Source organism: Streptosporangium sp. NPDC049376, assembly GCF_044466505.1.
Classification (GTDB): Bacteria; Actinomycetota; Actinomycetes; order Streptosporangiales; family Streptosporangiaceae; genus Streptosporangium.
Genome location: NZ_JBITMT010000008.1, coordinates 227,565 through 283,068 on the forward strand (window position 1 = coordinate 227,565; position 55,504 = coordinate 283,068).

Sequence of the window (55,504 nt, forward strand, 5' to 3'; positions counted from 1 at the left end):
GCCGCCGACGTGACGCTCGCGGAGACCGCCCACCGGGTGGAGATCGATCGCGGGGCGTTCAGGTTCACGGTCTACGACGGGGACATGGCCGTCAGGACGGGCAGGGTCGCGACGGGTGAAGCGGGCACACCGACGCCGCCGGGCCGGTACTTCCTCACCGAACTGGTGAGGCCCGTCGACCAGGACGGGGCCTACGGCGCCTACGCCTTCGGGCTGAGCGGCTTCTCACCGGTGCTGAGGAGCTTCGCGGGCGGCCCGGGGCAGCTCGCGATCCACGGGACGAACAAGCCTTCGGCCATCGGCACGCGGGCCAGTCACGGCTGCGTCCGGGTCAGCGACGACGACATCACCTGGATGGCGAAGAACCTGGCGATCGGTACTCCGGTCGTCGTACGGGGCTGAGGCCCGACTCGAAATGAACAGGGGAAACCTATGAAGATCAAAGCCATGCTCGTCGGCATCGGCGCGGCGCTGGCCCTGACCGCGGGTCTCGGGGGCCTCGCGGGCACGGCCGCGGCCGACCAGAAGCCGTCCGTCACGTCCGCCCCGGCACCGGCCAAGGAGCGGCCCACGGCCGCCCCGGTACCGGCCGAGGACCGGCCCACGGCGGCTCCGGTGCCCGCCGACGAACGGCCCTCGGTCAGGAAGGCCGGTCCGCAGGAGCCCGTCGTCGTCAGGCCGTCCTACACCGGCTGACCGAAGCGCGGCGCCGCGGCCACCGGGCCGGCGGCGCCGCGCCCCGGCGTCCGCGGGTCCCGCCGCTGACCCGGCGGCGCCGCCGTACCCTCCCCGGCAGGCCCGACGCGGGCCCTCGCCGTCCGGTCATGCCCCGCCGGCATGCAACTTTTCTCCAGGAATGCGCGTCTCACCCTTATGGGATTGTTGTTTCGCGGCACCGCTGCAGTCGTCGCCCTCTTCGTCGCCGCGGAGCCGGCCGCCGCCCACGCCGTGGCGCCGGCCGGACAGTGGAGTGTCGTCCACGACGACCGCCGCGCCTCCTACGACGCGGTGACGGTGACGCCGGGCGGGGCGGTCTGGGTCGCCGGGACGAGGGGCTCGGAGCAGCTCCTGCTGAAGGGCGGCCGGTCCGCCTTCAAACGCGTCACCGGGCCGGGCTTCCGGGTGAAGCGGCTGGCGTCGGCCTCCGACACCGGGGTCTGGGCGTTCGGCGCGTCGCGATACGCCCGGTGGGACGGCAGGCGCTGGCAGGTCAGGCCATGGAGCCACGGCCGGGTGGACCGGGCCTACTCCATCGGGGAGAACCTGTGGGTCGTCGAGAACGCCAACGTGTTCCCGAAGGCCGGCGCCGCCGGGTGGGAGGCGCGGTCCACACTGCGGCGCCTGGCCGGGTCGGTGTGGCGTAAGGTCCCCACGCCGATCGTGGTCAAGGGACTCGACGGCTCGTGGGCGGTGGGCTCGGCGCGGGGCACGGCGGCTCTGGCCCACTGGACCGGTAAGGCCTGGCGCGCGGTCGAGCTTCCTGCGCTCCCGGCCGCGCGTCCGGGTCAGATCTCGGAGCTGACGGATGTCGCAATGGACGGCGAGACCGGCCGGGTGATGGCCGTCGGCTGGGCCGCCTGGCCGTGCGGCGGTGCGACGTTCTGCGGGGAGACCCTGCTGCTGTCCGGCTATCCGGGCAGCTGGAACTTCGAGGTCCGTGGCGAACCGGGCATCCAGCCGCGCGCCCAGGCCGAGCCCGACGGCAGAGGCGGGGCCTGGGTCGTCTACGACGACAAGGGTGGAGGCAGCGCGTTCCTGCACATCGGCGTCGACGGCGTCGAGCCGGGCGTCTTCCCGGCGCCGCCGAACCGGAACGCGTCCGTCCGCGACCTCGCGATCCAGCTGGAGAGCGGCGGTTCCGGCTGGGCGGTCGGCGCGGCGCCCTCCGGCCGTGACGGCCTGATCTGGGCCTACCGCCGCTGAGCTTCTCGTATCGGCCGACGGCCCGGAGGGGACTCCGGGCCACCGGTCACCTCGCCGACTCCGCCGCGAGCAGGGCCGCCCCGAGCTGTACGGCGACCAGCGCGCGGATCGGGATCGGGGTGGCCGTCGCGTCGGCTTCGGCCTCGGTGAACCAGACGTCGAAGAGCGCCTTCACGCGGGCGCGCTCGGCCCGGATGGCAGGGGTCACGTTTCCCGCGGCGATCTCGGCGTCCAGCAGGCGCAGGCATGTTCCGCCGTACCTCAGCCGCATGCTGTGCGCGACCTGCCGGTTGCCGACCACCTCGGCCACCGTGGCGGGCCGGTCCGCGCCGGGGAAGGAGTCCCACTCGGAGAGGAAGTCGTCGTAGGTGTCGAGGAAGTCCTGCAGGGCGCGGCGGAACGGTGAGTGCACCGTCAGGTCCGCCCTGACCGCCGACATGGACCGCGCCAGCTCGGTGATCAGTGCGCGCTGCGCGGTGAGACCGGCCTGGATCGTCTCGCCGTACCCCTGGCCGGTCGGGGTCTCGTCGGCGACGCGGGGGTCGGCCCAGTAGGGCAGTTCGGTCACCAGGTGCAGGGCGCCGAAGCGTTCGGCGTAGTCGACGCTTCCGCCGCCGATGCCGTAGACCGGCCCCAGCTCGGCGCCTCTGGGGGTCCGGTAGGCGGCGGGGCCGATCGGGACGGCACTCGGCACCTCGGGCGGCCCCATGTGCAGGGGCAGTCCCTGGGCGGTCGCGATGGTGGTCAGGCGGGCGGCGAGCGCGGGGTCGTCCTTGCTGAGGTAGTAGAACGCGCCCTGGAGCTCACCGTTGTGCAGGGAGTAGACGAAGGTGGGCCTGACCTCGTCCATCAGCCGCATCAGCGCCTCGGTCTCGGGCAGCGTGCGGTCGAAGAAGTAGTCCTCTCCGGTCAGCGGGAAGGTCCACTCGACCTGGTCGGCCTCGGCGGGGCGGTAGAAGTGCTCGGCGTAGGCGCGGCGGTCGCTCGGCCGGGTGTACCAGCCCTCGTTGAGCCGGGCCCCGTCGGGATCGACGCACGGGATGAGGTGCCAGCGGTAGCCGAGGCCCTCGCGCAGTGAGGCGTCCTCGACGAGCTGGCGCAGCAGGTTGCTGACGGTGAGCGAGCCGATGGGCTCGTTGGGGTGGGGGCCGCCGATGATCACGGCATCGTGGGGGCCGGAGCCGACGGTCGCCACACGCAGCGGTTCACCCAGGCGGGAGGTGCCGATGCGGCGCAGCCGTACCAGGTCGGGGTGGGCGGCGGCGAGCTCGTCGAGTTCGGCGTGCATCCGGTCCACGGTCGGGAACGCGGTGTAGTCGGGCACCCGGCTCATGTACAGGTCGACGTTCATCTTCGGCCTCCTGATAATCTGGATTATTCTAGTAAATCAGATTATTGTTTGCCGGACAGCAGACGAGGAGAGGTCGACGCCATGCGGCTGACCAGGGCGGAGAGCAAGGCGGCAAACAGGCGCGCGCTGATCGACGCGGCGCGTGAGGTCGTCGGGAAGGAGGGCTCACAGGCGAAGCTGGAGCACATCGCCGAGCTGGCCGGCCTGACGACGGGGGCGGTCTACTCGCTGTTCGGCGGCAAGAACGACCTGATGGTCGCCATGGTCGAGGACTACACCGGCCCGCTCGACCTGCGGCAGATCGAGGACTGCGGCCAGGGGCTGTCACTGGAGGAGGTCGTGGCGGAGGTCGCCCGCCGGTTCCAGCGGATGTCGGCCGATCCGGACGCCGTGGGAAAGCTGCTGTTCGAGACGCGCGTGCTCGATCTCGTGCTCAACGATCCGGAGCTGCTGGGCAAACTCAACGCCTCGATCAGGTCGACCGAGGTCGGCCTCGCCGCGCTGTTCACCGGCCGCGGGCACGACGGGGCACCTGTCACGGAGAAGCAGGCCGTGCGCCTGGCCCGTGCGCTCAAGGGCCTGCTGTCCGGGCTCGGGCAGAGCGTCGTGCTCGGTGTCCACGAAGGCTCCGAGGAGTTCTTCGTCGACGTCGCGCACGCCCTGATCACGCCGAAGGTGCTCGGGCCCGCCTAGCCGGGCCGCGGGTCGGGGAACGCGCGGCCGTACACCAACCCCCCCACCCGAAAGGCACGACCATGTCCCGATCCGGCTTTGGCATCATCGGCGCGCCGGTGTTGTTCATCGGCGTCTTCCAGTTGCTGGAGATGATGCTGTCGCCGGCGCTCCCGCTCATCCAGCGGGAGCTGGCCGCCTCACCCACCGAGATCGCGTGGATCTTCACGGGCGGGCTGATCAGCTCGGCGATCAGCACCCCGATCGTCGGCCGCCTGGCCGACACCTACGACAAACGCGCCCTGCTGCTCACCCTGATGGCGGTCACCGGTGCCGGAGCCCTCGTCTCCGCGCTGGCGCCCAACGCGCTCGTGCTGATCTGCGGCCAGGCGGTGCAGGGCGTCTGGCTCGGCGTGCTGCCGCTGACCGTCGGCCTGTTCCGCGACACCCTCGCACCCGAGCAGGGCGCCACCGGCAACGGCCTGGTCATCGGCGTCGGAGCCCTGGCCAGCGCGCTCGGCCTCGTCCTCGCCGGGCCGCTCACCTCGGCGCTGGGCTACCGGTGGCTGTTCCTGCTGACTCTGGCCGGTGCGCTGGTGGCGGCGCTGTGGGCCTGGCGCACGGTACCCGCCACACCCCGCGCGGCCTCCGGGAGCGTCGACTGGGCGGGCGGGTTGCTGCTCGGCGGCGGGCTCGCCCTGCTCATGCTGGGCCTCACCACCTCCGCGAGCTGGGGCTGGGCGGCCCCCGCCACCGTTGCCCTGCTCGCGGCCGCGGTGCTGACGCTGGGCCTGTGGGCGGCCGTCGAGCTCCGCTCCGGCGACCCGCTCGTGGATCTGAGGCTGCTGGCCGGGCGTTCTCCGGCCGGGGTGACCGCGATGGGGTTCGTGTTCGGCTTCTCCTCCTTCGGGCTGGCGGTCGCGCTGCCGATGATGTTGTCGCTGCCCGTGGAGACCGGCTACGGCCTGGGCGCCGACACCCTGCGGATCGGTCTGTACATGTTCCCGCTGGGCGTCGCGGGCACCCTGGTCGCGCCGCTGGTCGGGCCGATGACCAGGTTGCTCGGGCGGCGCGCCGTGCTGGTGCTCGGAAGCGGGCTCGTCCCGGCGGGCACCGCCATGCTCGCCTTCTGGCACGCCTCCCCGTGGCAGATCGTGGCCGGGGTGACGGTCGTGGGACTGGGCGTCTCCATCGGTCTCACCTCCGCGCTCAACGTCGTGGCCGCCGACGTGCCCGCCGACCGGGCGGCCGGGGTCAGCGGCGTGGTCTTCGTCGCCAAGAGCGTCGGCGGCACCTTCGGGGCGCAGCTCGGCGGCATGGTGCTGGCGTCAGGCGCCGTCGCGGGGGTCCCCGCGGAGAGCGGCTTCCTCAAGACCTACCTGCTCTCCGCGGTGCTCGGCCTGCTCGCCGTCGGCGCGGCCCTGGTGATCCCCGCCGCCGCGCGGCACACCCGGGACGGCCACCCGGATCCGGGTCCGACGGCGAAGGCCGCCGCCCCCCGGGGATGAGAACCTCGCAACGGCCGCCTGCGGGCTTACGAAGACGAAGACGGCGCCCGGGACTCGGATGGTGGGTCCCGGGCGCCGTCTCGTGTGAAAGGTCAGCCCTGGTGCGGGTAACGGTGGTCGGTCGGGGGGACGAAGGTCTCCTTGATCGTGCGGGCGTTCACCCAGCGGATCAGGTTGAAGATCGACCCGGCCTTGTCGTTGGTGCCCGAGGCGCGGGCGCCGCCGAAGGGCTGCTGGCCGACGACCGCCCCGGTCGGCTTGTCGTTGACGTAGAAGTTGCCCGCCGCGAAGCGCAGGCGCTCGGAGGCAGAGGCGATCGCGTAGCGGTCCTGGGCGATGACCGAACCGGTCAGCGCGTACGGCGAGACGCTCTCCATCTGGTCGAGGACCGTGTCGAAGTCGGCGTCGTCGTAGACGTGCACGCCGAGGATCGGCCCGAAGTACTCCTTGACGAAGATCTCGTCGGTCGGGTCGCCGGAGACCAGGACGGTCGGCTTGACGAAGTAGCCGGTCGAGTCGTCGTAGGAGCCGGTCAGCACCTCGATCGAGTCGAGTTCGCGGGCCCGGTCGATCGCGGCCTTGTGCTTGGCGAAGGCCCGCTCGTCGATGACCGCGCCCATGAAGGTGGACAGGTCGGCGGCCACGTCGCCGATGGTCAGCGACTCGGCCCTGCCGACGAGGTCGTCACGGATCGCCGCCCAGACGGACCGGGGGACGTAGGCGCGCGAGGCCGCCGAGCACTTCTGCCCCTGATACTCGAAGGCGCCCCTGACCAGCGCGGTGGTCAGCACCGCCGGGTCGGCGGAGGGGTGCGCGAGCACGAAGTCCTTGCCGCCGGTCTCGCCGACCAGCCGGGGGTAGGACCGGTAGGAGGCGATGTTGGTGCCGACCGTCGCCCACAGGTGCTGGAAGGTCGCGGTCGAGCCGGTGAAGTGGATGCCCGCCAGCTGCGGGTGGGTGGTCGCGACCTCGGAGACGGCGGAGCCGTTGCCGGTCACCATGTTGATGACACCGGGCGGCAGGCCCGCCTCCTCCAGCAGGCGCATGGTGAAGTGCGCGGCGAACTGCTGGGTGGGGGAGGGCTTCCAGACGACGACGTTGCCCATCAGGGCGGCCGACGTCGGCAGGTTCCCGGCGATGGCGGTGAAGTTGAACGGCGTGATGGCCAGGACGAAGCCCTCAAGCGGGCGGTACTCCATCCGGTTCCACACCCCGGGCGAGGAGGCGGGCTGGTCGCTGTAGAGCTGACGCGCGTAGGCCACGTTGAAGCGCAGGAAGTCGATCAGCTCGCACGCCGAGTCGATCTCGGCCTGCTGGACCGACTTCGACTGGCCGAGGATCGTGGCGCCGTTGAGCGTCTTGCGGTACGGCCCGGCCAGCAGGTCGGCCGCCTTGAGGAAGATCGCGGCCCGCTCGTCGAACGACAGGGCCCGCCAGGCGGGAGCGGCGGCCAGCGCGGCGTCGATCGCGGCCCGCACGTCGTCGGCGGTCGCCTCAGCCGTACGGCCGAGCACCGAGGCGTGGTTGTGCGGCTGGACCACGTCGAGGAGGGCGCCACCGCCCATCCGCTGCTCGCCGCCGATCGTCATGGTCAGGTCGAGCTGGGCCCCGGTCAGCTCCTTGAGGCGGTTCTCCAGTGCGGAGCGTTCCGGGCTTCCCGGGGCGTAGCCCAGGACGGGCTCGTTGACCGGTGCCGGGACGTTGGAGATGGCATCCATCATTTGCCTCCAAGGGCGCGAAGGAAGAAGGCGATGTTGGCCGGGCGTTCGGCGAGGCGGCGCATGAAGTAGCCGTACCAGTCGTCGCCGTAGGGAACGTAGACGCGCATGGTGTGCCCGGCGCCGGCCAGGGCCTGCTGCTTGTCGGTGCGGATGCCGTAGAGCATCTGGTACTCGTAGCCGCCCCGGGAGCGGCCGAAGCGGTCGGCGAGCGTCTCGGTGATCGAGATCAGCCGGTCGTCGTGCGTGGCCACCATGGGGTATCCCTGCCCGGCCATCAGGATCCGAAGACAGCGGACGTAGGCCTTGTCGACCTCGCCCTTGTCCTGGTGGGCCACCGAGGCGGGCTCGGCGTAGGCGCCCTTGACCAGACGGACCCGCGACCCCTCGTGGGACAGGTCGCGGCAGTCGTCCTCGGTGCGGAACAGGTAGGCCTGCAGGGCGACCCCCGTGGACGGGAAGTCCCCGCGCACCGCCCGCAGGATGGAGAGGGTCGAGTCGACCGTGGTGTGGTCCTCCATGTCGAAGGTCACGCTCGACCCCACGCCCGCCGCGGCCTCACAGATGCGGCGGGCGTTCTCCAGGGCGATCTTGTCACCGTCGGCGCCGAGCGCCTGGCCGACGGCGGAGAGTTTCACGGAGACCTCGGCGCGGGAGCCGAGATCGAGTTCACGCAGCGCGTCGAGCAGCACGACATAGGCGTTGGCGGTCGCGGCCGCGGCGTCGGCGTCCCGGGTCTCCTCGCCGAGATGGTCGATGGTGACGGCGAGATCGGCGTCGGTCAGCCGCCGGATGGCCTTGACGGCCTGCTGGACGTCCTCACCCGCCACGAAGCGGTCGACGACCTTGCGGGTCAGCGGAACGCCGGAGACCGCGCGCCGTACCAGCGGCATCCGCGACCCGGCGAGAAGAAGGGAACCGAGCATGCTTCTAGACTAAAACGGACGTTCCGTCAACCCCATGTGCATCTGCCACGACCGATGTGATCGTATTTCATACAGATGTACAACAATGGGGGAGTGCTACAGGAGACAGTCGACGAGATCGCCGACCGGGTCGGGGCCTCGGCCACCATCGAGGACCGCTCGCTGCAGCTTCTCGCCTACGCCGCGCAGAGCGGTGACATCGACACGGTCCGCCAGGAGTCGATCCTGCGCCGCCGCGCGACCTCGGAGGTGCGTGCCTACTTCGAGGGGTACGGCATCGCGGGCGCGAAGGGGCCGGTGCGCATCCCCGCCGACGCTGAGCTCGGCGTGCTGGCCAGGGTCTGCGTGCCGCTGCGCTACCACGGTGTGACCTACGGCTACCTGTGGCTGCTCGACGACGGCACCCTCGACGACGGCACGCTCGCCTCGATCTCCGGCCTCGTGGCCCAGGCCGCCGCCACGCTCGCCCAGGACGCCCGCCGCCGTCAGCACCTGGGCAGGAGTCTGCGGGAGCTGTTCTCCTCCGACGCCGAGGAGCGCGCGCAGGCGCTGGCGCGGCTCGACGTGACAGGCCCGGTGACGGCGGTCGCGGTCAGGACCTCGCCCGACCGGGTGGCCGCCCTCTGGACGCTGCCGAGGACCGTGCTCGCCGACCCGGGGCCGCTCACCTCGGGGGAACCCGCCGCTGCCCTGCTCGTCCCCTCGGGCCAGGCGATCGAGCTGGCGTCGAGGGTCCAGGTCATGTACGGCACGGCCGCCGGGGTGGGCGGTTCGCGGGAGGACCCGGCCCAGGCCTGGCGGAGCTGGCAGGAGGCCGTACGGGCGCTCAGGGTCGCCGGGCGGGTGCCCGAGTTCGCCCCGGTCGCGGCCTGGTCCGGGCTGGGCGTCTACCGGATGCTCACCCGCCTGTCCCGGGCCGAACTGGGGGAGCTGGCGGGGGAGGTCGCCGGGCTGCTCGGTGATGCGGACGCGGCCAGGACCGTCGAGGGGTACCTCGACCGGGCCGGCCACGTCCAGGAGTCCGCCGCCGCGCTCGGCGTGCACCGCCAGACGCTCTACTACCGTCTGGGCAAGGCCGAGCGGCTCACGGGCCGTGACCTGGCCGACGGGCAGGAACGGCTGCTGGTCCACCTCGCCCTCAAGGCCGCCCACCTGCTCTGAGCCCCGGGTCCCGCCCGCGGGAGGGCGTCGAACCGCGACCCCGGACGGCCCGCCCCGCCACCGGGCCGGGCCCGCTCACAGGAGGGCGTCGAGGGAGCCCGAGCGCACGTGGCCGTGGAGCAGGCGCAGCAGTGAGCCCCACCGCTCCCGGTCCTCCTCGCCGAGCGGTGCCAGCAGGGCCTCGCGCACCCGCAGTTCCTCCCGGCGGGCGCGTTCGAACACCTCCCGCCCCTCGGGCGTCACGGTGAGCAGGTAGCGGCGGCGGTCGGAGGGGTCGCGTTCCCGTCCGGCCCATCCGGCCGCCACGAGCCGTTCGGCCATGTCCACCATGTCGCTGGGATCGACGCCCAGGAGGGCGCCCGCGGCCCGCTGCACGATGGGTCCGTGGTCGGTCAGGACCGCGAGCACGGCCACGTCCCAGCGGTTCAGGCCCAGCTCGGCGAAGCGTTCCGTCAGCCGTCTGCGCACGGCGAGGGCGAGGTCGGACAGGACGAAGACGTCCTGCTCCAGGAGGCTCTGGGAGAAGGGTGGAACTGTCATGCCCATACCGTAGGATAGTTCCAATCATTGATAGTTACCAACGAATGAGGCACGATCATGGACGCACTCCATCCGCGACTGCTCGTGGATGACTTCCCCGGGACCTTCCGCTTCTACCGGGGTCTTCTTGAGGGGGTCGCCGGGGCGACCCCGGCCAGGGGCGCGGAGGAGGGTCCCTACGCCAGCTGGGACCTGGACGGGCAGACCCTCCTTTCGCTGTACGACCGCGCGGCGATGGCGGCCGACGTCGGCGCCCCCGCCCCCGCGCCGCGATCCCCGGGGCAGGACGTGACGGTCCTGGTGCTGCGGGTGCCCGCGGGCGAGGGTGTCCTGGAGGCCGCCGCCGAGACCGGTGAGCGCCACGGCGGCACCCTCGTGGCGGCCGCGCGCGCCCTCCCCGGCTGGGGGCCGACACTGCGCGCCGCCCACCTGCGTGACCCCGAGGGCAACCTGGTCGAGCTCCAGTCGTACTGACCGGAGAGGGTCACCCGAGTCCGCGCAGGAGGCGGGCGCGAGCGGGGGCGTCACCGGGGCCGCCCCGCTCGGCCAGCCGCTCGGCGACGTGGCGGCGGTGCGCCTCGTCCACGTTGCCGCCGTACTTGAACTTGCCGACGACCTCCCTGATCCTCAGCCGCAGGCCGAGGATGCCCCTGAGGCGGCGCCCGTGCACGGACGGGTCCACGAGCGCGCCGTCCGCCTCAAGGCGGGCGAGCTGGGCCCTGAGGATCTCCGCCTTCTCCTCCGCGCCGGAGACGATCTCGGCGTCGCAGACGAGCTGGACGGCGGCGTAGTAGGTGGTGGGGACGCCCATGCGGGGGTCCTCCCCGTCCTCGGGCAGGATCTTCCACGCTCCGGGGACGTAGGCCCAGTCGCCGGCGACGGAGAGCACCACGGCGGGGTTCTCCTCGACGGCGGCCCAGATCGGGTTGGGCCTGGCCAGATGGAGCAGGACCGTGCGCTCGCCGGTGAGCAGGAACTGGGTCGGCACGACCACCGGGACCTCACGCCCCCGCCCGGCGGCGATCAGATGGCCGAACTCGTTGGCCCTGACGAACTCCAGCGCCTCGTGCTCGGTCGCCGCGTCCCATGGATGAATCAACATGCGGATAAACGTATGCCTATCCAATGGGCGGGGCAAGAGGGGCCGGGACCCTCCCCCTCCGGAGGTTCCCGGCCCGTGCCGTACGGCGGCGGCCTCAGCGCTGGACGGCCATCGCGTTCTCGTAGACCTGGACCAGCTCCTGACCGATCCGCTCCCAGGAGTAACGCGAGCGCGCCCGGTCCGCCCCCGCGAAACCGATCGCGGTGCGGCGGGTCGAGTCGGCGAGCAGCTCACGGGTGAGGCGGGCGGCCTGCGCGGGCCGGTCGGCGGGCACCAGCAGCCCGGTCACCCCGTCCACGACCGAGTCCAGGTGGGCGCCGACCGCGGAGGCGACCACCGGGACGCCGCACGCCATGGCCTCGATCGCCACGACCCCGGACGGTGCCTCCCGGGGCAGCGAGACGACCACGTCGGCGCTGCGCATCAGCTTGGGGATCGAGGAGTGCGGCACCTGGCCCAGCAGGGTGACACGGTCCTCGACGCCGACCTCCTTGGCCAGCAGCATCACCCGGTGCGCGTCGGCGTCGTGCTCCAGGTCACCGGCCGGGGACCCGCCCGCGACGACCAGCTCGGCGTCGGGGATCCCCGCCAGCGCGCGCACCGCGGTGTGCACGCCCTTGTACGGGCTCAGCGGCCCCACGTGCAGCAGCCGGGGCCGGGTGCCCCTGGCCGCCGCCGGGCCCTGGCGCCGGAAGCGCTCGACGTCGACGCCGCAGGGGATCACCGCGATGTTGCGGCGCGGCACGCCCATGCGGATCAGCGTCGACTCCTCGTCGCCGCACCCGGCGATCACCACGCTCGCCCGGCGGCCGATCGCCCGCCGCAGCTTGACCTTCCTGGCGTCCTGGCCGTCCTCGCCGCCGAAGGTCTGGGTGAACGGCACGCCGAGGCCGCTGGCCCCGGCGATGGCGGCCAGCCCGCCGGTCCAGGAGTGCGCGTGGATGACGTCGGGGCGGTCCTGGCCCCAGCGCCGCATGAGCTGCTCGCCCAGGTCGGACAGGTAGGGCAGCAGGCCGTCCTCGGGGAGGTCCTGCGCGGGGCCCGCGGGAAGGCACTCCAGCGTGACGCCGGGGGAGAGGCGGACCTTCGGCCTGTCGGCGTCGGAGTGCCTGCGGGTGTAGATCGTGACCTTGTGCTCGCGGCCGAGCTCACGGGCGACTGCCATCAGGTAGGCCCGCTGCGAGGCGAGGTCGTCCTTGCCCTGAGGGGCGGAGGGAGTGTCCGAGGAGACGAATGCGATGTTCACGGCACACCTCTGGGAGGAGATAGGCATGGAAAAGCCTGGAATCCTTCAGGGGTGCCTGCTTCTTAGGCACTCATCTGCGACGCCCATCACCATACCCAACTCCCAGACTCGGGCAAACCTCTGAATTGCCCTGAATTCCATGGGGTTGTCATACGACGCGCAGCGCGAGGATCACGATCTCGTCCCACACCCGGCCGCCGGAGAAGGCGTGCCGGTCCTCCTCGACCGCCTTGACCACGGTCGCGGGCGCCTGACCCGCGCAGCGCGCCAGCACGTCCGCCAGACGGGTCTCACCGTAGGCCTCCCCCTGGTCGTTCTGCGAGGCGACCAGCCCGTCGGAGTAGAACACCAGGGTCTGGCCCGAGGTCAGCGTGATCTCCTCGGTGAGGATCTCCGCCTCCGGGGCGATGCCGAGCGGCACGCCTCCTCCCGCGGTGAAACGCACCCCGCCGTCCGCCTGGAGCAACGCCGCCGGGTGGTGCCCGGCCCCGGCCAGCATGATCCTGCGGGCCCTGACGAACCCCGCGACGGCCATCACGAACATCCCGCTGTTCTGCGCGACCAGCGCGTGGTTCAGCCTGCGCATGGCCTCGACGGGGTCGGACTCCCACACGCTCAGCACCCGCAACCCGTTGCGCACCATGGCGGTGACGGAGGCGGCCTCCTCACCCTTGCCCGCGGCGCCCCCGAGCGCGAAGCCCCACCCGTCCCGCACCGGGAAGACGTCGTAGAACTCGGCGCCGACCGGGCTCGACCCCGCGTGGTAGATCGCCGCCGCCTCGACCCCCGGGATGTCCGGCAGGCTCCTGGGCACCACGCTGGTGCGCAGCGCGTCGGCCGCCTGGGAACGGGTCTGGAAACTGCGCCTGGCGCGCAGCGCGAGCCCCAGGTGAGCGCCGATCTCCTCCATCAGCCCCAGGTCGGCCAGGGAGAACGGCTCGCGGTCGCGCAGCCGTACCAGGGTGAGGGCGCCCAGCGCGCCCGCCTCGCCCTGGATCGGCACGACCAGCAGCGAGGCCGCGCCCATGACCCGCAGCAGCGGCGGTCCGCCGGGGACCTCGCCGAGCAGCGACTCGTCCTCAAGCATCTCGTGGACCACGCCCGAACCCCCGGTCAGCACGTGGGCCACGGTGGGCGCGGCCAGCGGCGTCAGCCCCTCGACGAGGCGGACCAGCTCGGTCACCGGCTTGTCGCTCGGCCCCAGCACGACCGCGCGCCTGGGCACCCCGTCACGGACCACGTCGGCGATCACCCAGTCGGCGGTCTCCGCGGCCAGCAGCCGCGCCGCCCTGGTGACGGTCACCGGCTGACGCAGGCTCTCCTCGTCGAGCAGCAGGCGGGTCATCCTGGCCAGCAGCTCCTGGCGGCGCGCGGCGGCCATGACCAGGGACGCGTCCGAACGGTCGACCGGCCCCGGGGGGTCGCCCGCGACGTGCGCCTCCAGCGGCAGGATCACGACCGCGGTCATCTCCTGCGGCTCGCCGGGCATGGTCAGCCGGATGACCGCCAGCTGCACCGTGTGCGCGCGGCCCTGGTGGGTCAGCCGGGTCTGGAACGTCGCGCTCTGCCCTCCCTGCTGCACGGCCGTCAGGTGCGAGCGGAAGGCCGCCCGCCGCGAGACGTCGACCAGCAGCGGGAAGGACCGGCCGATCAGGTAACCCGCCGGGCTGCCCAGCATCCGCGAGGTCTCCGCGCTGATCCGCCTGACCACCCCCGAGGCGTCGAGCACCACGACCGGCACCGGGAAGGAGCGGAAGACCTGCCGCAGCAGCTTGAGCTCCCGCTGCGAGCCGCTCTCCCGGTCGCCGGAGCGTCTGGGCGCCTTGCGCAGCTCACGCAGGGCCGACTCCAGCAGCTCACGGGCGGTGTCGAGCTCCGCCAGGGCCGCGTCGAGTGTGGACCGGGGGTCGGCGGGGTAGGCGGACCTAGCCTCGCGCAGGGAGGAAACCCTGGAGGCGAGCGCGCTCAGCGCCTGCTCCAGCGTGTTGAGGCCAATGGCGTCGGTCAATGCTCGTCCTCGTCGGCGGCCGGGGACCGGGCGGTCCCGTCGTAGACGGTACGTCACCCGGCGGGGTCGGATCGATGCGCGGTCGGATAGTGATTAAGTTAGCGAAACAGATAGGGGGACCCGCACCATGGACATGGTCACTCCCATTCTCGCCCGTGACCTCGCCGCCCTCGGCAGGGTCAGCGAGGAGACGTCGAGTGAGAGCGTGCTGCGCGGGCTGACCACCACGCTCGCGGGCGGGGTCCCCGGATGCGCGGGCGGCTCAGCCGAGCTGTGGCGGGGGGAACGCGTGGTCGTCTCCGCCTCGCACAGCGAGCTCATCCTGCTGGTCGACAGCGAGGCCGACCTGGGGGAGGGGCCCTCCGCGGAGGTCCGTGAGACCGGCCGCCCGGTGATCGTCCAGGACGTGCTGCGCGACTCCCGCTGGCCCGCCTACGCCGGGATGGCGGTTCGCTGCGGCGTCCGCACCGTGCTGTCCATGCCGATCACCGTCGAGCGCTCCGTCCTGGTCCTCGGCCTGTACGGCGTGCTCCCCGGGGTGTTCGCGGCCAGGAACGTCCCCCCGCTGGCGGACATGCTCGCCGAGCAGGTGACCGTGGCGCTGGCCAACATGTGGGACTACGACGAGGTCAGGACCGACGCGGCGCAGATGCAGGAGGCGCTGGCGGGCCGGGCGGTCATCGACCAGGCCAAGGGCATCATCATGAAGTCCAGTGGCTGCTCGGCCGAGGCCGCCTTCGACGAGCTGCGCAGGATCTCCCAGCACCACCAGGTGAAGGTGGCCGACCTGGCCAGGCTGCTGGTCGAGGAGCACCAGCGCAACCAGCGCTCCTCATGAGGCCCAGGACCCGCGACGGCGGGGAACCCTCAGCCGAACGCGGCCAGCGCGTCGTCGACCGTGTCGTAGAGCGGCAGCCGCTGGGCCAGCCCGGTGATCCACATCACCTTGGTCTTGGCGTACTCGACGCCGATGAGCGCGAACCTGACCTCGGCGTTCGTGCTGAGCTGCCAGTGATGGACGATCAGGCCGAGGGCGCGGGAGTCCATGAAGGTCACCCCGCTCAGATCAAGCGCCATCTCGGGGCCGTGCTCGCTCACCTCGGCGGCCAGGTAGTCGGCGAACTGGTCCCTGGTCGTCGCGTCGAGCAGGCCGGTCACCCGGATCACGTTGATTCCGCCGACAAGCGCCGACGTCAGGGTCAGCGCCGCCGCTCTCTCACCGTTCTCCGACACCGTCACTCAGGTCCTCCTAGCCCGTTCGATTAGCAACCTTACTGTTACCTGCGGGCGAGCAATACTCCCGGAATCGGGGTAATACTAGAACCGAGGTCCAGCAGAGGGCCTCGCCTTGAGAAACGTCGAGGCGATGCCGTCTGCCCGGACGCTGTTCCGCGTGTGGCGTCGTTCGACAGTCCCACCAGGGAGCAGCGATGTCTGTCCAGGCCCTCGAAATCACCGAGATGACCGCCGAGGATCTCCTCGCCGAGATGGCGCTTCCGGAGGTCTCCGGCTACCGCGCCGAGCGGCTGCGCGAGCGCCTCGTCGAGATGCACCGGCCGCTCGCCATGGAGATCGCCCGCCGCTACCGCTACCGCGGCGAACCGCTCGAAGACCTTCTGCAGGCCGCCTACGTCGGGCTGATGAAGGCGATCAACGGATTCGACCCCGACCTCGGCCACGCCTTCCGCGGCTACGCGGTGGTCACGATGACCGGCGAGGTCAAGCGTCACTTCCGCGACCGCACCTGGGCGATCCGGGTGCCGCGCGTCTACCAGGAGCGCAGGGCCGAGCTGAACCGGCTGGTCGCCGACCTCAGCCAGGACCTCGGCCGTTCCCCGACGGTCGCCGAACTCGCGGCGAAGATGAACATCTCCGAGGAGGACGTCCTGCTCACCCTGGACGCCTCCGCGGCCTACAGCGCGCTGTCGCTGGACGCGCCGCTCGGGGCGGACGACGACGCCGCCGCGCTCGGTGACGTCATCCCCGACCAGGACGACGCCGTGGGCATGCTCGTCGACCGCGAGGCGGTCATGCCGCTGATCGACAAGCTGCCGCCGCGGGAGAAGAACATCCTGCTGCTGCGCTTCTTCGGGAACATGACCCAGGCGGAGATCGCGGCCGAGTTCGGAATCTCCCAGATGCACGTTTCCCGTATCCTGCGGAAGGTTCTGGACCGGCTTCGCGCCGACCTGGTCGCCGAATGCTGAATACACCGGCCCTCATCGGGCACCCAAACCGGCGACGGAGCGATGTGGCATAGGGTGCGGTTGAAATGATCCCCAGGTGCTGAGAAAGACGGCGCGGTGGGACAGGGGAGGCGGATCTCGCGTGAACGAGGACGGTGTTCGTCCGGCTCGCTTTCTGGCGAGCGGCGACCGTTCCCGGCTTCCCCCCGCCGGAGCCCCCGTGGCGGAACTGGCCTTCTGCCTGCCCGACCTGCCCGACGTGCGGGACTTCGCCGCCGTGCAGGCCGTACAGGGCGGGATGGCCCGCGAGAGACTGGCCGACTTCCTCGTGGCGGTGAACGAGGTGGCCACCAACGCCGTCACACACGGTCACCCCACCGCCAAGGCCGTGATGCGGATATGGTCCACGGGCCGCACCCTCGTCGTCGAGGTGCACGACGAGGGGCGGTGGACCCCCGAGACGCCCCCCGGCGAGACGGCTCCCGCCCCCTACGCCACCAGCGGCATGGGCCTGTGGGTGGCCCGGATGGTCAGCTCCGACATCAAGTTCGAGACCGGGGCCGCGGGCACGTTCATCACGATGTCCTTCAAGGTCTGAGGCGGCTTCCGGCCGCGCCCGGTTCAGGACCGACTTCCTCCGCGCTCCTCCCGGCCCTGCTCGTTCAGGGCCCTTAAGGGGCCCGTCCAGAGGCCGCCCCCGGGTACGGCGTCGGCTTCGAGAACCCCCGCAAGGGCCGTTCACCCGCGCGACCGTGCGCGGGCCCGGCGGGGAGGACAAGCCCGAGCCCGTGGCCCTCGGACGACCGGGGACCACGGGCTCGGGCATTCGGCGGGTCAGCGCCTGCGGCGCCAGGTTCCGCCCGCCGTTCCCACCCCGCCCTGATGGAGCGCGAGAAGCAGCAGGCCGCCAAGGATGAACGTGGTGCCGGTGATGCCGCCGATCCTGGTGTTGATCAGGTCGAGCAGCAGGCCGAGACCGAAGACGACGGCGGCGGCGATCGCCAACATACGTCACCTCCTCCCGGCGGGCAGGCCTTCGGGGCTTCCCGCGGACGACATGTCGAGCAGCCGGTCGAGCAGCGCGCGGTAGTCACGCAGGGCCGTGCGCAGGTCCTCGGTGTCGCTTCCCCGTGCCCCCTCGGTGTTCTTCCAGCGTTCCCGCAGGCTGGCGGAGCGGGCCTCCAGCGCGGCGCGCAGGCGGTCGCCGACCTCGGCGACAAGGGAGTCGGCACGCTCGACCGAGTCACGGGGGTCGTCGACGAAGCCCGCCTGGACCTCCTGCCAGCGACGCCGTACCTCGTCGGGGTCCTGGTCGAGCAGCGCGCCCTCCCGCGGGGCCCCTTCGGCCCGGGTCCGGGGTGTCTCCGAGGCGGGGTGGCCGGCCTCCGGCGAGAGATCGGCCGGGTGGGCCGGGTCGGGCGTGTCACCGGTGAGGGGACGGCCGTCCGTGCCGGGGAGTCCTTCGGGCGCCCGGAACACGGAGGTCACCTCCTCGGCGCGCTGGGAGGGGACGCCCGCCGTCTCACCGGCGCCTCCGTGGGCGAGACGGTCCTGGTCGTTTCCTGATCGGTTCTTCATCTCAGATCACTGTCCTCGCACGTCGCGTCGGGCGGTCTGGTCCTGGGGAGTGCGCACGGCCGGTCGCGTCGAACGGCCGTCGGGGGTTTCGAGCAGCTCCTCGAACAGGACGCGGTAGTGCACCATCGCCTGCCTGAGCTCCTCGGTCGAGGCCTCCTGGTGCGCGGCCCTGCCGCTGATCGCGTGGGCCTGCCGGTAGTGGTCGAGGGTACGGCCGTGCGCGACCGACAGGTCGGACAGCCGCTGCTCGAAGTCCTCGGTCGGGTATCCCCGCTCCGCCATCACCGAGGTCACCAGGTGGTCGGCCTCTGTCACGGCGAATCCGGGGGCGTCGACGAAGCGCTCCTGGACCTCCATCCACTTCCTGGCGTAGCCGTCGCGGGCCTGAGGGGCGAGCGGGCGGATCTCAAGGCCGCTGAAACGCTGCTCACGCGCCAGAAGCTCCTGCTCGGCCTCGCGCCGGTTGTCGCGTTCCCGTACGGTTCTGTCGTATTCGGGGCCGAATCGATCACGAAGTCGGTGCCGGCGCCGCTGCTGCAGTACGGCGGAGCCGACTGCGATGACCGCCACCACCGCGACCACGATCACGACCACCCAGATCACGGTGGACATGTCTGCCTCCGGTTGTGTAAGCGTCTGTCCCCGTGCGCTGCCCCAGGGATTCACTCCAAAACCGGCCACTGTCGCTAGCGATTCGTCGCAGAAAACACGTTTTATATGGATTTATCGGGCAGGTAGGACTGTTCCGTGCCGGTCGCCGGGAGAGCGGTGATCCGGGCGTCGTCAGGTGTCGAGGGCCGCGCGCGCCTCGGCGGAGAGCCGTCCGACGAGCGAGCCCTCCGGGGACGCGGGCACCTCGGTGAAGCCCGTCTCGGGGTCGTAATCGACGTCCAGCCCCGCCGCGACCAGCCGGTCCGCCCAGCGCAACGCCGTGTTGCGCTTCTCCACGGGGATCGCGCGCCCCTGCGCGATCGACGAGAGGTTGCGCAGGTTCGTCGCGGGCCCGGACTGGCCGTGCGCGCGCTCCAGCTTCCACGGGATGGCCCGCGAGTGGTCGAGCATCGGCTTCGACAGGCCCGCGGCCCGTTTGGCCTGCAGGACCCCCGATTCGCTCACCCCGAAGTGGGCCGCGAGCTCGGCGTTGGACAACCCCTGCCCGGCCAGCCGCCGCAGTTCCTCATGGTCGATCAGCGCCTTTCGCCCCACCCGTAGTCAGCCCCTCACCCGTCCACGCTCGCTTTGAGTGCGCGATCCCGTCTGATCTCAGGTAAGCTACCTGATGTTCAGCCCACAGGGCCGACAAACCGGGACGTAGCGCAGCTTGGTAGCGCACTTGACTGGGGGTCAAGGGGTCGCAGGTTCAAATCCTGTCGTCCCGACCAGGTTTCCACTGGTCAGCGAGGGTGTCTCTCACATGGGAGGCACCCTTTTCGCGTACTGAGGTACCAACTGGGGGTTGGCAGGGAGGGCACAACAGTATTCACTGTCTGCTGTCGAAAGGCTACTCATTGCTATGAAGGGTGGCGTCTGCATCCCGCCGACACCCCCCAGCAAGGAGTGACCATGAACAGGTTCACCCGATGGGCGGCGCTCACGGCCGCCGCCGTCACCGTCAGCACCGGACTGGCCATGCCCGTGTCCGCCGCGACGGCCCCCGCCACCCAGGCCACCACCGCCCGGGACGGCTTCGTCTGCCCGCTGATCGCCGCGGTCTGCGCCTTCTCCCAGCCCGGAGGCGTAGGCCGGCGCGTCATACTCGTCAACGGCCGCGCACGCATCGTCCCGCCCCTGCGCAGTGCGGCCAACAACTCCGCGGAGTTCTGGTGCTTCTACTCCGAGCCCGGCTTCGGGGGCGAGCGGCGCGAGGTCTCCGCCGGGGAGACGGTTGAGGACTTCGGCTTCGCCGTCAACTCCGCCAAGCCCGGGCTGTGCTCCGAGCAGTAGATCCACCTTCTCCGGCGCGGCGCCACAGACCGGACAGGCCGTGGCGCCGCGCCCCGGGGAACGACCGGGGAGGAACCGCCGAATCCGCCGCGGCGTCGCCGATTCGTTCCCATGAGTGCCCGGATGATCCCCGGCTACATCGTGCGATGGATCGGCCGGGGGTCGGAGGCCCGAGGGCGTCCTGCGTCCACGGCACCGCGCTCGTGGAGGACCGTGCGACGTTGCGGATCCCGGGCTGACTGCGGGCGTACCGGCTGGCACACGGCGCGATCCACGCGGACGAGACCGGCGTCGGGCTGCGCCGTCTCGCCGTGCACGGCGGCCCGCGGAACGCCGGGGCCGCCGGGGCCGCCGGGGCCACGGTCTGATAGCCGCTCATGTTCGTCGTCGCCCACCGGTTCGTCCTCCGGCGTACCGCCCGGCCGGGAGGGCGCACCGTGCGATTGCACGCGCGCCGAAGCGGGAGGGGAGGGGCTCGGCCGCGGAGCGAGGCGGCCGGGTGGCTCTCGTCCGGCCGTCGTCCGGCTCGCGACGATCTCCGCGGCGAGAAGGCCGGCGTGGACCTCCAGACGGCCCGCGCCGCTGAACAGGTCCACCCCCAGCCTCGCCTCGACCTTCCTGATCCGGTGGTAGACGGTCGCACGGTGGAGATACAGGTCCGCCGCGACCTGCTTGACGTTCCCCGCCGTGGTCAGGAACGCCCTGAGGGTCCGGACGAGGTCCTCCGCCGACTCGTCTTCGAGAAGCCGTCGCAGGGACGGGCTGATGAAGTGGCACATGAGGACGTCCGTGGGCACCGCGGCGAGCCCGCGCATGTGCGCGGTTCTCTCCCAGTGGACGACCTGGTGCTTCCAGCCCATGCCCTCGGCCAGGTCCAGGCTCTGCCTGGCCTGCCAGACGGCGACGCTCGCACGATCGGTCACGATCGTGCTGACGGCGACGAGCCACGGGAGGTCGGCGCCGTTGCGCCGGGACCGGAAGATCAGGTCGACGGTCTTCGTCGCGAGCCGCCCCGGCAGGGTCGTCTGGACGTCGCGCGGGTGAGGCGCCAGCAGCGCGAAGCTGACGGAGCCGCTGAACGCGATGAGGCACCGGTCACGGAGATGGTCCTCGGCGAAGCGGTTCATGACGGCGGTCAGCCGTCGTTGCGCCGCCGATCCCGACGAGTCCGGGTCAAGCACCGCGGGCATCGAGAGCGCGAGGCAGACGAAGGTACCGTCGTGCAGCAGCCTTCCGCCGCCGATGGCCTGGCCCAGCAGTGAGTCCAGCCCGTCCAGGTCTCCCGAGGCGAAGGCCCGGCCGACGTGGTCGTCCGCCCATTCGGGCGACACGAGCAGCCCGGCCGCCTCCAGCGAGCAGACGGTGGCCTCCGCGATCCGTCCCACGCTCTCGATCCGCTCGGGGGAAAGCGGCCCTCTCACGCAGGTGATCCAGAGCAGCAGCGACGGCGCCGAACCAGGTGATCGCACCGGGATAACCAGCATCAGGGGCATCCCGAGGTCGGCGCCCCCGCCGATGTAGACGGGTTCGGAGATCAGGGCCACCGAGCGCGCGCTCAGCCCGAGATGCCGAGGCGAAACCGCCTCGGCGAGGTGCTCGTCCGCGGAGGAACTCGGCATCGACCGGGCGATCCGGTTCAACTGCACGTCGGTGACCTCGACCGGCACGTCCAGCGACGCGCCGAGAGAATGCACCAGCTCGTGGAGGTGTTGAGTGAGGACGCCGTTCACGCCGCCCCCTTCCGCCGGAGAGCCTTCCATTCCGCTCTGACCGCCGGCACAGCGATCAGCTCCCGCCGGTCGCGGGCGGGGTGCCGGACGCCGATCTCGACGACGCGGCCACACCGGAGGACAGGGCCACGTCGACGCGGGTCGACCGCGTCGGCCGGATCGCACCGTCGTGGATGCCCTCCGCCCAGTGGCAGGCGACTCGATGGGCGGCGGTCGTCCCCGGAACCCCGATGGCCCGCAGCTGCGGGCGCTCGGTGTCGCAGCGGGTCTGCTGCCTCCACGGGCAACGGGTGCTGAACCGGCATCCGGGCGGCGGGTCCGCCGGGCTGGGCAGATCACCGTGGAGCAGGATCTGCTCGCGAGAGTCCTCATACCGGGGGTCGGGCTGTGGCACGGCGGACAGCAGCGCCCGCGTGTAGGGGTGCAGCGGCTCGGCGAACAGCTCCGGGGTGGGAGCCTCCTCCACCATCCCGCCGAGGTACATCACCCCGATCCGGTCGCTCACGTGCCTGATCACGGCGAGGTCGTGCGCGATGATCAGGTAGGTCAGTCCGTACGCGGCCTGGACGTCCTCAAGGAGGTTGATGACCTGCGCCTGGACCGACACGTCCAGGGCGCTGACGGGCTCGTCCGCGACGATCAGCTGCGGCTCGACCGAGAGCGCTCTGGCGATGCCGATGCGCTGACGCTGCCCTCCGGAGAACTCGTGCGGGTACTTGCGCAGCGCCGTCCGCGGCAGTCCGACCGAGTCGAGCAGCTCGTCGAGACGCCCGGAGACGTCTCCCTTCGCCAGCCCGTGCGCGGCCATCCCCTCACGGAACATCTGCTCGACGCTCTGCCGGGGGTCCAGGCTCCCCAGCGGATCCTGAAAGACCATCTGCATGTGGCGGCGCTGGCGGCGCAGCGCCTCACCGCGCAGCGACCGCAGGTCGACCCCGCCGAAACGGATCTCTCCCGAGGTCACGGGGGTCAGCTGGAGCACGGCGCGCCCGAACGTCGACTTGCCGCACCCCGACTCCCCGACCAGACCGTAGGTCTCCCCGCGCGTGATCCTCAGGTCGACGCCGTCGACCGCGTGGACGTGGCCGACGGTCCGGTCGACGAACGTCCCCCGGCGGATCGGGAAGTGGACCTTGAGGTCGCGGACGTCGAGGAGAGGCTGCTCCTCGACGTCCGGTCGGATCGGAACGGCGGCCGTCGTCATGGAGTCTTCTCCTTCGCCACGATGATCGGATCGGGCAGCGGGTGGTGGCAGCGCGATCGCCGCTCGCCGTCGGCCGACCAGGCCGGCTCCTCCCGGAAGCAGAGGTCGGTGGCGACGCGACAGCGCGGCGCGAAGGCGCACCCCTGCGACCAGGGTATGTTGTCGGCGACAGAACCCGGGATTGGGCGCAGCCGATTCTCCCCGTCGTCCAACGACGGCACGGACTCCAGCAGCCCCCCGGTGTAGGGATGCCGGGGCGCGTCGAACAGCGAGTAGCGGTCCGCCCGCTCGACGATGCGTCCGCCGTAGAGCACGTTGACCGTGTCGCACAGGCCGGCGACGACTCCGAGGTCGTGGGTGATCATGATCAACGAGGTGCCCGAGCCGATGACGAGCTCCTTCAGGAGCGCGAGGATCTGGGCCTGGATCGTGACGTCCAGCGCCGTGGTCGGCTCGTCCGCGATCAGCAGCCGCGGTTCGCAGGCCAGGGCGATGGCGATCAGCACGCGCTGACGCATGCCGCCGGAGATCTGGTGCGGATACTCGTGCATCCGCCGGGCGGGATCGGGGATGCCGACGCGTTCCAGCATCTCCTGCGCCCGCCGCGTCGCCTGGGACCGGTTCGTCCGGCGGTGGCGCCGGATGACCTCCGTCACCTGCACTCCCAGCGGCACGACGGGGTTCAGCGAGGACAACGGGTCCTGGAAGATCATCGCAACGTCGGTGCCACGACGGTCGCGCAGCTCCCGGTCGGGCAGTGAGAGCAGGTCCACGCCGTCGAAGAACGCCCTGCCGCTGACGCGGGTCCCCCGGCGGGGCAGGAGCCCCATGACGGCGAGCGAGGTCACGGACTTGCCGCAGCCCGACTCGCCGACCAGGCCGACGACCTCGCCGGGACGGACCTCGAACCCGACCCCGTCCACGGCGGTGAAGGGCTCCTGGCCGGGCCGTGAGAAGGTGACCGACAGGTCTTCGACCACCAGCAGCGGGTCCGCTCCGTGCCGGGCCCCGTGCGCACGCGCGTTCATCTCCGTCACCTCCGGGTACGGGGGTCGAGGGTCTCGCGAAGTGACTCTCCCATCAGCGTGAAGCCCAGGGCGACGACGATGATGCACAGCGCCGGGTAGATCGCGAGGTGCGGGAACGAGTTGAAGTACTGCTGCGCGCCGCCCAGCATCTGCCCCCACTCCGGCCGGCCGTCGTCGGGGTTGCCCAGCCCGAGGAAGGACAGGGCGGCGGCGTCGAGGATGGACACGGCCAGGCTGAGGGTCGCCTGCACGATCACCGGCCCGAGCGCGTTGGGGACCATGTGCCGGAACACGATGGCCCCCGGCTTCACGCCCAGCGCCCGCGCGGCCAGCACGTGGTCGGTGTCGCGCTGCACCAGCATCGATCCGCGCATGAGCCGGGCGAAGACCGGCACCTGCACGATCGCGATGGTGAGGATCAGGGTCCACTCGCTGGGGTGGGCGAACAGCGCCGCGATCGAGAAGGCCATCAGCAGCGACGGGATCGCCAGCATCACGTCCACCGCCCGCATCACGAGCATGTCGACCTTGCCGGCGAACACGCCCGCGACGAGGCCGAGCGCGATGCCGCCGACGAAACCGCCGAGTGTCGCCATCACCCCGACGACGAGGGTCTGCTGGGCCCCGGCGATCAGCCGGGACAGCAGATCACGACCGGCGGGGTCCCCACCCAGCGGGAACCCCTCCTGCGGGAGCGGAACGGGGTTCGACTGGGCGCGTACCTGGTCGAGCAGCAGCGGGGCGGCCGGGTCGTGCGGCGCCAGCACCGGCGCGGCGATCGCGACAAGGACGAACACGAATGTGATCACCGAGCCGATCAGGAACGCCGGCTGGCGCAGCAGCCGCCTCAGGGTCTGCGCGCCCGGTCGTGCGGTCGCGGTACGGCGGCGCGGAACGGCCGGGGCGGTGGTCACGGCGTCCTCACTCTCGGGTCGCACAGCGCGTAGGCGATGTCGACGACGATGTTGATGACCAGGTACAGGACGGCGGCGATCATGATGAGGGCCTGCAGTACCGCGTAGTCGCGTGTGGAGAAGGCCAGTGCCATCGACTGTCCCAGCCCGCGGTAGTTGAAGACGGTCTCGGTGAGCACGGCTCCGGCGAACAGGCCGCCGGCCTGCAGCCCGATCACCGTGATCACCGGCAGCAGCGAGTTGCGCAGCACATGGCGCCCGGCGACCGTCGGGTTCCGCAGGCCCTTGGAGTTCGCCGTGCGGACGAAGTCCTGCTGGAGCGTCTCGGCGACGGACGCCCGGGTCAGCCGGAAGATCACGGCGAAGGGGATGATCGTCAGGGCGATCGTCGGCAGCGTGAGGTAGCGGAGGCTCTCGACGAACGCGGCCCCGCTCCCGGCGAGCAACGAGTCCAGGAGCGTCAGCCCCGTCGGCGTCGGTATGGATCCGCTCAGGTCGGCCCGTCCTGACGGCGGCAGCCATCCCGCGCGGACGGCGAAGACGTACTTGAGGACGAACCCGGTGAAGAAGACCGGTACGGCGAGGCCGAGCACGGAGAAGCCGAGGAAGGCGACGTCGAACACGCCGCGTCTCGTCGCCGCCCAGTAACCGGCGGCGACGCCGAGCACGGCGCCGACGACCAGTGCGCACAGGGCGAGCTCGATCGTGGCGGGCGCCCGGGTGAGGAGCACCTCGGTGACCGGCGCGCCGCGCCAGACGCCCGTCGACACGCCGAGGTCACCGGTCCAGAACCGCCCCAGGTAGCGCAGGTACTGCGTCCACAGCGGCGCGTCCAGGCCGAGTGACTCGACGAGCTTCGCGCGGTCCTGCGGGCTGGCGTTCTCACCGAGCAGCGCGTCGAGCGGTCCGCCGGGGAGACTGCGCAGCCAGGCGAACAGGATCGCCGTGAGGGCGACGAAGGTCACGACCGCCTGGAGTGTCCTTCGGAGGATGAACCGGAACATGTCTATCCAATCGGTGCGGGCGCGCGCCTGCTCGCGCCTGCGCGCGGCCCGCACCCCGGGTGGAGCTATTCGCCGAAGGCGGCCGTGGCCAGGGGCTCGCCGCCGACCGGGCTGGTGACGATGCCGCGCACGCTGCCGTGGAGAACCAGGGCGGAGGGACTGCTGGCGATCGGGATCGACGGCAGCCAGTCCTCGGACATCTTGCGGTTGATTTCGAGGTACATGCCGACGCGCTTCTGCGGATCCGGCTCGCTGTCCGCCTCCTTGAGGTCGTCGACGAGTTCCTGGCCGAAGCCGAGAAGGCCGGTGTCGAAGGCGTTGTCGGTGGCGCCGAACAGGATGCCCAGGAAGTTCTGGGCGCTGTTGTAGTGGCCCGTGGTGCCGAGCAGGTAGACCGGAGCCTCGCCCGCCTCACGACCGCTGAGGTAACCACCGGCCCACGGCTTCGCGACCGGTTCGATCTGGATGCCGACCGCTTCGAGATCGGCCTTGATCAGGTCGAAGAAGCGCTTCGGCTCGGGCATGTACGGGCGCGTGACCTCGGTCGGGTACCACAGCTGGATCTTGAGGTTCGGCACACCGGCCTCGGCGAGCAGGGCGCGCGCCTTGTCCGGGTTGTACGGGTATCCCTCGACGGCGGTGTCGTAGCCCTCGACGGAGCGGGGGACGAACTGCGTCACGGTCTCGGAGCCCTCGGGCAGCAGCGTGTCGACGATCTGCTGCTTGTTGATCGCCCAGGCGATGGCCTGACGGACGCGGAGATCCTTGAGCTCGGGCACGGTGGTCGCGTTCAGGCCGAGGTACATGACGTTGAACGGCGGCCGGGTGACGACCTGGAACCCCTGGTCCTTCAGGCTCTGCCAGTCACGAGGGGCCGGCAGGTCGTAGGCGTGGATGGTGCCGGCCTCTAGCTCCTGCCGGCGCGCCGTCTCATCCGGGATCGTCCGGAACTCGACACCAGCGATCTTCGGCGCCTCGCCCCAGTACTTGTCGTTGCGCGCGAGCTTGACCGTACCGGTCGAGTCGTCGTACGAGACGAAGGCGAACGGGCCGGTTCCCGTCGGGTGCAGGCGGCCGTACTCCGGGAAGGCGAAGCCCTCGCCCTTGGCCTCGACCCCGTTGGCGTTGTACTTCTCCATCGCCGCCGGGCTCGACATGGCGTAGGTGCCGTGCGCGAGGATGGTGGGGAACTTCGAGCTCGGGTTGGTCAGGCGCAGCACCACCTTGGACTTGTCCTGCGCCTCGCATCCGGCGTACAGCGAGGGAGTCTTGTCGCCCTCGAAGCCTCCGAAGTCGTTCACCCAGGTGTGGCTGACCGCCGAGGTGCGCGCGATCTTGGGCTGCCGGTACCACCGTTCGAAGTTCGCGCAGACGGCGGCGGCGTCGAAGGCCGTGCCGTCATGGAAGCTGACGCCCTCGCGGAGCTGGAACGTCCACTGCTTTCCGTCCTTGCTCTGCTCCCATGAGACCGCCAGGCCGGGCGCGGGGTCGGCCGTGCCCGGCTTGAGGCTGAGCAGCCCTTCGAACATCTGGTTGTTCACCCGGGCGGACTCCCCGTCCGAGGTGTAGAACGGGTCGAAGAGCGACGGAGCGCCCGCGGCGCCGAACACGAGGACCTTGGAGCCCGATCCGTCACCGGTGCCCTTGGCCGGAGTGCCGCTCTCCGATGAGCACGATGTCAGGAGCATCACGCCGGCGATCGCGATGACCCCGGTCTTCTTGAACTTCATTGTCACTCCTGGCCTTGGGGGTGGGGGAGGGGGAGCTGAGCGCCGTAGAACCAGAGGCGGGAGAAGCCGCCGTCGGGCAGGGCGCGTACGCGGACCCGCCGCGCGTCGGTTGAGGGGAGCTCGACGGCGGTCGTCGCCCCGGAGGTGATCTCGAAGGTTCCCAGCGCCGCCCAGCCGGACGCGTCGTCCGCCCGCGCCTCGACGGTGATCCGAGCCGCGCAGTTGCCGCGGAACGGCGTGGCGACGACCTCCAGCGTCCGCAGCCGGACGGGGTCCGGCCAGGAGAGCTCGACGAAATGCCGGTCGGCGTCGGACCGCCGGGGGGTCTCCCAGCCGTCGTGCGTGTTCCTCGGCATCGCGTGAGAGATCACCGACCACGGGTCCCCGAAGGAGCCCTCGGAGGCGCGCACCCGGCATCCGAGCCGGATGTCCGACAGGCGTACACCCTCCGGCGGGCGGCTGCGGGAGACGTCGACGACGCCGTGCGCGCGGAAACGGGCGACTCCTCCGTCGGGGAAGATGCGCAGCCGGACGAAGGAGGCCGAGCGTCCGGTGTCGGCGACCGGGTACTCGTTCACGGAGTTCGGCCGCACCTCGGCGTCGGCGAGGATCTCCTGCCACGGGCCTTCGGCGGAGTCGGAGACGTCGACGCCGATGCTCCGCGGGGCGTTGAAACGGAACCCGGTGGTCTCCAGTTCGACCTGCTCGATCCGGCCCGGATGGGCGGCGCGGATCACGACCCAGTCGTGGCCGGGGTTGTGCCTGCGGCTCTCCCATCCGTCGACGTCCGCTCCGCGCAGTCCGTAGGTGCCGGGGCGTTGCGGCGGGGTGGACAGGAGCAGGGCGTCGGCCGCGCCGAAGAACTCGTCCGAGCAGTCCACCACGGATGCCCCGAGCTCACGGGCCAGCAGGTTGAGGGTCATCGCCGGTCTCCTTCTTCGTGCTGTGCCTCGCCGTCCAGGTGCGCGACGACATCCGTGCCGCGCGCCCACCACAGGCCGTCCATGCCGCGCAGGGCGCGCAGCGTCTCGCGCAGGTGCGCGAACCGGAACGGCTGGCCGATGAGCCAGGGGTGCAGCCCCAGCACCAGCGTCCGGGTGCGCGGCGCGTCCTCCCCGAGCAGCCGCCGTGCGGACACGGTGACGTCGTCGGCCCACCTGCCGATCGGCGTGCCGCGCTTGAGGTGGGAGAACACGTCGTCGAGGTGGATGTTCACCGGGATGTCGACGATGTCGCCGCGGGACGTGGCCAGGATGTTCGGCGCCTCGTCGTTGGGCCAGTCGGCGGTCCAGCGGATGCCGAGGCCGGCGAGATCCTCCAGGGTCGTGGTGGACTGCGCGTAGTCCAGGCCGCTCCAGCCGGTCGGCCGGACGCCGCAGGCCTCGGCCACGGCGTCGATCGACTCGGCGAGGTAGGCGCGCTGCTCCTGGGCGCCCATCCCGTCGTGCAGGATGCCGGCGCCGTCAAGCCCGTGCGCCGCGAACTCCGCGCCGGACTCGGCGACGCGCTCCACCAGGCGGGTACGGTGCCGGGCGGAGAAGGCGTCGATCGCGACCGTCGGGGCGATCTCCAGCTCGTCGAGGAGGTCGAGGACGCGGAACGCGCCGACCCGCAGCCCGTACTCGTGCTGCGAGGTGGAGTGCACGTCCATGATCTGCGGGTACGGGCCGCGCATCGCCACGCTCGATGGCGGGAGGCCGGGTGCGGAGCCGGGGAGCGCGGGCACGTGGTCGAGGTGCATCAGCACGACCACGGCCAGGCGCGCGCCGCCGGGCCAGCCGCGGTTCGGAGCGAGGCGGGACCCGCCCTCGGCCTCGTGCAACGGTCTCACGAGCTGCATGTCAGCACCATCCGATCGCGTCGACGTGGGCGGCGATCCGCTCCGGGGTGGTCCACCAGATGTCGTCCTGCGAGCCCAGCCGCTCGAACATCTGCGCCAGGTGGCCGATCCGGTGTGGAATGCCCATGTACAGGGGGTGGAGCGCGATCGTCATGACGTACGCGGTGTCGCGTTCGCGGGCCTCGGCGGAGAGCACCTCGTACTGGGACTGGACGATCTCGGCGAAGTAGTCGCTGTCCAGACCGAACATCGGCGACCCGGGGAAGAGCAGCGCGTCGTTGACCTCGCGGGAGTAGGGAACGCCGACCAGCCCCCCGCCGCTCGGCCCGTCGAGCCGGAACGGCTGGTCGTCGACGAACCAGTCGGTCGTGTAGGTCATCCCCGCCTCGGCCATCAGCCGGTAGGTGGCCGGGGTCGCGCTGAACGAGGGCCCCAGCATCCCTCGCATGCGGTAGCCGGTGAGCTCCCGCACGGTGGAGACGGTGTAGTCGTAGAACTCGCGCTCCGCGCTCTCGGACTCGCCGAACAGGAGACGGCTGTTGTAGGTGCCGTGGCTCATGAAGCTCCACCGCCGGTCGACCATCGCCTCCGCGATGTCGGGGTACAGGCGCAGCACCTCGCAGTTGAGCGAGCAGGTGACCTGCACGGGGGAGTCGTCGAGCACCGGCAGCATCCGCCAGAAGCCGACACGGTTGCCGAAGTCACGGAACGCGTAGCCGACGATGTCCGGCTTCGCCGGCACGCGGTAGAAGTAGTCCCGGTGCGGGTTCGTCGGCGGAAGATACTCGTAGTGCTCGATGTTCATGACCACGTTCACGGCGACGCGCTTGCCGTCGGGCAGGGGCAGGCTCTTCCGCCGGTCGAGGGGCCGATAGCTGAGGAACTCGTCCATCTTGGTTCTTTCCGTATTCGCTTCAGGGCACGGTCGCGGGCTGAGGGGCCAGCGCCTCGACGACCTCGTCCAGGCCGCGGACACGGCCGAGCTGCGGGAAGACCGCACGCACCGAGTGATGGTGCTGCTCGGCGGTGTAGGCCGACATCGCCTCGGGGACGAAGACGACGTTGTAGGCGTGGTCGTAGGCCGCGCGGGCGGTCCCCTCGACGCCGAATCCGGTGGAGATCCCCGCCATGATCACGGTGGTGACGCCGCGCCGGCGCAGTTGCAGGTCGAGGTCGGAGCCGTGGAAGGCGTTCCAGCTGCGCTTCACGATCACCGGCTCGGTGGGCAGCGGATCGACGCCGGAGAGGAAGTGGTCCCAGCCGGGCCGCCGTACCGGGCGTGCGGGACGTTCGACGTCGGTGAGCAGCTTGCCGCCGAGTGAGTCACCCTCGTCCGGCAGGAAGCTGGTGCGCACGTGCACGACAAGGCCGCCCGCGTTCCGGGTCGCGTCGATCAGCCGAATGCAACGTTCCAAGACGTCCTCAACGGGGTGCGGGTGCACGGGGTGGTCGGCGTTGGAGCCCTGCAGGTCGATGAGGACGAGCGCGGTGCGCAGCGGATCGAGGTGGGTCACACGATGTCCTTTCATGGGATGTGAGCGGGATCAGGCCCCGAGGATCTGCCGGGTCATGCGGAGCAGGGTCTCCTCGGAGCCGGTCCCGGTGGCCTTGCAGAGCAGCCGCAGGTCGTCGAAGTCGCCCCCGGTGATACGGGCGGTCGGGCACAGCGGCTCAAGTTCGAGCCCGGCGCTCAGGCTCGTGCCGCCGAGCTGCTGGACCAGTGCCGTGGTCGTCAGGCCACCGCTGACGACCACGCCGAGGCACTTGTTCTTGCCGTGGGCCGAGGCGTCGAGCAGGCCGCGTACCGCCCTGGCGAGCTGTTCGGCGACGACCCAGCGGTCGGGGTCGTCACGGTCGGTCTCGTGCAGGGCGAGGATCCGATGCGAGGCGAGCACCTCGTGCGCGGCGGCCGTCCCCCAGCTCGCGGCTTCGGCGGCGGTGGTGATCAGCGCACGGGAGCCGTAGGCCGCTCCGAGCCTGCGCAACTGCGCGAGGTCGGTTTCGTGGTTGCCGGGGGTGACGACGACGACGAAACCGTCGCGGCCGAGGTCTGGGTAGAACCTCAGCCAGCCGCCGGTGCTCGCGGTCGCGACGGCGTGCCCCTCCTCGCGAAGCCGGGTCGCGGCCTGCGCGGCGGTGCCGAGGTGCGCCTCGACCGTGCCGTCGAGGACGAACCGCCGGATGCCGCGGGCGCAGGCCTCAAGAATGTGCGCGGTGACGGCGTCGGCGCCCTGGTCAAGGGTCGTGAGCCCGATCAGTTCGGCGTTCTCGGTGCGGATCGCGGACCGCACGTCGACGTCGAGCCCGGCGCCCACCGGCATGGGGGCGAGCAGGTGGCCGTCGACGCAGACACGGCCGGCGGTCGGATAGGCCGGGACGACGAGAAGGATGCCGTTCTCGTCCTGCCCCGCGTCGATCCCGGCGACCAGCGCGTCCGGAGAGCCGCGCAGTTCGGCGTTGAGCTTCGCCTCGACCCGCTCGCAGCCGTGGTCGTCGAGCCAGGCCGCCCACTCGCGGATACGCGCCTCTGCGGCACCCGCGGCGTGGTGCAGGTCGAGGTCGACGACGATGGCGTCCGCGTCGGAGACGACAGCTGCGGGGTGACGCACGATCACCGGGTCGAGCCCGCGCTGGCGCAGCCGGCAGGCGACCGCGACGGACCCCTGCAGGTCCTCCGCGAGGATGCCCATGGCCGGTGCACGAGGGGGACGCGGCAGCTTTGAGGGGGCCATCGATGGGGGTTCCGTTCTCGACGTCGGCAACTCCCCCGAGAGTATTGAGCCGATGACCGGCAGTCATTCGACGAATGTCGCACGTTCCCCGGCAGGGCCGGGGCGGGGAGCGGAGCCGCTCCGACCCGGCCGGTGACGCCCCGGCGACGCGGGCCGGTCCGCGTCGTTCCTCCGAGGTCTCGTGCGCTACGCCGTACGGCCGAGAGCCCGGCGGCGGCGAGGCCGTCCGTGTGGTCGCGGACATGGACGAACGGACCGCGCCTCGACGCGCGGGCGCGGTCCCGCCGAAGGTCAGGACTCGCGGGTGGTGATGCCCTCCAGTGCCAGGCGGAGCAGGCGCGCGCTGGCGTCCCCCCGGGAGACGGTCTGCTCGCGCACCCAGGCGACGCCGCTGAGAAGGTCGAACAGCTCCCCGGGGGTGAGGTCGGCACGCACGTCACCCGCCGTCTGGGCGGCGCGCAACAGGTCGGCGCCACTGCGGTGCATCGCGGCGCACATGGCGTGCGAGGGGGTTCCCTCGTCGTACATGCTCCGGGTGAGGATGCCGACGAGGCCGCGGAAGGTGCTGAAGTGCACGACGGCCTCGCTCATCCACCCGGTCAGCGCGTCGAGCGGGTCCCGCTCCGAGGCCAGCCGTCCGGCCTGGGCGACGAGGTTCTCCAGGCCGTCACGGGTGGTGGCCTCGACGAGCGCGGCGCGGGTGGGGAAGTGGCGGTACAGCGTGCCGATCGCCACTCCGGCCTGGCTCGCGATCTCCTCCAGGGAGGCGTCGGAGCCGGAGGCCTCGAACGCCTTGCGCGCCGCGGCGAGGATGGCGTCGTAGTTACGCTGCCCGTCGGCCCTCCTCGGGCGCTGGGCGATGTATGGCCTGTCGTCCACCGGCTACCTCCCGCTTGACAACCTGAGGAACCCTCAGTTTGAATGCTGCCGCCTAACCTGAGATCGCCTCAGTATAGGCATGCCCATTAACCTGAGGGTGCCTCACTGTGTACCCCGCCGGTGAACCGTGGAGGTTTCATGACCCAGGAAAGCGTCCCGGCCGGTCTCCCGCGGAGCGACAGGGCGTGGGCCCTCGTGCTCACGGCGATCGTCGGCGCCGAGTTCATGCTCCAGCTCGACGGCACGATCGTGAACATCGCGCTTCCCGCCCTGCAGTCCGATCTCCACCTGTCGGTGTCCGGAGGGTCGTGGGTGCCCAACGGCTTCCTCCTCGCCTTCGGCGGCCTGCTGCTTTTCGTCGGCCGCCTCGGCGACGTGCTGGGACACCGCAAGGTCTTCCTCGCGGGGATCGCGCTGGTCGTGGTGGCCTCGCTGGTCGCCGGTCTCGCGCCGAACCTGGAGGTGCTGCTCGCCGGCCGGGTCCTGCAGGGTGCGGGCGCGGCCATCGCCGGTCCCACCGGCCTGGCGCTGCTCGCGATCGTCTTCCAGGGGGAACGGCAGCAACGGGCCCTCGGCCTCTACTCCACCGTGACCGGCCTCGGAGCCTCAGCCGGGATGGTGCTGGGCGGAGTGCTGACCTGGGCGGGGGACTGGCGCTGGAGCCTGCTGGTGAACGTGCCGATCGGGCTGGTTCTCATCGTGATCACCGCCAGGGCGCTGGGCCTGCGCGACGAGCCGACCCGCTCCCGCCCGCTCGGGCTGCCCAGTGCGCTGCTGAGCACCACGGTCCTCGTCACCGCCGTGTACGGCCTCGTGCACGCCGCCGAGAGCGGCTGGGGTGACCGCTGGACCCTGACGGCCCTCGGCGCCGCAGCCGTGCTGGTCGTCGTCCTGCTCCTGGTGGACCGGCGGGCCGCGGAGCCGCTGCTGCCCGTCGCGGTCCTCACCGGGCGGGACCGGGCCGGAGCCTTCCTGAGCCTGCTGCTGCTCGCGGCGGTCCTCACCGGCTTCCTGGTCTATCTGGTCCAGTATCTGCAGGGGGCGCTCGGCTTCGACGCGCTGCGCAGCGGCCTGGCCATCCTGCCCTTCGGCCTGGCGCTGCTGGCCACGACCCAGCTCCTCACCGGGCGCATCGCCGCGTTCGGCCTCAAGACGCGGGCGCTCGCCGGTCTCGTGGTCGTGCTGGCCGGGGTGGCCTGGCTGACCCGCCTCGACGGTGGCGGCGCCTACGCGAGCGACGTGCTCCCGGCCCTCGTGGTCACGGGACTCGGCGTCGGCGTGGCGATCGTCCCGCTCAACATGATCGTGCTGAGCACGGCTCCGAGCGAGTACGCCGGGGTAACGGCGGGGGTGCTGCAGACCGCGCTCACCGTCGGCGGCTCACTCGGCCTGGCCACCCTGCTGATCCCGCTGACCCAGGGGACCGGAGACGTCGCCCGGACCATCTCGTCGGTGTTCGTCTGGGCCTGCGGCGCGCTGGCCGTCGCGTTGCTTCTCGCCCTGACCCTCTGGGGCCGCCCGAAGACCTCCGGCCCGAAGGACTGAGGGACACCGTCTTCAAGAGAGGGCGGGACGACGGTGGTCGCCCCGCCCTTCTGCGTTGGACTGCCGCCCGGTGGCCATACGGACTGTCGCCGGGCCCGTCGCCGTCCCGTGAACCCTCCTTTCGCTGAGTCGCACTCCTTGACGGGTGCTGAGGGGATCCGGCAGCTGCATAGTAAAAATCAATCAGCTGCAAAGCAGGAAATATGCGCATATAGCCGCTCGACAGAGGGCGGTGTTTCCCATTCGATTCGAAGTGGAAACGGGAAACACCGGTGCCGGCCTTGTCGGTGGCTCTTCGGCTGCCGCACCCTTGCGAGTGGTGAATCACGGCCGTCCGGGCAACCCTCGACGGAGGTTCGTGTGGTCCAGCAGCGAATTCGATTCGGCGGAGAACTCCGGAGAAGGCGTCTCGCCGCCGGTCTCACTCTCAGTGATCTGGCCGGAATGGTCCATTACAGCAAAAGCCAGCTGAGCAAGGTCGAACGAGGGCTCAAGGCGCCCAGCCGTGAGCTGGCACGTCACTGCGACAGCAAGCTCAACGCCGGAGGCGCGCTCGCCTCCCTGGTTCGTGAACGGTCCTCAACGACGGGGATCGCGGAGGTGGGCGATGACAGTGAGGAGGTGTGGTTGATGCAGTTGTCCGAGGACGGGCGGAACCTGTTCCAGCCGGTCAGCCGAAGACAGATGATGGCGGCGGGCGCGGCCTCGATCGCCGGGATGAGCATCGGCGGGCATGGGGCCTCCTCAGCGACGGAGGAGACGACGCTTCTCGGCGCGTCCCGGTCGCTGTTCGATCAGTACCGGCAACTCGGTCAGACGGTCAGGCCCGGTCTGCTGCTCCCCGTGCTCATCGCGCAGACCGGCACACTCAGGGAACTCGCCGCCACCGCGGGTCCGCGTACCCGCCAGGGGCTGTTGAGACTTGGTTCCCGGTACGCCGAGTACGTCGGCTGGCTGATGCAGGAGTCGGGGAACGAGGAGGCGGCCCTGTGGTGGACGCGCCGTGCCGTCGATCTGGCTGCGGCGGGTGGCGACCGCGACCTCGCGGCCTACGGTCTGGTGCGCCGGGCATTGGTCACGCTCTACCGGCAGGACGCGGGACAGACCGTGGAACTGGCGCGGCAGGCGCAGGACGACGGGACTCCGCCACGAATTCGTGGACTGGCCGCGCAGCGGGAGGCGCAGGGGCACGCGCTCGCGGGTGACTACGACGCCTGTATGCGCAGTCTGGACAGGGCGCGGGCGTTGCTCGCGAGTCATGTGCCGGATTCGGACACCCCTGTTATCGGCACGACGAACCTGCCCGACCCGGCTGGGATGATCACCGGTTGGTGCCTGTACGACCTGGGGCGTCCCGAGGAAGCGGCCGAGGTCATGGACAGGCAGATGGCGCAGGTTCCTGCCCACGCCGTACGCACCCAGGTCCGTTACGGAGTGCGCCGCGCCCGCGCCCACGCCGCAGCCGGCGAGATCGATCACGCTTGCGGCCTGGTGGCTGGGCTGCTCGGCAGCGCCGTCACGGTGAGCTCGGCCACCATCACCGCCGACCTGCGGGCTCTCGCCCGCACTCTGGCCCGTCACCCGCGCAATCCGTCGGTTCGCGCTCTGGCTCCCGAACTCAACATCGCTTTGCAGATCGACGTTTCCTAGAAAGGGCAATCACCATGCACGAGGTATTCGTCAACTATCGAACAGGAGACGGCGACAAGAGTGCCGTCATCATTGAGCAGGAACTCAACAACCGTTTCGGAGAAGGCACGGTTTTCCGTGCGGGAACGTCCATCAAATCCGGCGAGCGCTATCCGGCGAAGCTGATCAACGGTGTGAAGCGCAGCTCCGTCCTGCTCGCCGTCATCGGCCCGAACTGGATTCACCACCCCGCACTGCACGACGAGGACGACTGGGTCCGCAGAGAGATCGTCCAGGCACTCGCGGACGGAATCCCGGTCATACCGCTTCTCGACGGCCGCAGGACCGAACGGCTGAAGCGCGGTGACCTGCCGAAGGAACTGGCCGTGCTGGCGGAGCACCAGTCGCTCCCGATGGACCTGCACCAGGACGTGCGCTCCAGCCTCGAACGTCTCGCCGACCGGATCGTGGAGTGCGTCCCGTCACTTGGCGCACCGCCTCCGGGAGCCGCCGAGACCCCTGGCTCCGTGAATAACTCGATGGCGGACGTGTACGGCCCGGCCGTCCAGGCCCGCGACATCACCGGTGACGTGGGCACCGTCATCAAGGGAAACCACGGACCGGTCCACACGGGCAACGAGGGGCCGGTCCACATGGGCAAGGGGGATTTGAACGACTACCGCAACTCCTCGCGCACCTTCGGTGACGGGGCCACATATGTCGAGGGCGACAACCGCAGAGAAATCCGTCACCGCTTCGGAGGTTCCCGCAAGGACGGGGACGACAACCGTTGAGTGACCAGATCAACTCCTCCGTTTCCACTGCGAGGCATGTCCACGCCGGGAGCGGGGACATGAACGTCTACGAGTTCACGATCTCCATACTCACCGACTCCCGGGGAAAGACCTCACGGGCCCGCGCCCTCGACGAACTGGTGTGGCTTCGGTCGCGGTTCGTTTTCCCGGGAGGATACGAGGATGCGCGACGCATTCTGGGGTCTCACAACGTCGTTTTCCTGGGTGGGGTGCCGGGCAGCGGGAGGAACACCGCCGCGTGGATGTTGCTGTACGGGCATTACTCGGGTGCCGAGGAGTTCCACGAACTGTCGTCGAAGGACGAGGACGAAACCCGGCGCTTCGATCCCGACCGTATCGGGGAACGAGAGTTGCTGTTGCTGGACCTGTCGGATGCGGAGCGGCGGGACTGGCGCGGTATCCAGGCGGACCTCTATCCGCTGATCAAGTCCGTACGGGAGCACGCGGCTCGGCTGGTGGTAGTGCTTCCGCGCGACGGGGTCAGGGCTGAGGAGTTCCGGGCCGATCTCGACCGATACCGGGTCGGGATCACCCGTCCCCCGATCAGGCAGGTTCTGAGGCGCTACCTGCGGGAGGGCGGCATACCGGGGGAGGAGATCGACCTTTCCCTTCCAAAGCTGTCCGCATTCTTGGACGGGGAACCTCCCGCGCGGGTTGTCGCGAGGTTTGCCCAGATCGTGCTGGAGATAAGGGAACGGTCGCAGAGGGAAGGGGAGTTCGCCGTCTGGTGTGAGAGCGCCCGTACGGTGATGACCGAGACAGGAGAGGCGGTCATCAGACTTCTCTCCAGGACACACGGGTGGCCGCAACGTGCACTGTTGCTGACCACGGCCATGTTGCATGGTGCGCATGCCGATGCCGTGTACCACGGCGCCGCCTCTCTGCTGGACGTGACCGGGCATCAGGAGAACGAGCGCATGCTGCTGGAACGCGAGGACCTCGTTACACGGCTTCATGGCATCGATGTGAAGTCCGACACCTCAGGCAGGGTGTGGTTCACGGGAGTCGAGTACGACTCCGCGATTCGCGCCCACTTCTGGAGGCACGTTCCCGAGCTTCGTGTGCATCTGCGTGACTGGGTGGGAGAGACAGTCAGTTCAGACGAACTCGATGAGGAAGATCGCGAAAGGCTGGTCCAGCGGTTCGCCGAGCAATGCCTACACGACAAGTACCGGATGAAACTGGCTGAGGCTGTGCGGCAGTGGGTGGCGTCCTCGGCGAACCCTCACCAGCTGCGGGCAGCCGCCATGGCCCTTGAGAAGGGGCTGCGAGAAAAGGAACACGGCAGGTTCTTCAGGAAACAGGTCTATGAGTGGTCGCGTGAGGACCAATTGCCCGCGAGGTTTATCCAGATGCTCGTTGCGATGTGTCGTGAGGTCATCGCCGTGCACCATCCGGACCAGGCCGTGGTCCGCCTTCACCACATGGCCAGACGGGAGCATACGACCACGACCGCTCGGGACGCCCTCGTGGAACTGGTCCGGGAGAAGGCTCAGTTGCACCGCCTCATGCTGGACAGGCTCAACTACCAGCTCGCCGTGGAGCCGGAGAAGAAGAGGCGGTATCCGGCAGACATCGACCTGTTCCTGGAACTCGCCGCCCCGGCGTCGCTGACGGACCTCAGGGGCCGGCGTCGGGCACCGATCACAGAAACCGTCGTACGGGGGTGGCTGACGGGCTGCTGGGGAGCCGTCTTCAAGTGCCCACCCGACCTGTGGAGTCCTCGGACGCGTGACTGGCTTGTCGAGGCCTCGCGGGATGAGCGGCACCGTGGCTTTCTCCTCGACACGCTCGTGGAAGGCGGGGACCAGCACATGGACGTCCTGTCCCGTCTGTACACCACCGCACGAGACCTGGCCTCGACCTCCCCGCCGGAAGAGCAGGAAGACCGGACTCTTCTCGTCAAGCTCGTCCGGCGAAGGATCGACACCGTCATCGGCATTCCGGGCGCGTGAGACGTCACCGGAACGAAGGATCAAGGAGACAACGTCATGAATTCCGGCCGCAAGATGGTGACGGCCTACTTCACGGTTTTCTGCGGGCTGCTTCTGGCGGGTCTTGCCCTGTTCGCCCCCCTGCCTCTGTGGGCGTGGCCGGCGCTGGCCCTGCTGGTCGCCGTGGCGGTCCTGGTCGTCCGGGCCATCGTCCGTCCACGGGATTCCGGGTGGCCGGAACCGGAGCCGCTGGTGATGCCGGTGATACCGGTCGAACGAGAGGGCCTGCAGGAGGTCGTCCTGCCGAGCTGCGAGCCAGACTACGACTTCCGGTTCTCCGCGACCGTCCGCTGGCGTCTCGTCGGTCCGGAGCACGATGCGCCGACCTTCGGTAATCCGGGTGCCCTGGCCGTCAAGGCGATCCTGGAACGTGCCAGGACGGTCACCGAGGAGAGGCGGCCGGAGCGGGTCTCGCTCGTCCAGCACGAGCTGAACGCCGTGCTCGGCACGATGGAACCGATCATCGGAGGGCGGCTGGAGGCGATGGCCGAGTCGGTCGCACTCACCCTCTCCGAACAGGACCAGAAGCGGCTGGACAGGCTCGCCGTGGTGCGTAAGAAGGAGGCGGTCTGGGAGCACGAGAGAAGGTACGAGCGGAGCAGACGGGAGTATCTCGGCGGGGACGTGCTCAAGGACACCGGAAGTGCCGTGGTCTGGTGGCTCGCCAAGAACGACGACCAGGTGCAGAAGACGGTGGAGGACATCGAACTGCTCGCCAGGCTCACCTCGGCGGCGAACAACGAGAATCTGTCCCAGCTCTTCCAGCATCTCGCCTCCTCCCCAACGGGAGGCGGGACGGCGGGTGACCATTTCGAGGGCTTCCTGCAGGCGATGGGACTTCCCGAGGGAGAACCGCAACGGGCCTTGTTCGCCCGGCACGTGATCGAGGTCGTCTCCAGGCACGGCAGGCAGGACGTGGCCGACGAACTGGAACGCCGGTTCGACACTCCGGCGACCTCGGCACCCGACGACCCCGGTTCCGAACCGGATCCCGGGGATGAGGAACCGGGCTTCTGACGACCGACCCGTGGAGGCGGACATGGAGGCCGAACTCGTGGCGCTGGCGAGCGCGGGGGCGGCGACGCTGGTCGAACTGATGATCTCCGACTCGTGGGCACAGGTGAAGGACGGAGTCGCGCGTCTCCTCGCCCGTGACGGTGAGACCGGGCACATGACCCGGCGACTGGACGCCTCAAGGGAAGAGATCGCGGCCATCGGCGAGACGCGCGACGCCGTCGAGGCGGACTGGCGGGCCAGGTTGTACGGCATGCTGCGATCCGACCCGGCCCTGGCCGAGGAACTGCGTCGGCTGCTCGGGGCCCCGGAACGGTCAGGTGATGTGCACAACGTCGTCAGCGGCGGCGTGCAGTACGGCCCGGTGATCCAGAGCGGGAGTATCTCCGGTCTGATCTTCCATGACCCCGACCGCGGGTCTCGCAGGGGTAAGGGGAAGCCGGGCGAAGGGTAAAACTCGTGGAACGTCCTTGGTTTGGAAAAGGTCGTTCCTCGGTGGTGGGCATAACCCGTGGAGGAGACGAAGGGTGGCCGTCATGGCGGAGCGGGTGTTCGAGGACCGGCGGGACGCAGGCCGTGTCCTGGCCAGGCTCCTGGAGCACTACCGGGGCAGGCCCGACGTCGTCGTCCTGGGCCTTCCCCGGGGTGGTGTGCCCGTGGCCTACGAGATCGCCGTGGCCCTCGGGGCGCCGCTCGACGTCTTCGTCGTCCGCAAGCTGGGGCTCCCCGGCCACGAGGAGCTGGCGATGGGGGCGATCGCCGGGGGCGGGGTCGTCGTGCTCAACGAGGACGTCGTCCGGAGGGCGGGTGTCTCGCCCGAGACGTTGCGGGAGGTGGCGGCCGGCGAGCGCCGGGAACTCGTCAGGCGGGAACGGGCCTACCGGGAGGGCGGCGCCCCGCTCGACCTCATGGGCAGGACCGTCGTCGTGGTCGACGACGGGCTGGCGACCGGGGCGACCATGCGCGCCGCCGTGGCGGCGCTGCGCCGCCACGAGCCCGCCGGGATCGTCGTCGCCGTCCCGACCGCGCCGGAGCCGGCCGTCGGAGAGCTGCGTGAGTCGGCCGACCAGGTGGTCTGCGCCTCGACTCCGCCTCTCTTCTCGGCCGTCGGGTTCTCCTACCGGGACTTCGAGCAGACGACGGACGAGGAGGTGCGGGACCTCCTGCGCGCCGCGGCCGCCAGGCGGGTGCGGGCGTGACGGGGCGGTCGAGGAGGACAAGAGCGGGCAAGGGGGAACGGTGAACGCGGTCAGGATGAACCTGGAGCGGTTGGAGATCCCGGCCGCGGACGTCGTGCTTGAGGCCGACGTCGTGGTGCCCAGGCCCGCGAGCGGGGTCGTGCTCTTCGCGCACGGCAGCGGCAGCAGCCGCCACAGTCCCCGCAACCGCTACGTGGCGGGCGAGCTCAGGAGGGCGGGGCTGGCGACGGTTCTGGTCGACCTGCTCACCCCCCTTGAGGAGGAGGCCGACCTCAGGACGGGGGAGTTCCGCTTCGACGTCGGCAGGCTGGCCGTACGGCTGGCCGCGCTGGCGGGGTGGCTGGCGCGGCACGAGCCGACGGCGGGCCTGCGCGTCGGGCTCTTCGGCGCGAGCACGGGGGCGGCGGCCGCGCTCGCCGCGGCCGCCGCCAAGCCCGGCCTGGTGAGGGCGGTCGTGTCCCGGGGCGGGCGGCCGGACCTGGCCGGTGAGGCGCTCGCGGCGGTCCGCGCGCCCACGCTGCTCATCGTCGGGGAACGCGACCAGGCCGTCATCGAGCTCAACCGCGACGCTCTGGCGCGGCTGCCGGGGCGGGCGGGGCTTGAGATCGTGCCGGGGGCCACGCACCTCTTCGAGGAGCCGGGGGCACTGGAGAGGGTCGCGGCCCTGGCGGGGGACTGGTTCCTGCGTCACCTGCAGGGGAGCCCGCAGGACCCGCAGGCCGGGGGCTGAGGGACGGGGATCAGGCGGGGAAGGTCGAGGTCGCCAGGCCACCGAAGTCGAGGACGTGCGCGGTGCCGTTGACGCCCCTGGCCGCGGGGGAGGCCAGGTAGAGGATCGCGCGGGCGACGTCCTCGGGCCGCAGCACGGGGCAGTCGAGCTCGTCGAAGGCCTCGCCGAGGTCGCCCCTGGCCATCGGGGTGTCGACGATGCTCGGGCAGACGCAGTTGACCCGGATGCCGTCGGACGCGAAGTCGACGGCCAGCGCCTTGGTGAGCATCAGGACGCCGCCCTTGGAGGCGCAGTAGGCGGCCATGCCGGGGGCGGCGACGAAGCTGGAGTCGGAGGCCACGAACACGATCGAGGGACAGGAGCTCCCGGCGAGAGCGGCCGCGGCGTGCTTGGCCAGCAGGAACTGCCCGGTGAGGTTGACCTCCAGGGTCCTGGCGAAGTCGTCGCGGGCCGTCAGCCGCGCGTCGGTGCCCATGGGGCCGGAGATCCCCGCGCAGCCGACGACGACGTCCAGGCGCGACGGGACCGCGGACCGTACGGCCTCCTCGTCGGTGACGTCCCCCTGGATCCAGGTGACGTCCAGGCCGTCCGGCCGGGGGGCCCGGTCCAGGACCGTCACGGCCGCCCCCTCGGCGAGGAGGGCGTCCACGGTCGCGCGGCCTATCCCGCTGGCTCCGCCGGTGACCAGGGCGGAAAGACCGGACAGTCCGAGATCCATCAAGGACTCCTTGCTATGTGCCGAAATTTCGGATACCTCGCCCGGCAGTGGAAGGCGGGCAATTCATTTGCTTCCGTACGATAGATGGGGGGCGGGTGAGGCACAAGCCATGCGTCCGGGGTAACCGTGGGACGACGTGGTGATTTACCGGAAAATCAGGCCTGTGATGCCTTGTTCCCCGTGACCTCCCTGAAATATGGTTCGGGACCAAACCCTTGTTGTCCGGATATTTCCGGCGGTTGGTCTCCCGCTCGGGTGCCCCCGGAAAGAAGCCGCGGCGAGCATGATCGTAGGGTGGAGCGGAACAGTGAGGGAGCGCCGCACCGAGATGACGGGACACCACACCCTGCGCAGCACGGAAGAGGCCGTCGGCGACCGGCTGGGCGGCCTCGACCTCGACTTCGAGGCGATGTGGGCCGTCTCCAACATCTACCGGGCCTCGACCGCGATCCGTAACCACCTCGAACAGACGGTGCTCCGCGACACCGGCCTCACCTGGACCGGGTTCGTCGTCATGTGGGTCGTGTGGATCTGGGGGGAGAGCGAGACCCGGTACGTCGCCAAGGAGGCCGGCATCGCCAAGGGCACCCTCACCGGCGTCCTGAAGACCCTGGAGTCCCACCGTTACGTACGGCGCGCGCCCAACCCCGCCGACAGGCGCCGGGTGATGGTCACCCTGACCCCTTCGGGCGAACGCCTGATGCGGTCCCTCTTCCCGCAGTTCAACCGGGAGGAGGCCTTCGTCGTCAAGGAGCTCGACAGTCAGCGGCGCCGCGCCCTGGCCGCGAGCCTGCGGGTGGTGGTCCAGCATCTGGAGGGAACCGCGCGCCCCTGACCCCGCCCGGCCGGGGCGCATGAGGCCGGGCGGGGAGCCCCACCGCCCCGGGGCACCGGAGCGGTGGGGCGCCGGGGGGCGTCAGGAACCGGACGGAGGCGGCTCCCCGAGATAGGCCGCGTGCAGCCGTTCGGGCGCCGAGCGCAGCCCGGCGGCCGGGCCCGAGTAGGTCAGCGTGCCGCCGGCGAGCACGTGCGCGGTGTCGGCGATCTTCAGGGCCAGCGTCGCGAACTGCTCGACGAGCAGCACCGCCACCCCGGAGGCGGCCAGGTCCCGCACCACGGGCAGCAGCCGCTGGACGATCACCGGGGCGAGGCCGAGCGACATCTCGTCGATCAGCAACGCCGACGGCCTTGCCGCCAGAGCCCTGGCCAGCACGAGCATCTGCTGCTCGCCTCCGGACAGCAGCGAGGCGGCCACGTCGAGTCTCTTGTGCAGTTCGGGGAACAGCTCAAGGGCCTCGTCGATCACGCGGGGGCCGCGCCGTACCACCAGGATGTTCTCCGCGACCGTCAGGTCGGGGAAGACCGTACGGCCCTGCTCGACGTGGGCGACGCCCGCCCTGGCCCGGGCCACCCGGTCCAGGGCGTTGAGGCGCCCGCCGTTGAGGGAGACGGTGCCGCCGGTGATCGGGATCACGCCGGAGATCGACTCCAGGAGCGTGGTCTTGCCCGCGCCGTTCGGCCCGAGCAGCGCCGTCACCTCCCCGGCGGGCGCGGTGAGCGAGACACCCCTGACGATCGGGGCGCCGCCGCGCGCGACGGTCACGTCGTCGAGAACCAGGCTGGAGGTCATGCCAGCGCCACCTCGTCTCCCAGATACGCGCGGGCGACCTCGGGTCTGGCCAGCGTCGTCGCGGGCGGCCCGGCCGCGATCACCTCGCCGAAGTCGAGCACCACGACCTCCGCGCAGGCCCGCCGTACCATCTCCAGGTCGTGTTCGATCAGCAGGACCGAGGCGCCGAACCTGCCGGGCACCTCCGTGAGGCGTTCGGCGAGCTCCATGGACTCGGCGTGGGCCAGGCCCGCGGCCGGTTCGTCGAGGATGATCACCTTGGGCCGGGAGAGCAACGCCCCGGCGACCTCCAGCAGCCGCCTGCTGCCCACGTCCAGCTCGCTGACGTGCCGGTTCAGGGCGCCCAGGTTCAGGAAGCCGGCCATCTCGTCGAGTTCGGCCGCGCTCACCCGGCGGTGCGCGGAGAAGCGCAGGAAACCCGCGACGGTGAGACCGGGCGGGACCCGGTCCTGCTGGAACGTACGGCGCAGCCCCGCGGCCGCCCTGCGGTGCACGGGCAGGCCGTCAAGGCGCCGCCCGTCGAGCGTGACCGAGCCGGTCGCGCCGCGGACGAAGCCGGTCACCGCGTCGGTGAACGTCGACTTGCCCGCGCCGTTCGGGCCGATCAGTCCCATCACTGTCCGCTCGGGCACGACCAGGTCGACCCCGGAGAGCGCGGTGACCCGGCCGTAGGAGACCGACAGGCCCTCGACCACCAGGACGGGCCGCTCGCCCCGCTCGGGTGTGACGCCCGAGGCCCGGTGGGACGTACGCTCGCCGGGTTCCCCGGACACGGCGGCGGCCCTGCGGCGCCGGAAGCGGCGCACCAGGTCCTCGCTCATGCTGAGGCCGGTGGACAGCGTCTGCACGGCGCCGACGGCGAACAGCAGGCTGCCCCAGTCCTGCGGGACGCCCAGGCCACGGAGGATCTCCGGGACGAACACCATCAGGACGCCTCCCGCGATGGCGCCGCCCGCGTACTCGCTGCCCGCCATGACGGCCACGACCAGAAGGATGAGGGAGTCCACGGTGTCGAAGTTCTGCGCGGTGACCACGCCGATCTGCCCGGCCAGCACGCCTCCCGCGATGCCGCCGAAGAAGGCGCTCAGCGCGAACGCGGCCAGCTTGGCGCGCGGCACGCTCATGGCCGCCGCGGCCGTGGCGCGCTCGGAGAAGCGCAGCGCCCGCCACGCCGTGCCGTACCGGGTGCGGCCGAGCAGCCGCACCGCGACCGCGCCCGCCACGAAGAGCAGGGCGGCGAACACGAAGTAGGCGGTGTCGGTGGCGATGAAGGCGGGCCTGAGCACCTGCTGGAAGGTCGTCGCGCCGGGGAAGCCGGCCGCCGCGATGATCACGTCAGCCGCGGCGGAGAAGCCGAGCGTCACCACGGCCAGGTGCACCCCGCGCAGCCGCAGCGCGGGCAGGCCGAGCAGGACGCCCAGCGGTACGGCGGCGACACCGCCCAGCAGAATCCACAGGACCAGGCCGCCGGGCGCCGCCAGGACGTTCAGCTCGCAGACGACCCAGGCGCCCAGCGCCATGAACGACATCTGGCACAGCGAGATCATGCCCGCGCGGCCGGTGACGATCCCGAGCCCGCTCAGCGAGATCGCCGTCACCAGGGCCGTCGTGCCCAGGAAGAGCCAGTACTGCGGGACGAGGGCGGCCAGCACGGCGATCGCGGCGAGCGCGCCGACGAGCTGGGCCGCGGGCCCGGTCATCTCAACGCGCCGCATCCCACACCTCCCCACGCTGGGACCACAGCAGGATCGCGAGGATCGCCACGAAGGGGACCACGTCGCGGAACTCCTGAAGCTGACTGACGTGCGCGAGCGCCCCCTGCAGGGCGCCCAGCGCCAGACCGCCGACGGCGGTGCCGACCAGGCTCCTGAACCCGCCGACCAGGGCCGCGGCGCACGCCGGGATCACCATCAGGCCCAGGGAGAGCTGGTCGCTGTTCTGCTGCGGGGCGACCACCAGCAGGACGGCGGTGGCCAGCAGGCCGGTCACCGCCCACAGCCCGACGCCGAGCCGCCTGCTCGGGATGCCCATCAGCTCGGCCGTGGTCGGCCGCTGCGACAGCGCCCGCAGCCGCAGGCCGACCGCGGTCCTGGCCAGGAACACCGACACGCCCGCGGTGATGAGCACCGCCGCCGCCACGCAGACCGTGGCCGCCTGGGTGATGGTGACACCGCCGACGGTAGCCAGCGGGCCGCCCAGGACACCGGGGATCTGCCGGGGGTCGGTGCCGAAGACGAGGTACTCCGCGGCGAGCAGGCCCACGAGGTAGGCGATGGCGATCGCGGAGCGCTGGTCGGTTCCGGCCTCGGCGAACCAGCGCCCCATCATGTAGCCGAGCGCGGCGGCGACCAGCGCCGACCCCGCCAGGCCGATGAGGACCGCCACGGCGTACGGCACGCCGCCGTCGGCCAGAACGGACATCGTGTAGACCCCGACGACGCCGATCGCCGCCTGGGCCAGGTTGACCACCCGGCCCAGGCGGTACATCAGGGTCAGGCACAGACCGAGGACGGCGTAGGCGCCGCCCGCGGTCAGGCCCGCGATGGCGCCCTCAAGCATTGGGCAGCCGGATCCAGTCCGGGGTCATGACCTTCCAGGAGCCGTTGTCCGGCTGGACGAACTTGGCCGCCCGGTTGGAGGAGTGCGCCTGGTCGGGCCCGAAGGCGTACGGAGTGCCGACCATGGGCGACTCGATCGGCGTGAGCGCCTTCAGCGCCGCGGTCACCGACTCGCGGGTGATGTCGCCCTTGATGCCCTTGAGCGCGGTCACCAGGTTCGTCGCCGCCAGGTAGCCGCCCTCGGCGAAGGAGGTGAGCGGCACCTTGTTCTGGGTCATGAGCTCCCGCCAGTCCTTGGTGGCCTCGGAGGAGGTGTCGGAGTAGGGCTCGAACTCCGACAGGGCCACGACGTCCTTGCCCGCGTCGCCGAAGGCCTTGACCGCGGCGTCGGTGTAGGTCGAGGTGAGCACCAGCCACTTGATGCCGGAGACACCCTGCGCCTGGGCGGCCTTCACCCAGCCGACCGACATGGGCTCGGTGCCGTTGAAGACGACGCCCTTACAACCCGCGTCCCGCGCCCGCAGGATGTAGGGGGTGTAGTCGGTGGTGTTGCCCGACAGGCTCCGGTCGTTGATGAGCAGCTGCTTACCGGTGATCTTCGACCACTGCTCGACGGCGCCCTTGTAGGCGTCGGAGGTGCCGCCGAGGATCACGAAGAAGCCGCACAGCTTGTCGATCTTCAGGACCTCGGAGGCGTGGTAGAGGGTGACGGTCGTGCCGAGGAAGGGGCCGGTGTTGACCGGGGAGATGGCGGGGGAGGTGAAGCAGCCGGGGTCGATGCCGGTCCCGGAGATCGAGGAGATCCCGGACTGGGCGTAGAAGGCGCCGTTGACCTGGCAGTCGAGGAGGCTGGCGCCGCCCGCGAGCGCCACGGCGCCCTTGTTCTGGATGAGGTCCCTGGAGGCCTGGGCGGCCGTGCTCGGGTCTCCCTTGTCGTCCACGCTGACGTAGGAGATCTTGCGGCCGTTGACGCCGCCCTCGGCGTTGACGCGGTCGAAGACGGCCTTGGCGGCCTGGGAGGCCTCGGGGAAGGCGGCGGGGCCACTCAGCGAGCTGATCGCTCCGACGACGATGGGGTCGGTGGACGTGGCGCCCTTGGCGTCACCGGGACTCCCCGTGTCGCCCGAACCGCACGCGGCGGCGCTGACGGTCAGGAGCGCGATCGCTCCCGCCGCGAGGCCCTTGGAGATCTTTCCCATGGGACGGTGCCTTTCATGAGGTGGGGGGTCTTGCGATCGGCGGCGGCGTCGGGGGCCCGCCGTCCGGGATCGTTGGGACGGTGGGCACGTCGGACGGTCCGGCGGGTCCGCCCGGATCGGCATCCGGTCGTGGGCGTGGGACGCCGGTCCCCCTGGTTCGCCACGGGTCTCACACGGTTCGAGGCAGGATCGGCTGCCGGCGTCGTGGTTTCCGGCACCCCGGGATCAGGGGTGAGGCGCATCGAGACCTCCTGCGGCGAGGAACACTCAATGTTTGGTCCCAAAACATATGGCGCTCACCCCCGGTGAACAAGTCACATCAATGTAAAGAGTGAGGATTTACTTTGGCTCCGTATGATCTTGGGGGAGTGGGGCGCTTTCGAGTCGTTCATCCCCTTCGGCGGCCGGGTGAGGATCTACGACGCCAGGTAGCATCGGACGATCCGCGGACGGAGCGGATAGAGGGGAGCCGCACGCGATGCGCGGTCTGGGGGGCCTGGAGTCCGTGATCATGGAACGCCTGTGGTCGTCCCGCAGGCCCGCGCCGGTCAGGGACGTGCTTGAGGACCTCCGCGCGGAACGGGAGATCGCCTACACCACGGTCATGACCGTGATGGACAAGCTGCACACCAAGGGCCTGCTCCGCAGGCGGATGGTCGGCAGGGCCTACGTCTACGAGACGGTCGCCAGCAGGGAGGCCTACGTCGCCGACCTCATGCGCGACGCCCTGGCCTCGGGCGGTAACCGTACGGCCACGCTGGTGCACTTCCTTGAGCGGCTCACTCCGGAGGAGTCGGCGGCGCTGGGCGCGGCGCTCAGGGTGTGCCCCCTGGAGTAGCGGGGCGGACCTACTACCTCAGGTAGGAGAATATCCCGATTTCGGGGCGCGAGAGCGCTGGAACGGTCCTCGGAAGAGGGGTTGGGCGCCTGATTTGGCATGCCCGGCCTGTTCGGTGCACCATCTCCTACTATCGTCCATCGGATGGGAGGCGACGCCTCCGAAACCCCTCCACATCCGTGGGAAGGGGCCCTGGACGCCCCTCCCGGCGGGAGGGCCGGTGCGAAGGAGAGACGTGGCGGCGCTGTCCCGTTCAGGCCGATGGCGGGGCGCGTTCAGGGGGCTGACCGCCTCGGCCGCCGTCCTCGTGCTGTGCGCCGTACCCCAGGCCGAGGGCCACGCCGCGCCGAAACCCACCGCCAAGCAGCTCCGTGCGGAGCTGGCACGGCTCCAGAAGCGGTCCGAGTCCATGATCGCCGAGTACTACACGGGGCGGGTCGCGCTGCAGAAGGCCGAGAAGGCGGAGAAGGCCGCCGCGGGCGAGCTGCGCCGGGCGCAGACGGACTTCGACCAGGCCGCACGGGAGGTCCGCACACTGGCCGCCCAGCGCTACCGCACCGGCATCCCCGGGACGCTCCCGGTCCTGATGAGCGCGGGCGATCCGGCGGACCTGCTCAACCAGATGGCCCTCATGCAGCAGATCATGGAGGGCCGGGACGCCAGGCTCAACGGGTTCGCCCAGGTCAAGGACACCTACCAGCGGACGAAGGCCTCGGCGGAGCAGCGCGCGAAGGAGCTGCGCGACTCGCTGAGGAAGCTCGGAGAGCAGAAGAAGCGGACCCTGGAGCTGATCGACACGATCAAGGACAGGATCGACCGGCTCTACCCGACCCCGGGCACCAGGAGGGCCGACGGAAGCTGGGTCCCCCAGCTTCCCTCCGGCCCCGACAACATCACTCCCCGGATGCGCCTGGTCCGCCAGCTGGTCGCGCAGCGCTTCAGCCCGCACTTCGGCATCGGCTGCTACCGGGTGGACGGGGGCATCGCCGGAGGCGGGGAGCACCCGCTCGGCCGCGCCTGCGACTTCATGATGAGCTCGGGCGGCTCCATGCCCAGCGCTGGCAACGTCAAGCTCGGTGACGAGGTGGCCGCCTGGGCCATCGAGAACAAGGACCGCCTCGGCGTCAAGTACGTCATCTGGCGCCAGCGCATCAACACCGGCTCCGGCTGGCGCGGCATGTCCAACCGGGGCGGCGTCACCGCCAACCACTACGACCACGTCCACATCTCGGTCTACTGACCGCTCGCCCCCGGCCGGGGCGTCAGGTCAGGTCGAGCACCGCCTTGCCGTGCAGGCGGCGCCGCCGTACGGCGTGCCCGTAAAACGGGTTGCCGCGGCCGTGACCGGGTGACCAGCATGGGGACGTGCTCACCGACGTTCAGGTGGAGGCCTTCGTCGAGGACGGTTTCGTCCGGATCGAGGGCGCCTTCCCCCGCGAGACCGCCGAGAGATGCCGTGAGATCGTGTGGCGGGACCTCGGGGCCGACCCCGCCGCCCCGGCCACGTGGCCGGGGCCGGTCGTGGCCCGCCCGGACTACGCGCAGCCACCGTTCAGGGACGCGGCCAACACGCCGCGCCTGCACGCCGCCTTCGACGCGCTCGTGGGCAGGGGGCGCTGGGCCTCCCGCGCCACCCTGGGAGGCTTCGTGATCCGTTTCCCCGGGGGCGAACCGGCCGTCGTGGACGGATGGCACGTCGACGTGAGCTTCCCCGGCCCCGGCTCCGTCCCGGGCGACTACCTGACCTGGCGGGCGAACGCGGCCTCCAGGGACCGCGCGCTGCTGATGCTCTTCCTGTTCTCGGACGTCGGGGAGACGGACGCGCCGACCCGGCTGCGCGCCGGTTCCCATCTGGACGTGGCGCGGCTGCTCGCCTCCGAGGGCGAGGACGGCCTCGACGCCGTGGAACTGGCCCGGCGGGCCGAGGCGGCGAGCCGCGACCGCCCGGTCGTCCAGGCCACCGGCGGCGCCGGTGACGTCTACCTGTGCCACCCGTTCCTCGTGCACGCCGGGCAGCCGAACCGCGGCCGGAGCCCGCGCTTCCTGGCCCAGCCGGGGCTCAGCCCGGCCGGGCCGCTCCGCGGGGACGGGGCGGAGAGCGGCCTCTCACCCGTCGAGACCGCCATCAGGCGGGGCCTCGAACGGGGACACGGCGCGGGGGCGTCAGGGACCGCCGGGAGCTGAGACCACACGGCCCGCGACGTCCGGGTTCGTGACCGCGTGCGGGTGGGGAGGAGAGCCCTGACGGCAGGGCCCTCCGCGTGACGTTCGCCGCCCCTGGGACCAGGGGACGGAGAGGCCGAACGGCGGAGTGGCCACCCGCTCGGGTGTCTCGTCCCCGCGCGGGCCGTACCGGTTCCTGTGGGCGGGGAAGGTGGTCCAGACCACCCCGAAACGTGAAGACCGCCTCCAGGCCGCAGGCGGGCAACGGCGCACGTGGAAACGGTTCTCCCGGCGAGAACGGCGGCCGATGCCGGTTCCGGTTCGGTGGAAAGGGACGCGTGAGCGGTCGGCACCCCAGGCCGGTACGCCCGGCGGACCAGACATGGTGCCCACGATTCCACGGATCTCTCCAGCCGACTTACTAAGGTTCGTAGTTCGTCATCGAACCGGTCGGCAACGTAACCCCAGGTAAATCGCCGCTTCTTAAGCGGAGACGCCTCCTATCGGTAATAGTGAACTCGGTCGACGCCGTGAGAATCCGGTACGGACCGGTGGCGCGCTCTCTCGATCGGCGTTGTCAAACCGATATCAACCGGTATGGACCAGTCCCCTAGGGCGAACCTACTCTGGTCCGCACCACGGGAAAGCCCGGAGCTCCGCGACCCACAGGCCGCCACCGGCTCTCTTTCGAGCATTCCAACCCGCCGGGTGAACTCCGGCGGCCCCCCAGCTGGTACGGACCGGCTCCGATCGTCTGAATATCAAGGTGGTAATTCACGTGAACAAGAGGCTCGTCGGTGCGCTGACGCTCGGTCTGTCCGCGGCACTGGTCATGACCGGCTGCGGTTCGACGCAGAGCGGGAGCGACGGCGGTGACAAGGCGGCCGGTGGCGACGTGACGCTGAAGCTGGTCGCCGCCGACTACGGCGACGGCCCCACCGCCGACAACAGCGGTGAGAAGTTCTGGAAGGGCGTCGTCGACGGCTTCCAGAAGGCCAACCCCGGCATCAAGGTCGACGTCCAGGTCATCAACTGGAACGACATCGACAAGCAGGTCGCGACCATGGTCCAGAACGGCCAGGTGCCCGACATCCTGCAGACCGGCGACTACTCCGGCTTCGTCAAGGACGGCCTGCTGTACAAGACCGACGAGGTCCTGTCCCCGGCCACCTCGGCCGACCTGCTGCCCAAGTTCGCCGACTTCGGCAAGGTGGACGGCACCGGCTACGGCATCCCGTTCGTCTCCTCGGCCCGCGCCCTGTTCTACAACAAGGACCTGTTCACCAAGGCAGGGATCGCCGAGGCGCCCAAGACCTGGGACGAGCTCAAGGCCGCGGCGGAGAAGCTGAAGAAGGCCGGCGTCAGCCAGCCGTTCGGCCTGCCGCTGGGCAACGAGGAGGCCCAGGCCGAGTCGTTCCTGTGGTTCATGGGCAACGGCGGCGGCTACAAGGACTCCTCCGGGGCGTGGGCGGTCGACTCCGCCGCCAACGTCGAGGCCCTCCAGTACGTCAAGGGCCTGGTCGACGCGGGCCTGACCAGCCCCAACCCCGGCACCAAGAACCGCAAGGACGTCTGGGCGGACTTCGCCGCGGGCAAGGTCGGCATGGTCAACGGCGGCCCCATGTCCATCCCGATCTTCGAGAAGGGCGGACTGACCAACTTCGGCGTCGCCCCGATCGCGGGCAAGACCGCGGCCCTGGACACCACGCTCGGCGTCGAGGACTGGATCATGGCCTTCAACAAGAACGGCCACCAGGAGCAGATCAAGAAGTTCTTCGACTACTTCTACTCCGGTGACGCGGCGCAGAAGATCAGCGACACCTACAAGCTGCTGCCGGTGACGAAGTCCGGCATCGAGAAGCTCTCCTCGGACGAGAGGCTCAAGCCGTTCCTGGACGCGCTGCCCAACGCGACGTTCTACCCCTTCCAGGACCCCAAGTGGTCCGAGGTGAACACCCAGGTCAAGCAGACCATCGGCGGCGCCGTCAGCGGTGACCCGAAGGCCGTGCTCGGCGCGATCCAGAAGGTCGCGACCGCGGGCTGACCCTCACCCCCGGGTACGGCGCGCCCGCCCGTCCTGCCGCGTGGCGGGCGCGCCGTACCAGTCCATCCGAAAGCAGGACTCATGCAGCAAACATCCGCGCGAGGCGGAGCGCTGCGCGCGCTCGCCCCGCTGGCCTGGGTCGGCCCCGCCGTGGCGCTGATCGCCGTGGTGGTCGTCTGGCCCGTCGTGGTGATGGTCCAGTCGTCCTTCCTGAAGATCAGCCGCTTCGGCGTCGTCCAGGGCGGAAACGGGACGGGCAACTACGACAAGCTGTTCGCCGAGCCCGACTTCGGCGGGGTCATGGCCAGGAGCCTGGTGTGGGTGGTCGCGGTGGTCGCGCTGACCGTGCTCGTCTCCCTGGCGCTGGCCCAGCTGTTCAACCAGCGCTTCCCCGGACGCCGCTTCGCCCGCTGGGCGCTGATCGCGCCGTGGGCCGCCTCCGTTCTGATGACGTCGATCATCTTCAAGTGGATGCTCGACCCCGAGGTCGGCCTGATCAACATGCTCAGGCGTGACCTGGGGCTGCTGGACGCCCTCGGCGGCGCGGACGCCGACCCGCTCGGCAGCGCGTCGGGCGCGATGCCGTGGCTCATCTTCGTCGCGGTCTTCGTCTCCGTCCCGTTCACCACCTACGCGCTGCTCGCGGGACTGTCGGCGATCCCGGCCGACGTCTACGAGGCGGCCAAGATCGACGGCGCCTCGAAGCTGCGGACCTACTGGTCGATCACGCTGCCGCTGCTGCGGCCCGCCCTCACGGTCGCGGCGCTCATCAACGTGATGAACGTCTTCAACAGCTTCCCGATCATCTGGGCCATGACCCACGGGCAGCCGGGCTACTCGACGGCGACCTCGACCATCTTCATGTACATCCTCAAGGGATCCGACATCGGCGAGTCGGCGGCCATGTCCGTCGTCAACTTCGGCATGGTGATCGTCCTGACGATCGTCTTCCTGAAGGTCAGCAAGTGGAGGACGGCACCCGCATGACCCTCACCCAGAACGCGCCCACGGTCACGGAGAAGACGACGGCCCCTGTCGCGGCGCCGCGCTCGCTCCCGTCCGTCAAGACCGTCGTCATCGCGGCGAGCGCCTACCTGATCGCCTTCGTCTTCCTCTTCCCCTACCTGGTGATGGTCCTGACGGCGCTGCGCCCGCAGGGGGAGCTGCGCCAGGCGACCTACCTGCCGCAGCGGTTCGAGTGGTCGAACTTCACGAACTTCTGGACCGGCGGCCTCGCCCAGAACCTGGGCGTCACCCTGCAGGTCGCCGCGGGCTCGACCGTGCTGGTGCTGCTGGTGGCGCTGCCCGCGGCCTACTACACCGCGCGGCACGACTTCAGGGGCCGCACCGCGTTCATGATCCTGGTGCTGATCACCCAGATGTTCCAGCCGACCGCGATGCTGGTCGGCATCTACCGCGAGTTCTTCCAGTTCGGGCTGGTCGACTCGGTCTGGGCGCTGATCCTGGTCAACGGCGGCTTCAACCTCGCCTTCGCGGTGTGGATCCTCAACGCCTACTTCTCCTCGATCCCGCGTGAGCTGGAGGAGGCCGCGTTCATCGACGGCAACGGCCGCTTCGGCGCGCTGTTCCGGGTCACCCTCCCGCTGGCCATGCCCGGTGTGGTGACCGCGCTGATCTTCACCTTCATCGCGGCCTGGAACGAGTTCGTCGTCGCCCTCACCCTGACCACCACCCCGGGCAACCAGCCCCTCACGGTCGCCCTGAACTCCTTCATCGGCCAGTACCAGGTGGACTGGCAGAACCTGTTCGCGGGTTCGGTCATCGCGACGATCCCGGTCATCATCCTGTTCGCGCTCATCGAACGGAAGGTGGTCGGCGGTCTCACCGCCGGTTCCATCAAGTGACCCGCCCGGGCCCAAGCGGTGGGGGCCCGGTGGGCGGCGGTCCCGTGTCGAGTCGCTCCGGCACGGGACCGCCCGGGACGCTCAGGGGGCGGTGACGCCCAGGACCAGCTTGCCCGAGGTACGGCCCGCCGCCAGCCGTTCGTGGGCCTCTGCCGCCCGGTCGAGGGGGAAGACCTCCTCTACCTCGACGGTGAGAAGGCCCGAGTCGGCCAGCTCGCCGATGCGCGCCAGCGCCGTGCCGTCCGGCTCGACCAGGAACCCCGTCGCGCGCACACCGCGCGCCGCGGCCGACTCGGCCAGCTCGGGCGAGACCCCGGAGGGCACCGCGACCAGCAGCCCGCCGGGACGCAGGACGCCGAGGGAACGGGTGCTCGTGGCGTCGTACCCGTCGCCGACCAGGTCCACCACCAGGTCCACGTCGCGCACCACCTCCTCGAACCGGACGGCCGTGTAGTCGACGAGTTCGTCGGCGCCGAGCCCGCGCAGCCAGTCGTGCTTGGCCGCACGGGCCGTGCCGATCACGTACGCCCCCAGGTGTTTGGCGATCTGGACGGCGAAGTGGCCCACCCCGCCCCCCGCCGCGTGGACGAGCACCCGCTGCCTGGGCCGCAGGTCGGCGGTGTCCACCAGGACCTGCCA

At 70.7% G+C, this 55,504-nt stretch carries 56 protein-coding genes and 1 tRNA gene (2 of these 57 only partly in view); 27 read left to right on the plus strand and 30 right to left on the minus strand.

The annotated features are described in order from the left end of the window. The 3 genes from ACIBVQ_RS22015 to ACIBVQ_RS22025 form a co-directional block, all read left to right on the plus strand. Window positions 1-402, plus strand: the 3' portion of a protein-coding gene (locus ACIBVQ_RS22015) for a L,D-transpeptidase (protein ID WP_399179561.1). Its footprint begins 375 nt before the window's first position; the window shows 402 of its 777 coding nt (coding positions 376-777); its start codon lies beyond the left edge, outside the window; it ends in the stop codon at window positions 400-402. 30 nt (window positions 403-432) lie between these two features. Continuing rightward, window positions 433-696: a hypothetical protein gene (locus tag ACIBVQ_RS22020; RefSeq protein ID WP_399179563.1), complete on the plus strand. Its 264-nt coding sequence runs from the start codon at window positions 433-435 to the stop codon at window positions 694-696. A gap of 183 nt (window positions 697-879) precedes the next feature. After that, window positions 880-1,923 carry a hypothetical protein gene (locus ACIBVQ_RS22025; RefSeq protein ID WP_399179565.1) on the plus strand — a complete coding sequence of 348 codons (1,044 nt, stop codon included), beginning with the start codon at window positions 880-882 and terminating at the stop codon, window positions 1,921-1,923. A 46-nt stretch (window positions 1,924-1,969) separates the two neighbouring features. On the opposite strand, the gene ACIBVQ_RS22030 is transcribed toward ACIBVQ_RS22025, so the two are convergent. Beyond that, a complete protein-coding gene (locus tag ACIBVQ_RS22030; RefSeq protein WP_399179567.1) occupies window positions 1,970-3,274 on the minus strand; it encodes a M14 family zinc carboxypeptidase in 1,305 nt (434 codons plus the stop codon). 81 nt (window positions 3,275-3,355) lie between these two features. Here ACIBVQ_RS22030 and ACIBVQ_RS22035 point away from each other — a divergent pair, with 81 nt between their 5' ends. Then, a complete protein-coding gene (locus tag ACIBVQ_RS22035) occupies window positions 3,356-3,967 on the plus strand; it encodes a TetR/AcrR family transcriptional regulator (RefSeq protein ID WP_399179569.1) in 612 nt (203 codons plus the stop codon). 62 nt (window positions 3,968-4,029) lie between these two features. Continuing rightward, a complete protein-coding gene (locus ACIBVQ_RS22040) occupies window positions 4,030-5,454 on the plus strand; it encodes an MFS transporter (RefSeq protein ID WP_399179571.1) in 1,425 nt (474 codons plus the stop codon). A gap of 92 nt (window positions 5,455-5,546) precedes the next feature. Here the strand turns inward: ACIBVQ_RS22040 and pruA are convergent, their stop codons facing one another. After that, on the minus strand, window positions 5,547-7,172 hold the full coding sequence (gene pruA, locus ACIBVQ_RS22045; protein WP_362912139.1) for an L-glutamate gamma-semialdehyde dehydrogenase: 1,626 nt from the start codon (window positions 7,170-7,172) through the stop codon (window positions 5,547-5,549). Beyond that, complete coding sequence (locus ACIBVQ_RS22050) at window positions 7,172-8,098, minus strand: proline dehydrogenase family protein (protein WP_352011942.1); 927 nt, start codon at window positions 8,096-8,098, stop codon at window positions 7,172-7,174. The genes pruA and ACIBVQ_RS22050 overlap by 1 nt, the downstream gene beginning before the upstream one ends. A 93-nt stretch (window positions 8,099-8,191) precedes the next feature. On the opposite strand from ACIBVQ_RS22050, the gene ACIBVQ_RS22055 reads away from it, so the two are divergent. Next, a complete protein-coding gene (locus ACIBVQ_RS22055) occupies window positions 8,192-9,259 on the plus strand; it encodes a PucR family transcriptional regulator (protein ID WP_399179573.1) in 1,068 nt (355 codons plus the stop codon). 75 nt (window positions 9,260-9,334) lie between these two features. On the opposite strand, the gene ACIBVQ_RS22060 is transcribed toward ACIBVQ_RS22055, so the two are convergent. Then, the gene (locus ACIBVQ_RS22060; RefSeq protein ID WP_399179575.1) at window positions 9,335-9,799 is read right to left on the minus strand and encodes a MarR family winged helix-turn-helix transcriptional regulator; all 465 of its coding nucleotides are present in this window, start codon (window positions 9,797-9,799) and stop codon (window positions 9,335-9,337) included. Between the two features lie 57 nt (window positions 9,800-9,856). Here ACIBVQ_RS22060 and ACIBVQ_RS22065 point away from each other — a divergent pair, with 57 nt between their 5' ends. Further along, on the plus strand, window positions 9,857-10,273 hold the full coding sequence (locus tag ACIBVQ_RS22065; RefSeq protein ID WP_362776092.1) for a glyoxalase/bleomycin resistance/extradiol dioxygenase family protein: 417 nt from the start codon (window positions 9,857-9,859) through the stop codon (window positions 10,271-10,273). Between the two features lie 10 nt (window positions 10,274-10,283). Here ACIBVQ_RS22065 and ACIBVQ_RS22070 read toward each other — a convergent pair whose 3' ends face one another. The 3 genes from ACIBVQ_RS22070 to ACIBVQ_RS22080 form a co-directional block, all read right to left on the minus strand. Continuing rightward, window positions 10,284-10,901 (minus strand): FMN-binding negative transcriptional regulator, encoded by a 618-nt coding sequence (locus ACIBVQ_RS22070; RefSeq protein WP_362911717.1) that lies wholly within the window; start codon window positions 10,899-10,901, stop codon window positions 10,284-10,286. Window positions 10,902-10,995: 94 nt separating this feature from the next. After that, entirely contained in the window at window positions 10,996-12,147 is a 1,152-nt protein-coding gene (locus ACIBVQ_RS22075; protein ID WP_352011947.1) for a glycosyltransferase, read from the minus strand. A gap of 148 nt (window positions 12,148-12,295) precedes the next feature. Further along, window positions 12,296-14,155 (minus strand): SpoIIE family protein phosphatase, encoded by a 1,860-nt coding sequence (locus ACIBVQ_RS22080; protein WP_399179578.1) that lies wholly within the window; start codon window positions 14,153-14,155, stop codon window positions 12,296-12,298. Window positions 14,156-14,288: 133 nt separating this feature from the next. Between ACIBVQ_RS22080 and ACIBVQ_RS22085 the strand changes: the two genes are divergently transcribed. Further along, window positions 14,289-14,993: a GAF and ANTAR domain-containing protein gene (locus tag ACIBVQ_RS22085; RefSeq protein ID WP_352011949.1), complete on the plus strand. Its 705-nt coding sequence runs from the start codon at window positions 14,289-14,291 to the stop codon at window positions 14,991-14,993. Between the two features lie 29 nt (window positions 14,994-15,022). Here the strand turns inward: ACIBVQ_RS22085 and ACIBVQ_RS22090 are convergent, their stop codons facing one another. Next, a complete protein-coding gene (locus tag ACIBVQ_RS22090; RefSeq protein WP_352011950.1) occupies window positions 15,023-15,394 on the minus strand; it encodes an STAS domain-containing protein in 372 nt (123 codons plus the stop codon). A 191-nt stretch (window positions 15,395-15,585) separates the two neighbouring features. Between ACIBVQ_RS22090 and ACIBVQ_RS22095 the strand changes: the two genes are divergently transcribed. Both ACIBVQ_RS22095 and ACIBVQ_RS22100 read left to right on the plus strand, forming a co-directional pair. Further along, the gene (locus tag ACIBVQ_RS22095) at window positions 15,586-16,362 is read left to right on the plus strand and encodes a SigB/SigF/SigG family RNA polymerase sigma factor (protein WP_386187884.1); all 777 of its coding nucleotides are present in this window, start codon (window positions 15,586-15,588) and stop codon (window positions 16,360-16,362) included. A gap of 121 nt (window positions 16,363-16,483) precedes the next feature. Further along, a complete protein-coding gene (locus ACIBVQ_RS22100) occupies window positions 16,484-16,939 on the plus strand; it encodes an ATP-binding protein (protein ID WP_352011952.1) in 456 nt (151 codons plus the stop codon). A 236-nt stretch (window positions 16,940-17,175) separates the two neighbouring features. Here ACIBVQ_RS22100 and ACIBVQ_RS22105 read toward each other — a convergent pair whose 3' ends face one another. The 4 genes from ACIBVQ_RS22105 to ACIBVQ_RS22120 all read right to left on the minus strand — a co-directional run bounded on the left by ACIBVQ_RS22105 (window position 17,176) and on the right by ACIBVQ_RS22120 (window position 19,125). Further along, complete coding sequence (locus tag ACIBVQ_RS22105) at window positions 17,176-17,349, minus strand: hypothetical protein (protein ID WP_352011953.1); 174 nt, start codon at window positions 17,347-17,349, stop codon at window positions 17,176-17,178. A 3-nt stretch (window positions 17,350-17,352) separates the two neighbouring features. Next, a complete protein-coding gene (locus ACIBVQ_RS22110; protein WP_399179582.1) occupies window positions 17,353-17,919 on the minus strand; it encodes a hypothetical protein in 567 nt (188 codons plus the stop codon). Between the two features lie 6 nt (window positions 17,920-17,925). Beyond that, window positions 17,926-18,531: a hypothetical protein gene (locus ACIBVQ_RS22115; RefSeq protein WP_352011955.1), complete on the minus strand. Its 606-nt coding sequence runs from the start codon at window positions 18,529-18,531 to the stop codon at window positions 17,926-17,928. A 171-nt stretch (window positions 18,532-18,702) separates the two neighbouring features. Next, complete coding sequence (locus ACIBVQ_RS22120) at window positions 18,703-19,125, minus strand: hypothetical protein (protein ID WP_352011956.1); 423 nt, start codon at window positions 19,123-19,125, stop codon at window positions 18,703-18,705. A 99-nt stretch (window positions 19,126-19,224) separates the two neighbouring features. On the opposite strand from ACIBVQ_RS22120, the gene ACIBVQ_RS22125 reads away from it, so the two are divergent. Then, window positions 19,225-19,301: transfer RNA gene (locus ACIBVQ_RS22125), tRNA-Pro, on the plus strand. A 181-nt stretch (window positions 19,302-19,482) separates the two neighbouring features. After that, complete coding sequence (locus ACIBVQ_RS22130; protein ID WP_386187895.1) at window positions 19,483-19,863, plus strand: peptidase inhibitor family I36 protein; 381 nt, start codon at window positions 19,483-19,485, stop codon at window positions 19,861-19,863. Window positions 19,864-19,997: 134 nt separating this feature from the next. Here the strand turns inward: ACIBVQ_RS22130 and ACIBVQ_RS22135 are convergent, their stop codons facing one another. The 12 genes from ACIBVQ_RS22135 to ACIBVQ_RS22190 form a co-directional block, all read right to left on the minus strand. Next, on the minus strand, window positions 19,998-21,593 hold the full coding sequence (locus ACIBVQ_RS22135) for a PucR family transcriptional regulator (RefSeq protein WP_399179585.1): 1,596 nt from the start codon (window positions 21,591-21,593) through the stop codon (window positions 19,998-20,000). 55 nt (window positions 21,594-21,648) lie between these two features. Further along, window positions 21,649-22,797, minus strand: a complete 1,149-nt coding sequence (locus ACIBVQ_RS22140) for an ABC transporter ATP-binding protein (protein WP_399179587.1) — start codon at window positions 22,795-22,797, stop codon at window positions 21,649-21,651. Continuing rightward, entirely contained in the window at window positions 22,794-23,825 is a 1,032-nt protein-coding gene (locus ACIBVQ_RS22145) for an ABC transporter ATP-binding protein (RefSeq protein ID WP_362911724.1), read from the minus strand. Before ACIBVQ_RS22145 ends, ACIBVQ_RS22140 begins: the two co-directional genes overlap by 4 nt. 5 nt (window positions 23,826-23,830) lie before the next feature. Then, a complete protein-coding gene (locus ACIBVQ_RS22150; RefSeq protein ID WP_399179590.1) occupies window positions 23,831-24,763 on the minus strand; it encodes an ABC transporter permease in 933 nt (310 codons plus the stop codon). Further along, window positions 24,736-25,743, minus strand: coding sequence for an ABC transporter permease (locus ACIBVQ_RS22155; RefSeq protein WP_352011962.1), 1,008 nt, complete (start codon window positions 25,741-25,743; stop codon window positions 24,736-24,738). The genes ACIBVQ_RS22150 and ACIBVQ_RS22155 overlap by 28 nt, the downstream gene beginning before the upstream one ends. Before the next feature lie 65 nt (window positions 25,744-25,808). Beyond that, complete coding sequence (locus ACIBVQ_RS22160; protein ID WP_399179592.1) at window positions 25,809-27,473, minus strand: ABC transporter substrate-binding protein; 1,665 nt, start codon at window positions 27,471-27,473, stop codon at window positions 25,809-25,811. A gap of 2 nt (window positions 27,474-27,475) precedes the next feature. Next, entirely contained in the window at window positions 27,476-28,396 is a 921-nt protein-coding gene (locus ACIBVQ_RS22165; protein ID WP_362911727.1) for a hypothetical protein, read from the minus strand. Beyond that, window positions 28,393-29,313 carry a hypothetical protein gene (locus ACIBVQ_RS22170; protein ID WP_399179594.1) on the minus strand — a complete coding sequence of 307 codons (921 nt, stop codon included), beginning with the start codon at window positions 29,311-29,313 and terminating at the stop codon, window positions 28,393-28,395. The genes ACIBVQ_RS22165 and ACIBVQ_RS22170 overlap by 4 nt, the downstream gene beginning before the upstream one ends. Before the next feature lies 1 nt (window position 29,314). After that, window positions 29,315-30,205, minus strand: a complete 891-nt coding sequence (locus ACIBVQ_RS22175; RefSeq protein ID WP_352011966.1) for a polysaccharide deacetylase family protein — start codon at window positions 30,203-30,205, stop codon at window positions 29,315-29,317. Between the two features lie 22 nt (window positions 30,206-30,227). Beyond that, complete coding sequence (locus ACIBVQ_RS22180; RefSeq protein WP_352011967.1) at window positions 30,228-30,827, minus strand: isochorismatase family protein; 600 nt, start codon at window positions 30,825-30,827, stop codon at window positions 30,228-30,230. 30 nt (window positions 30,828-30,857) lie between these two features. Beyond that, window positions 30,858-32,045: a four-carbon acid sugar kinase family protein gene (locus ACIBVQ_RS22185; RefSeq protein ID WP_399179596.1), complete on the minus strand. Its 1,188-nt coding sequence runs from the start codon at window positions 32,043-32,045 to the stop codon at window positions 30,858-30,860. A 291-nt stretch (window positions 32,046-32,336) separates the two neighbouring features. Then, on the minus strand, window positions 32,337-32,924 hold the full coding sequence (locus ACIBVQ_RS22190) for a helix-turn-helix domain-containing protein (RefSeq protein ID WP_352011969.1): 588 nt from the start codon (window positions 32,922-32,924) through the stop codon (window positions 32,337-32,339). Window positions 32,925-33,062: 138 nt separating this feature from the next. On the opposite strand from ACIBVQ_RS22190, the gene ACIBVQ_RS22195 reads away from it, so the two are divergent. From ACIBVQ_RS22195 to ACIBVQ_RS22230, 8 genes are all read left to right on the plus strand, one after another. After that, window positions 33,063-34,469 (plus strand): MFS transporter, encoded by a 1,407-nt coding sequence (locus ACIBVQ_RS22195; RefSeq protein ID WP_399179599.1) that lies wholly within the window; start codon window positions 33,063-33,065, stop codon window positions 34,467-34,469. A gap of 360 nt (window positions 34,470-34,829) precedes the next feature. After that, window positions 34,830-36,119, plus strand: coding sequence for a helix-turn-helix domain-containing protein (locus ACIBVQ_RS22200; protein WP_399179601.1), 1,290 nt, complete (start codon window positions 34,830-34,832; stop codon window positions 36,117-36,119). A 14-nt stretch (window positions 36,120-36,133) separates the two neighbouring features. Then, complete coding sequence (locus tag ACIBVQ_RS22205; protein WP_399179603.1) at window positions 36,134-36,892, plus strand: TIR domain-containing protein; 759 nt, start codon at window positions 36,134-36,136, stop codon at window positions 36,890-36,892. Between the two features lie 59 nt (window positions 36,893-36,951). Then, window positions 36,952-38,868: a hypothetical protein gene (locus ACIBVQ_RS22210; RefSeq protein ID WP_399179605.1), complete on the plus strand. Its 1,917-nt coding sequence runs from the start codon at window positions 36,952-36,954 to the stop codon at window positions 38,866-38,868. Window positions 38,869-38,904: 36 nt separating this feature from the next. Next, a complete protein-coding gene (locus ACIBVQ_RS22215) occupies window positions 38,905-39,924 on the plus strand; it encodes a hypothetical protein (protein ID WP_399179607.1) in 1,020 nt (339 codons plus the stop codon). A 22-nt stretch (window positions 39,925-39,946) separates the two neighbouring features. Then, window positions 39,947-40,375 carry a hypothetical protein gene (locus ACIBVQ_RS22220; protein ID WP_399179609.1) on the plus strand — a complete coding sequence of 143 codons (429 nt, stop codon included), beginning with the start codon at window positions 39,947-39,949 and terminating at the stop codon, window positions 40,373-40,375. An 82-nt stretch (window positions 40,376-40,457) separates the two neighbouring features. Next, complete coding sequence (locus ACIBVQ_RS22225) at window positions 40,458-41,120, plus strand: phosphoribosyltransferase (protein ID WP_399179680.1); 663 nt, start codon at window positions 40,458-40,460, stop codon at window positions 41,118-41,120. 40 nt (window positions 41,121-41,160) lie between these two features. Continuing rightward, window positions 41,161-41,850 (plus strand): dienelactone hydrolase family protein, encoded by a 690-nt coding sequence (locus ACIBVQ_RS22230; protein WP_399179611.1) that lies wholly within the window; start codon window positions 41,161-41,163, stop codon window positions 41,848-41,850. 10 nt (window positions 41,851-41,860) lie between these two features. On the opposite strand, the gene ACIBVQ_RS22235 is transcribed toward ACIBVQ_RS22230, so the two are convergent. After that, window positions 41,861-42,568 (minus strand): SDR family oxidoreductase, encoded by a 708-nt coding sequence (locus tag ACIBVQ_RS22235; RefSeq protein ID WP_362776047.1) that lies wholly within the window; start codon window positions 42,566-42,568, stop codon window positions 41,861-41,863. 307 nt (window positions 42,569-42,875) lie between these two features. Here ACIBVQ_RS22235 and ACIBVQ_RS22240 point away from each other — a divergent pair, with 307 nt between their 5' ends. Continuing rightward, on the plus strand, window positions 42,876-43,403 hold the full coding sequence (locus ACIBVQ_RS22240; protein WP_352011978.1) for a MarR family transcriptional regulator: 528 nt from the start codon (window positions 42,876-42,878) through the stop codon (window positions 43,401-43,403). 81 nt (window positions 43,404-43,484) lie between these two features. On the opposite strand, the gene ACIBVQ_RS22245 is transcribed toward ACIBVQ_RS22240, so the two are convergent. From ACIBVQ_RS22245 to ACIBVQ_RS22260, 4 genes are read right to left on the minus strand one after another with little or no spacing between them, the layout of a single operon-like run. Then, window positions 43,485-44,198, minus strand: coding sequence for an ABC transporter ATP-binding protein (locus ACIBVQ_RS22245; protein WP_352011979.1), 714 nt, complete (start codon window positions 44,196-44,198; stop codon window positions 43,485-43,487). Next, window positions 44,195-45,913 carry an ATP-binding cassette domain-containing protein gene (locus ACIBVQ_RS22250; protein WP_399179614.1) on the minus strand — a complete coding sequence of 573 codons (1,719 nt, stop codon included), beginning with the start codon at window positions 45,911-45,913 and terminating at the stop codon, window positions 44,195-44,197. The genes ACIBVQ_RS22245 and ACIBVQ_RS22250 overlap by 4 nt, the downstream gene beginning before the upstream one ends. Further along, window positions 45,900-46,757 carry a branched-chain amino acid ABC transporter permease gene (locus tag ACIBVQ_RS22255; protein WP_352011981.1) on the minus strand — a complete coding sequence of 286 codons (858 nt, stop codon included), beginning with the start codon at window positions 46,755-46,757 and terminating at the stop codon, window positions 45,900-45,902. The genes ACIBVQ_RS22250 and ACIBVQ_RS22255 overlap by 14 nt, the downstream gene beginning before the upstream one ends. After that, window positions 46,750-47,955, minus strand: a complete 1,206-nt coding sequence (locus ACIBVQ_RS22260; RefSeq protein WP_352011982.1) for an ABC transporter substrate-binding protein — start codon at window positions 47,953-47,955, stop codon at window positions 46,750-46,752. Before ACIBVQ_RS22260 ends, ACIBVQ_RS22255 begins: the two co-directional genes overlap by 8 nt. 478 nt (window positions 47,956-48,433) lie before the next feature. Here ACIBVQ_RS22260 and ACIBVQ_RS22265 point away from each other — a divergent pair, with 478 nt between their 5' ends. From ACIBVQ_RS22265 to ACIBVQ_RS22290, 6 genes are all read left to right on the plus strand, one after another. Beyond that, entirely contained in the window at window positions 48,434-48,793 is a 360-nt protein-coding gene (locus tag ACIBVQ_RS22265; RefSeq protein WP_399179617.1) for a BlaI/MecI/CopY family transcriptional regulator, read from the plus strand. Window positions 48,794-49,013: 220 nt separating this feature from the next. Continuing rightward, window positions 49,014-50,033 (plus strand): hypothetical protein, encoded by a 1,020-nt coding sequence (locus ACIBVQ_RS22270; RefSeq protein WP_362911733.1) that lies wholly within the window; start codon window positions 49,014-49,016, stop codon window positions 50,031-50,033. A 125-nt stretch (window positions 50,034-50,158) separates the two neighbouring features. Continuing rightward, complete coding sequence (locus ACIBVQ_RS22275; protein WP_399179620.1) at window positions 50,159-50,977, plus strand: phytanoyl-CoA dioxygenase family protein; 819 nt, start codon at window positions 50,159-50,161, stop codon at window positions 50,975-50,977. A 757-nt stretch (window positions 50,978-51,734) separates the two neighbouring features. Beyond that, window positions 51,735-53,000: an extracellular solute-binding protein gene (locus ACIBVQ_RS22280; RefSeq protein WP_352011986.1), complete on the plus strand. Its 1,266-nt coding sequence runs from the start codon at window positions 51,735-51,737 to the stop codon at window positions 52,998-53,000. Between the two features lie 81 nt (window positions 53,001-53,081). Further along, window positions 53,082-53,987, plus strand: a complete 906-nt coding sequence (locus ACIBVQ_RS22285; RefSeq protein WP_352011987.1) for a sugar ABC transporter permease — start codon at window positions 53,082-53,084, stop codon at window positions 53,985-53,987. Beyond that, complete coding sequence (locus ACIBVQ_RS22290; protein ID WP_399179623.1) at window positions 53,984-54,865, plus strand: carbohydrate ABC transporter permease; 882 nt, start codon at window positions 53,984-53,986, stop codon at window positions 54,863-54,865. Before ACIBVQ_RS22285 ends, ACIBVQ_RS22290 begins: the two co-directional genes overlap by 4 nt. Window positions 54,866-54,946: 81 nt before the next feature. On the opposite strand, the gene ACIBVQ_RS22295 is transcribed toward ACIBVQ_RS22290, so the two are convergent. Continuing rightward, window positions 54,947-55,504, minus strand: the 3' portion of a protein-coding gene (locus ACIBVQ_RS22295; protein WP_399179682.1) for an NADP-dependent oxidoreductase. The gene runs 399 nt beyond the window's last position; only the last 558 of its 957 coding nucleotides appear in the window; the start codon falls outside the window, past its right edge — the gene reads right to left on this strand; the stop codon is at window positions 54,947-54,949.

Coding starts and splice junctions, on each gene's coding strand:
- ACIBVQ_RS22020 (WP_399179563.1), top strand. CDS start 433: ATGAAGATCAAAGCCATGCTCGTCGGCATCGGCGCGGCGCTGGCCCTG.
- ACIBVQ_RS22030 (WP_399179567.1), bottom strand. CDS start 3,274: ATGAACGTCGACCTGTACATGAGCCGGGTGCCCGACTACACCGCGTTC.
- ACIBVQ_RS22035 (WP_399179569.1), top strand. CDS start 3,356: ATGCGGCTGACCAGGGCGGAGAGCAAGGCGGCAAACAGGCGCGCGCTG.
- ACIBVQ_RS22040 (WP_399179571.1), top strand. CDS start 4,030: ATGTCCCGATCCGGCTTTGGCATCATCGGCGCGCCGGTGTTGTTCATC.
- pruA (WP_362912139.1), bottom strand. CDS start 7,172: ATGGATGCCATCTCCAACGTCCCGGCACCGGTCAACGAGCCCGTCCTG.
- ACIBVQ_RS22050 (WP_352011942.1), bottom strand. CDS start 8,098: ATGCTCGGTTCCCTTCTTCTCGCCGGGTCGCGGATGCCGCTGGTACGG.
- ACIBVQ_RS22060 (WP_399179575.1), bottom strand. CDS start 9,799: ATGACAGTTCCACCCTTCTCCCAGAGCCTCCTGGAGCAGGACGTCTTC.
- ACIBVQ_RS22065 (WP_362776092.1), top strand. CDS start 9,857: ATGGACGCACTCCATCCGCGACTGCTCGTGGATGACTTCCCCGGGACC.
- ACIBVQ_RS22070 (WP_362911717.1), bottom strand. CDS start 10,901: ATGTTGATTCATCCATGGGACGCGGCGACCGAGCACGAGGCGCTGGAG.
- ACIBVQ_RS22085 (WP_352011949.1), top strand. CDS start 14,289: ATGGTCACTCCCATTCTCGCCCGTGACCTCGCCGCCCTCGGCAGGGTC.
- ACIBVQ_RS22095 (WP_386187884.1), top strand. CDS start 15,586: ATGTCTGTCCAGGCCCTCGAAATCACCGAGATGACCGCCGAGGATCTC.
- ACIBVQ_RS22105 (WP_352011953.1), bottom strand. CDS start 17,349: ATGTTGGCGATCGCCGCCGCCGTCGTCTTCGGTCTCGGCCTGCTGCTC.
- ACIBVQ_RS22110 (WP_399179582.1), bottom strand. CDS start 17,919: ATGAAGAACCGATCAGGAAACGACCAGGACCGTCTCGCCCACGGAGGC.
- ACIBVQ_RS22115 (WP_352011955.1), bottom strand. CDS start 18,531: ATGTCCACCGTGATCTGGGTGGTCGTGATCGTGGTCGCGGTGGTGGCG.
- ACIBVQ_RS22130 (WP_386187895.1), top strand. CDS start 19,483: ATGAACAGGTTCACCCGATGGGCGGCGCTCACGGCCGCCGCCGTCACC.
- ACIBVQ_RS22140 (WP_399179587.1), bottom strand. CDS start 22,797: ATGACGACGGCCGCCGTTCCGATCCGACCGGACGTCGAGGAGCAGCCT.
- ACIBVQ_RS22145 (WP_362911724.1), bottom strand. CDS start 23,825: ATGAACGCGCGTGCGCACGGGGCCCGGCACGGAGCGGACCCGCTGCTG.
- ACIBVQ_RS22155 (WP_352011962.1), bottom strand. CDS start 25,743: ATGTTCCGGTTCATCCTCCGAAGGACACTCCAGGCGGTCGTGACCTTC.
- ACIBVQ_RS22160 (WP_399179592.1), bottom strand. CDS start 27,473: ATGAAGTTCAAGAAGACCGGGGTCATCGCGATCGCCGGCGTGATGCTC.
- ACIBVQ_RS22165 (WP_362911727.1), bottom strand. CDS start 28,396: ATGACCCTCAACCTGCTGGCCCGTGAGCTCGGGGCATCCGTGGTGGAC.
- ACIBVQ_RS22170 (WP_399179594.1), bottom strand. CDS start 29,313: ATGCAGCTCGTGAGACCGTTGCACGAGGCCGAGGGCGGGTCCCGCCTC.
- ACIBVQ_RS22175 (WP_352011966.1), bottom strand. CDS start 30,205: ATGGACGAGTTCCTCAGCTATCGGCCCCTCGACCGGCGGAAGAGCCTG.
- ACIBVQ_RS22185 (WP_399179596.1), bottom strand. CDS start 32,045: ATGGCCCCCTCAAAGCTGCCGCGTCCCCCTCGTGCACCGGCCATGGGC.
- ACIBVQ_RS22195 (WP_399179599.1), top strand. CDS start 33,063: ATGACCCAGGAAAGCGTCCCGGCCGGTCTCCCGCGGAGCGACAGGGCG.
- ACIBVQ_RS22205 (WP_399179603.1), top strand. CDS start 36,134: ATGCACGAGGTATTCGTCAACTATCGAACAGGAGACGGCGACAAGAGT.
- ACIBVQ_RS22210 (WP_399179605.1), top strand. CDS start 36,952: ATGAACGTCTACGAGTTCACGATCTCCATACTCACCGACTCCCGGGGA.
- ACIBVQ_RS22215 (WP_399179607.1), top strand. CDS start 38,905: ATGAATTCCGGCCGCAAGATGGTGACGGCCTACTTCACGGTTTTCTGC.
- ACIBVQ_RS22220 (WP_399179609.1), top strand. CDS start 39,947: ATGGAGGCCGAACTCGTGGCGCTGGCGAGCGCGGGGGCGGCGACGCTG.
- ACIBVQ_RS22225 (WP_399179680.1), top strand. CDS start 40,458: ATGGCGGAGCGGGTGTTCGAGGACCGGCGGGACGCAGGCCGTGTCCTG.
- ACIBVQ_RS22235 (WP_362776047.1), bottom strand. CDS start 42,568: ATGGATCTCGGACTGTCCGGTCTTTCCGCCCTGGTCACCGGCGGAGCC.
- ACIBVQ_RS22245 (WP_352011979.1), bottom strand. CDS start 44,198: ATGACCTCCAGCCTGGTTCTCGACGACGTGACCGTCGCGCGCGGCGGC.
- ACIBVQ_RS22250 (WP_399179614.1), bottom strand. CDS start 45,913: ATGCGGCGCGTTGAGATGACCGGGCCCGCGGCCCAGCTCGTCGGCGCG.
- ACIBVQ_RS22255 (WP_352011981.1), bottom strand. CDS start 46,757: ATGCTTGAGGGCGCCATCGCGGGCCTGACCGCGGGCGGCGCCTACGCC.
- ACIBVQ_RS22260 (WP_352011982.1), bottom strand. CDS start 47,955: ATGGGAAAGATCTCCAAGGGCCTCGCGGCGGGAGCGATCGCGCTCCTG.
- ACIBVQ_RS22265 (WP_399179617.1), top strand. CDS start 48,434: ATGCGCGGTCTGGGGGGCCTGGAGTCCGTGATCATGGAACGCCTGTGG.
- ACIBVQ_RS22285 (WP_352011987.1), top strand. CDS start 53,082: ATGCAGCAAACATCCGCGCGAGGCGGAGCGCTGCGCGCGCTCGCCCCG.
- ACIBVQ_RS22290 (WP_399179623.1), top strand. CDS start 53,984: ATGACCCTCACCCAGAACGCGCCCACGGTCACGGAGAAGACGACGGCC.